General features: G+C 39.3%; 51 protein-coding genes, 5 pseudogenes and 2 riboswitches. Of the genes and pseudogenes, 41 read left to right on the top strand and 15 right to left on the bottom strand.

Going from position 1 to position 57,671, the window contains the following annotated elements; translation table 11 throughout:
* Positions 1–219 precede the first annotated feature (219 nt).
* On the top strand, positions 220–678 hold the full coding sequence (locus LM917_RS15795; RefSeq protein WP_232698500.1) for an NUDIX hydrolase: 459 nt from the start codon (positions 220–222) through the stop codon (positions 676–678).
* A gap of 21 nt (positions 679–699) precedes the next feature.
* Here LM917_RS15795 and LM917_RS15790 read toward each other — a convergent pair whose 3' ends face one another.
* Positions 700–864, bottom strand: a complete 165-nt coding sequence (locus tag LM917_RS15790) for a hypothetical protein (RefSeq protein ID WP_232698499.1) — start codon at positions 862–864, stop codon at positions 700–702.
* A 190-nt stretch (positions 865–1,054) separates the two neighbouring features.
* Here LM917_RS15790 and LM917_RS15785 point away from each other — a divergent pair, with 190 nt between their 5' ends.
* From LM917_RS15785 to LM917_RS15750, 8 genes and pseudogenes are all read left to right on the top strand, one after another.
* Positions 1,055–2,221 carry a CynX/NimT family MFS transporter gene (locus LM917_RS15785; RefSeq protein WP_232698626.1) on the top strand — a complete coding sequence of 389 codons (1,167 nt, stop codon included), beginning with the start codon at positions 1,055–1,057 and terminating at the stop codon, positions 2,219–2,221.
* 27 nt (positions 2,222–2,248) lie between these two features.
* Complete coding sequence (locus tag LM917_RS15780; RefSeq protein ID WP_373688798.1) at positions 2,249–2,401, top strand: EutQ-related cupin domain-containing protein; 153 nt, start codon at positions 2,249–2,251, stop codon at positions 2,399–2,401.
* 222 nt (positions 2,402–2,623) lie between these two features.
* Positions 2,624–3,012 (top strand): annotated as a pseudogene (locus LM917_RS15775) (NUDIX hydrolase).
* 257 nt (positions 3,013–3,269) lie between these two features.
* Positions 3,270–3,914 carry an MBL fold metallo-hydrolase gene (locus LM917_RS15770; RefSeq protein WP_232698498.1) on the top strand — a complete coding sequence of 215 codons (645 nt, stop codon included), beginning with the start codon at positions 3,270–3,272 and terminating at the stop codon, positions 3,912–3,914.
* A gap of 143 nt (positions 3,915–4,057) precedes the next feature.
* Positions 4,058–4,333 (top strand): annotated as a pseudogene (locus tag LM917_RS15765) (GNAT family N-acetyltransferase); the annotation flags it as partial.
* A gap of 101 nt (positions 4,334–4,434) precedes the next feature.
* Positions 4,435–4,770 (top strand): DUF4406 domain-containing protein, encoded by a 336-nt coding sequence (locus tag LM917_RS15760; protein ID WP_232698497.1) that lies wholly within the window; start codon positions 4,435–4,437, stop codon positions 4,768–4,770.
* Positions 4,771–5,026: 256 nt separating this feature from the next.
* On the top strand, positions 5,027–6,016 hold the full coding sequence (locus tag LM917_RS15755) for a MerR family transcriptional regulator (RefSeq protein WP_232698496.1): 990 nt from the start codon (positions 5,027–5,029) through the stop codon (positions 6,014–6,016).
* An 81-nt stretch (positions 6,017–6,097) separates the two neighbouring features.
* The gene (locus LM917_RS15750) at positions 6,098–6,784 is read left to right on the top strand and encodes a class I SAM-dependent methyltransferase (protein WP_232698495.1); all 687 of its coding nucleotides are present in this window, start codon (positions 6,098–6,100) and stop codon (positions 6,782–6,784) included.
* Positions 6,785–6,865: 81 nt separating this feature from the next.
* Here LM917_RS15750 and LM917_RS15745 read toward each other — a convergent pair.
* Positions 6,866–7,729 (bottom strand): annotated as a pseudogene (locus LM917_RS15745) (MFS transporter); the annotation flags it as partial.
* Between the two features lie 173 nt (positions 7,730–7,902).
* Here LM917_RS15745 and LM917_RS15740 point away from each other — a divergent pair.
* The 4 genes from LM917_RS15740 to LM917_RS15725 all read left to right on the top strand — a co-directional run bounded on the left by LM917_RS15740 (position 7,903) and on the right by LM917_RS15725 (position 14,640).
* A complete protein-coding gene (locus LM917_RS15740) occupies positions 7,903–11,247 on the top strand; it encodes a DEAD/DEAH box helicase (protein WP_232698492.1) in 3,345 nt (1,114 codons plus the stop codon).
* Between the two features lie 785 nt (positions 11,248–12,032).
* Positions 12,033–13,511, top strand: coding sequence for a 4-hydroxyphenylacetate 3-hydroxylase family protein (locus LM917_RS15735; RefSeq protein ID WP_232698490.1), 1,479 nt, complete (start codon positions 12,033–12,035; stop codon positions 13,509–13,511).
* A gap of 142 nt (positions 13,512–13,653) precedes the next feature.
* A complete protein-coding gene (locus LM917_RS15730) occupies positions 13,654–14,178 on the top strand; it encodes an FAD synthetase (protein ID WP_373688793.1) in 525 nt (174 codons plus the stop codon).
* Positions 14,179–14,214: 36 nt separating this feature from the next.
* Positions 14,215–14,640 carry an acyl-CoA thioesterase gene (locus LM917_RS15725; RefSeq protein ID WP_232698488.1) on the top strand — a complete coding sequence of 142 codons (426 nt, stop codon included), beginning with the start codon at positions 14,215–14,217 and terminating at the stop codon, positions 14,638–14,640.
* Positions 14,641–14,753: 113 nt separating this feature from the next.
* Here the strand turns inward: LM917_RS15725 and LM917_RS15720 are convergent, their stop codons facing one another.
* Entirely contained in the window at positions 14,754–15,374 is a 621-nt protein-coding gene (locus tag LM917_RS15720) for a Crp/Fnr family transcriptional regulator (RefSeq protein WP_232698487.1), read from the bottom strand.
* A 134-nt stretch (positions 15,375–15,508) separates the two neighbouring features.
* On the opposite strand from LM917_RS15720, the gene LM917_RS15715 reads away from it, so the two are divergent.
* From LM917_RS15715 to LM917_RS15680, 8 genes are all read left to right on the top strand, one after another.
* Positions 15,509–16,084 (top strand): 2-oxoacid:acceptor oxidoreductase subunit gamma family protein, encoded by a 576-nt coding sequence (locus tag LM917_RS15715; protein ID WP_232698486.1) that lies wholly within the window; start codon positions 15,509–15,511, stop codon positions 16,082–16,084.
* A gap of 6 nt (positions 16,085–16,090) precedes the next feature.
* Complete coding sequence (locus LM917_RS15710; RefSeq protein WP_232698485.1) at positions 16,091–16,387, top strand: 4Fe-4S binding protein; 297 nt, start codon at positions 16,091–16,093, stop codon at positions 16,385–16,387.
* Positions 16,387–17,622, top strand: coding sequence for a phenylglyoxylate dehydrogenase (locus tag LM917_RS15705; RefSeq protein ID WP_232698484.1), 1,236 nt, complete (start codon positions 16,387–16,389; stop codon positions 17,620–17,622). Before LM917_RS15710 ends, LM917_RS15705 begins: the two co-directional genes overlap by 1 nt.
* On the top strand, positions 17,622–18,650 hold the full coding sequence (locus LM917_RS15700) for a thiamine pyrophosphate-dependent enzyme (protein ID WP_232698483.1): 1,029 nt from the start codon (positions 17,622–17,624) through the stop codon (positions 18,648–18,650). Before LM917_RS15705 ends, LM917_RS15700 begins: the two co-directional genes overlap by 1 nt.
* Positions 18,635–18,925, top strand: coding sequence for a hypothetical protein (locus LM917_RS15695; protein WP_232698482.1), 291 nt, complete (start codon positions 18,635–18,637; stop codon positions 18,923–18,925). Before LM917_RS15700 ends, LM917_RS15695 begins: the two co-directional genes overlap by 16 nt.
* A 1-nt stretch (position 18,926) precedes the next feature.
* Positions 18,927–19,724: a cyclase family protein gene (locus LM917_RS15690; RefSeq protein ID WP_232698481.1), complete on the top strand. Its 798-nt coding sequence runs from the start codon at positions 18,927–18,929 to the stop codon at positions 19,722–19,724.
* A gap of 67 nt (positions 19,725–19,791) precedes the next feature.
* Entirely contained in the window at positions 19,792–20,289 is a 498-nt protein-coding gene (locus tag LM917_RS15685) for a flavin reductase family protein (protein ID WP_232698480.1), read from the top strand.
* Positions 20,290–20,624: 335 nt separating this feature from the next.
* On the top strand, positions 20,625–21,263 hold the full coding sequence (locus LM917_RS15680) for a Crp/Fnr family transcriptional regulator (RefSeq protein ID WP_232698479.1): 639 nt from the start codon (positions 20,625–20,627) through the stop codon (positions 21,261–21,263).
* A 95-nt stretch (positions 21,264–21,358) separates the two neighbouring features.
* Here LM917_RS15680 and LM917_RS15675 read toward each other — a convergent pair whose 3' ends face one another.
* On the bottom strand, positions 21,359–21,940 hold the full coding sequence (locus LM917_RS15675; protein ID WP_232698478.1) for a DUF2238 domain-containing protein: 582 nt from the start codon (positions 21,938–21,940) through the stop codon (positions 21,359–21,361).
* Positions 21,941–22,261: 321 nt separating this feature from the next.
* Positions 22,262–22,963: a DUF3885 domain-containing protein gene (locus LM917_RS15670; protein WP_232698477.1), complete on the bottom strand. Its 702-nt coding sequence runs from the start codon at positions 22,961–22,963 to the stop codon at positions 22,262–22,264.
* A 344-nt stretch (positions 22,964–23,307) separates the two neighbouring features.
* Between LM917_RS15670 and LM917_RS15665 the strand changes: the two genes are divergently transcribed.
* Both LM917_RS15665 and LM917_RS15660 read left to right on the top strand, forming a co-directional pair.
* A complete protein-coding gene (locus tag LM917_RS15665) occupies positions 23,308–23,913 on the top strand; it encodes a TVP38/TMEM64 family protein (protein ID WP_232698476.1) in 606 nt (201 codons plus the stop codon).
* A 163-nt stretch (positions 23,914–24,076) separates the two neighbouring features.
* A complete protein-coding gene (locus LM917_RS15660) occupies positions 24,077–24,619 on the top strand; it encodes a hypothetical protein (protein WP_232698475.1) in 543 nt (180 codons plus the stop codon).
* Positions 24,620–24,746: 127 nt separating this feature from the next.
* Here LM917_RS15660 and thiM read toward each other — a convergent pair whose 3' ends face one another.
* A complete protein-coding gene (gene thiM / locus LM917_RS15655; RefSeq protein ID WP_232698474.1) occupies positions 24,747–25,583 on the bottom strand; it encodes a hydroxyethylthiazole kinase in 837 nt (278 codons plus the stop codon).
* Complete coding sequence (gene thiD, locus LM917_RS15650; protein ID WP_232698473.1) at positions 25,576–26,394, bottom strand: bifunctional hydroxymethylpyrimidine kinase/phosphomethylpyrimidine kinase; 819 nt, start codon at positions 26,392–26,394, stop codon at positions 25,576–25,578. Before thiD ends, thiM begins: the two co-directional genes overlap by 8 nt.
* A gap of 94 nt (positions 26,395–26,488) precedes the next feature.
* Positions 26,489–26,588: riboswitch (TPP riboswitch) on the bottom strand.
* Positions 26,589–26,666: 78 nt separating this feature from the next.
* Positions 26,667–26,766, bottom strand: a riboswitch (TPP riboswitch).
* 187 nt (positions 26,767–26,953) lie between these two features.
* On the opposite strand from thiD, the gene LM917_RS15645 reads away from it, so the two are divergent.
* Both LM917_RS15645 and LM917_RS15640 read left to right on the top strand, forming a co-directional pair.
* On the top strand, positions 26,954–28,135 hold the full coding sequence (locus LM917_RS15645) for a MalY/PatB family protein (protein WP_232698472.1): 1,182 nt from the start codon (positions 26,954–26,956) through the stop codon (positions 28,133–28,135).
* 213 nt (positions 28,136–28,348) lie between these two features.
* The gene (locus LM917_RS15640; protein WP_232698471.1) at positions 28,349–28,726 is read left to right on the top strand and encodes a VOC family protein; all 378 of its coding nucleotides are present in this window, start codon (positions 28,349–28,351) and stop codon (positions 28,724–28,726) included.
* A 388-nt stretch (positions 28,727–29,114) separates the two neighbouring features.
* Here the strand turns inward: LM917_RS15640 and LM917_RS15635 are convergent, their stop codons facing one another.
* Positions 29,115–30,392, bottom strand: coding sequence for a helix-turn-helix domain-containing protein (locus tag LM917_RS15635; RefSeq protein ID WP_232698470.1), 1,278 nt, complete (start codon positions 30,390–30,392; stop codon positions 29,115–29,117).
* Between the two features lie 323 nt (positions 30,393–30,715).
* Here LM917_RS15635 and LM917_RS15630 point away from each other — a divergent pair, with 323 nt between their 5' ends.
* From LM917_RS15630 to LM917_RS15575, 12 genes and pseudogenes are all read left to right on the top strand, one after another.
* Complete coding sequence (locus LM917_RS15630) at positions 30,716–30,889, top strand: hypothetical protein (RefSeq protein WP_232698469.1); 174 nt, start codon at positions 30,716–30,718, stop codon at positions 30,887–30,889.
* A gap of 33 nt (positions 30,890–30,922) precedes the next feature.
* Positions 30,923–31,090, top strand: coding sequence for a hypothetical protein (locus LM917_RS15625; RefSeq protein ID WP_232698468.1), 168 nt, complete (start codon positions 30,923–30,925; stop codon positions 31,088–31,090).
* Positions 31,091–31,368: 278 nt separating this feature from the next.
* Positions 31,369–32,469, top strand: a complete 1,101-nt coding sequence (locus LM917_RS15620; RefSeq protein ID WP_232698467.1) for an ATP-binding protein — start codon at positions 31,369–31,371, stop codon at positions 32,467–32,469.
* Positions 32,430–34,814, top strand: a complete 2,385-nt coding sequence (locus tag LM917_RS15615; protein ID WP_232698466.1) for a DUF5682 family protein — start codon at positions 32,430–32,432, stop codon at positions 34,812–34,814. Before LM917_RS15620 ends, LM917_RS15615 begins: the two co-directional genes overlap by 40 nt.
* Entirely contained in the window at positions 34,799–35,938 is a 1,140-nt protein-coding gene (locus LM917_RS15610) for a VWA domain-containing protein (RefSeq protein WP_232698465.1), read from the top strand. Before LM917_RS15615 ends, LM917_RS15610 begins: the two co-directional genes overlap by 16 nt.
* A 38-nt stretch (positions 35,939–35,976) precedes the next feature.
* Complete coding sequence (locus tag LM917_RS15605; protein ID WP_232698464.1) at positions 35,977–39,498, top strand: DUF4132 domain-containing protein; 3,522 nt, start codon at positions 35,977–35,979, stop codon at positions 39,496–39,498.
* 4 nt (positions 39,499–39,502) lie between these two features.
* Positions 39,503–41,146, top strand: coding sequence for a hypothetical protein (locus LM917_RS15600; RefSeq protein WP_232698463.1), 1,644 nt, complete (start codon positions 39,503–39,505; stop codon positions 41,144–41,146).
* Between the two features lie 54 nt (positions 41,147–41,200).
* Entirely contained in the window at positions 41,201–41,479 is a 279-nt protein-coding gene (locus LM917_RS15595) for a hypothetical protein (RefSeq protein ID WP_232698462.1), read from the top strand.
* A 168-nt stretch (positions 41,480–41,647) separates the two neighbouring features.
* Positions 41,648–42,424: pseudogene (locus tag LM917_RS15590) on the top strand (nucleotidyltransferase domain-containing protein).
* 645 nt (positions 42,425–43,069) lie between these two features.
* Positions 43,070–45,502 (top strand): nitrite reductase large subunit NirB, encoded by a 2,433-nt coding sequence (nirB, locus tag LM917_RS15585; protein WP_255668341.1) that lies wholly within the window; start codon positions 43,070–43,072, stop codon positions 45,500–45,502.
* A gap of 28 nt (positions 45,503–45,530) precedes the next feature.
* Positions 45,531–45,932, top strand: a complete 402-nt coding sequence (gene nirD, locus LM917_RS15580) for a nitrite reductase small subunit NirD (RefSeq protein ID WP_232698461.1) — start codon at positions 45,531–45,533, stop codon at positions 45,930–45,932.
* Positions 45,933–46,082: 150 nt separating this feature from the next.
* Positions 46,083–46,397: pseudogene (locus LM917_RS15575) on the top strand (transposase); the annotation flags it as partial.
* 72 nt (positions 46,398–46,469) lie between these two features.
* Here the strand turns inward: LM917_RS15575 and LM917_RS15570 are convergent.
* From LM917_RS15570 to LM917_RS15555, 4 genes are all read right to left on the bottom strand, one after another.
* Complete coding sequence (locus LM917_RS15570) at positions 46,470–46,607, bottom strand: hypothetical protein (protein ID WP_232698460.1); 138 nt, start codon at positions 46,605–46,607, stop codon at positions 46,470–46,472.
* 11 nt (positions 46,608–46,618) lie between these two features.
* Entirely contained in the window at positions 46,619–47,908 is a 1,290-nt protein-coding gene (locus tag LM917_RS15565) for a helix-turn-helix domain-containing protein (protein ID WP_232698459.1), read from the bottom strand.
* 452 nt (positions 47,909–48,360) lie between these two features.
* On the bottom strand, positions 48,361–48,903 hold the full coding sequence (locus LM917_RS15560) for a SprT family zinc-dependent metalloprotease (protein WP_232698458.1): 543 nt from the start codon (positions 48,901–48,903) through the stop codon (positions 48,361–48,363).
* Between the two features lie 499 nt (positions 48,904–49,402).
* Positions 49,403–50,602: a DUF418 domain-containing protein gene (locus LM917_RS15555; protein ID WP_232698457.1), complete on the bottom strand. Its 1,200-nt coding sequence runs from the start codon at positions 50,600–50,602 to the stop codon at positions 49,403–49,405.
* A gap of 136 nt (positions 50,603–50,738) precedes the next feature.
* On the opposite strand from LM917_RS15555, the gene LM917_RS15550 reads away from it, so the two are divergent.
* The 4 genes from LM917_RS15550 to LM917_RS15535 all read left to right on the top strand — a co-directional run bounded on the left by LM917_RS15550 (position 50,739) and on the right by LM917_RS15535 (position 54,121).
* On the top strand, positions 50,739–51,452 hold the full coding sequence (locus LM917_RS15550; protein WP_232698456.1) for a response regulator transcription factor: 714 nt from the start codon (positions 50,739–50,741) through the stop codon (positions 51,450–51,452).
* Positions 51,449–53,218 (top strand): sensor histidine kinase, encoded by a 1,770-nt coding sequence (locus tag LM917_RS15545; protein WP_232698455.1) that lies wholly within the window; start codon positions 51,449–51,451, stop codon positions 53,216–53,218. The genes LM917_RS15550 and LM917_RS15545 overlap by 4 nt, the downstream gene beginning before the upstream one ends.
* 310 nt (positions 53,219–53,528) lie before the next feature.
* Entirely contained in the window at positions 53,529–53,828 is a 300-nt protein-coding gene (locus tag LM917_RS15540; protein WP_232698454.1) for a DUF2089 family protein, read from the top strand.
* Positions 53,828–54,121: a hypothetical protein gene (locus LM917_RS15535; protein WP_232698453.1), complete on the top strand. Its 294-nt coding sequence runs from the start codon at positions 53,828–53,830 to the stop codon at positions 54,119–54,121. Before LM917_RS15540 ends, LM917_RS15535 begins: the two co-directional genes overlap by 1 nt.
* Before the next feature lie 191 nt (positions 54,122–54,312).
* On the opposite strand, the gene LM917_RS15530 is transcribed toward LM917_RS15535, so the two are convergent.
* The 3 genes from LM917_RS15530 to LM917_RS15520 form a co-directional block, all read right to left on the bottom strand.
* Positions 54,313–55,179, bottom strand: a complete 867-nt coding sequence (locus LM917_RS15530; RefSeq protein ID WP_232698452.1) for a MurR/RpiR family transcriptional regulator — start codon at positions 55,177–55,179, stop codon at positions 54,313–54,315.
* A gap of 125 nt (positions 55,180–55,304) precedes the next feature.
* Positions 55,305–55,676, bottom strand: a complete 372-nt coding sequence (locus LM917_RS15525; protein WP_232698451.1) for a hypothetical protein — start codon at positions 55,674–55,676, stop codon at positions 55,305–55,307.
* A gap of 126 nt (positions 55,677–55,802) precedes the next feature.
* Entirely contained in the window at positions 55,803–56,471 is a 669-nt protein-coding gene (locus LM917_RS15520) for a lipoprotein BA_5634 family protein (protein ID WP_232698450.1), read from the bottom strand.
* Positions 56,472–57,671: the final 1,200 nt, after the last annotated feature.

Here is a 57,671-nt window from a genome sequence, read left to right as displayed (position 1 = left end):
AGAGGTGATAGTACAGGCATATCCTGACTATCACCTCTACTACTTTTCAAACACTCTCATTTTGAAAATAACTCGGATGGGGGTGTTTTTTGTATGTAATGAAAACACAAAATTCCTTGTTCAACTAAAGAAGGCCGTTTAGTTGAACAAGGGGTTGAGGTATTATGAATAAAAGAGGTAGGAAAGAAATTTAAATATATAAAACCTGGGGAGAGAAAAATGACTCAGAATGGAATTGTTTTAGTTGTTAGTGTATCAATAATGAAAGACAACGAAGTTTTGATTATTAAAGAAAATAAGCCATCTGCAATCAATAAGTGGAATTTTCCATCTGGACGTATTGAACAAAAAGAAGATATTCTCTATGCTGCCTGTAGGGAAGTAAAAGAAGAAACAGGATTTGATGTGAAACTAACTGGCACAACTGGTATATATAACTTTATTAGTAGTACTAATAATCAAGTGATTTTATTTCATTTTACTGGCGAAATTATTGGAGGTTCATTAAAAATTGAAGAAGATGAAATTATAGACAGTAAATGGATTGAGGTATCTGAACTTATGAATTTTACTAATACAGAACTTCGTGACGCAGGTGTGATCAGGCAAATTGTAGATAGATTAATAAATCGAAAAATTTATTCAATAACTGTATTTAATGATCAATTATGTAAATAAGACAATTCAGCATCAGGGAACTTAATACTTCACTTCCTCGACAATCAAACTAATCAAATAATCCCCTAATAATGCGGTAACAATAACTGATTTAATTGATGCATTTGGGTCATGAACAACTCGCTTAATCGTGTAAAAAGAGACACAGATGAAAATTATTGCTATTAATCTTATAAAGTACAGCATGGAATCATCCTTTCAAAAAGGTTACAAACCATATTGTACAAAATAATTTAGAAATTATATACTGACCAAGATTTACTATTACTCAATTTATAGAAGCAGTAGCACTAGATAGGGAGGAAACATCTTGAATTTGCAACAAGCCAGACTTGATCAACAACAACTTGGAACGAACGCAGAACCAATAAAAAGAATGTGGCTGCTTATTATTGGAATCATCTTTATTGCAGCGAATCTCAGAGCACCGTTAACATCTATAGGACCTCTGATTACTTCCATTCGTGATAGTTTGGGATTATCTAATACAGTAGCCGGTACAATTACAACAGTGCCATTACTTGCTTTTGCGTTACTTTCACCTTTTGTACCTAAGCTTTCTAAACGTTTTGGAATGGAGCTTGTCTTATTGACTTCATTACTCGTATTAACTGTAGGGATTATATTGCGATCTCTAGCAGGAGTAGGAGCATTATTTGCTGGAACGATCTTGCTTGGCCTATCTATTGCTGTATGCAACGTACTCTTACCAAGTCTTATTAAACAAAATTTCCCACAGAAAATTGGCGTGATGACAGGAGTTTATACAGTTTCTATGAACTTGTGTGGAGCAATAGCATCTGGAGTAAGTATTCCAATTTCTTCATCATTAGGTTTAGGGTGGAAAGGAGCTCTGGGCTGTTGGGGAATATTATCCTTTCTTACCATTTTAATTTGGACTCAACAATTCAATAATCGTCGTAAAGCTGGTCAAACCGAAAATAATGAACACCACACCCGATCCATTAACCTGTGGCGATCACGTATTGCTTGGAAAGTGACCTTATTTATGGGGTTACAATCATTTATTTATTATACGCTCATCACTTGGTTGCCTGAAATTCTTCAACAACAGGGATTGAATTCGAATTCAGCTGGATGGTTGCTGTCATTGATGCAATTTGTGATTCTTCCGTTTACATTTATTGTTCCTATTTTGGCTGGACGAATGAAAAATCAACGTCTATTAGTTATTATTACTTCTGTCTTATTTACTGCAGGGATTAGCGGTATTTTGAATGGAAGTACGATACTTAGCCTGTTAGGGGTCATCTTGGTTGGAATTGGCGGGGGATTTGCCTTTAGTTTAGCGATGATGTTTTTTAGCCTGCGTACACAAAGTTCGCAGCAAGCAGCTGAACTATCTGGTATGGCCCAATCAGTTGGTTATCTTCTTGCAGCGGTAGGACCTACAATGTTCGGTTTGTTACACGATGTAACAAGTAGTTGGACCATTCCATTATTGATGTTAATTGTTGCCTCGATCCTAATCTTGATTTTTGGTATGGATGCAGGGAAAAATGAATATGTGAGTGTAGAATAAAGGCACGGATGAGAGAGCTGTTTATAACTGATTTGGTTCAAGAGCAAGGTTACAAATACTTGCGCAGAAGCAGGCGAGGTCATTTTTATTCCGAAAAATAGTACGATCCAATTCTGTGTTCCTGAGTACGCACGTTTCTTATATGTAACATATCCGGCTGATTGGGCTAATCAGGCTTAATTAAATGGAATCAAAGAGGTGATAGCACAGGCATATCCTGACTATCACCTCTTTTACTTTTCATACACTCTCATTTCTAACATGATTTGGATGGGAGTATTTTTTGTTTTATCTCACATTGCTATTCGAATAATGCAGTTTACTTTTGTAAAGATGTTTTGGAGTAATAAATAGAAGAAGGTAGGAAAGAAATTTAAAAATATAAAACCTGGGGAGAAAAAAATGACTCAGAATGGAATTGTTTTAGTTGTTAGTGTATCAATAATGAAAGACAACGAAGTTTTGATTATTAAAGAAAATAAGCCATCTGCAATCAATAAGTGGAATTTTCCATCTGGACGTATTGAACATAAAGAAGATATTCTCTATGCTGCCTGTAGGGAAGTAAAAGAGGAAACAGGATTTGATGTGAAACTTACTGGCACGACTGGTATATATAACTTTAATAGTAGTACAAATAATAAATTATAGACAGTAAATGGATGAAGGTATCTGAACTTATGAATTTTACAAATACAGAACTTCGTGATGCAGGTGTGATCAGGCAAATTGTAGATAGATTAATAAATCGAAAAATTTATTCATTGACTGTTTTTAATGAGCAATTATAAGTAACGATGTCCTAACGGAGGCTGAAAGAATGTATCAATGTAATAGTGATCAAACAAAATGAGATTGATTCTGTATTAATCGTAACAGGTGAAGTATTTTTATCCCTTGAGTTAATATTTTAGCAATGATATGTACTGGTTCAAATAGGTAAGTATACTGGTAAGTATATAACAAGTAGAAGAGATCAGCGTAGACATTTTAAATGCTCATGAATTAGTATATAATTAAAAAAATGAAAGAAAGAGAGAGAAATGTTATGAAAATTCAAAAAATAAAGAATAGAAGTATTCTGTTCACAAATAGTCTTCCCGCGGGGTGGGATTTAAATGTTCAACTTATTATGGGGGATCGATACAATTATATTATCGATACAGGTCTAGGATCTTTAAGCGTTGCACCTATTAAAGAATATATAAAACATGACAACAAACCAATAATTGTGATTAATACACATCATCATTGGGACCATATTTGGGGAAATAGTTCACTCCGAGATTGCATGATAATATCTCATAAACTATGTAGAGAGATGATAGAGTCAAATTGGGAAGAAATGATGCAGAAGTACAATCAATATCTTGATGGTGAAGCAGAAATGCTTCTTCCAAATATGACTTTTGAAAAAGAATTATATTTTCCAGAAGATAAAATAAGAATCATGTATACTCCCGGACATACAATTGATTCTATAAGTGTACTTGATGAAGTAGAAAATGTATTAAATGCGGCTGATAATATTGGTGATACTATTGGTGAACTTATTCCTAGTCTTGGTTGTGAAAAAGATGAGTATATTAACACACTCTTAAAGTATAGAGAGCTAGATTTTGATACTTGTGTGTCTGGTCATAATATCGTTTTGGAAAAGCAAGTAATTGAGAAGATATTGAGCATGCTTTAAGAAACTCCACTTTAAAACTGTCTTACGAGACGGTTTTTTATTTTGGGGGATTTAGTTATTCTTCTAACGTGCAATCTAGTAAAAAAGGAATTACATGTAAATTACATAATATAAAACGAATTATAGGGAGAAAGGAGATAGACATGGGTACGTTACCAAAAGTAAGGTTAAGAGAATTAACACTTGATGATGTGGAAGACCGTTATCAATGGTGTTTGGACAAAGAGATTGAAATTTGTAAAAATCGAACAAATGGCTATGAACAAAAAGCGATTATTAGTGAAGAAGGAAAACACATTGGTTGGATTGATTTGAAGAACATAGATAAATTTAATAAGCATGCTGAAGTAGGAATAACAGTAGGAGATAAAAAACTTTGGGGCAAAGGTTATGGTTTGTTAGCAATGAGAGAAATGCTTATTTGGGGTATATTGACCGCCTAAGAATGAGTATTCTTAAAGGTGAATTCTTGAACTAACGGAAGAGGATTGCTCAATTAGACAAAGAGAGGAAAATAATTATGAATGTAGTGACGCTATGTGGTTCTACCAAATTTAAGAATCAATTTGAACAGGCAAATGCTTATCTTACGCTCCAAGGAAATATAGTAATTAGTTTAGCCTTTTTTGAACAGAGTGAAGGTTTTGAGATATCTCAAGAACAAGCTGAATTACTTGGAAAAATACACTTTCGAAAGATTGATTTATCGGACGAAATTTTTGTTATTGATGTAGATGGTTACATTGGTAGTAGTACAAGAAAAGAAATTGAGTATGCAAGAGAAAAGGGGAAAACGGTCCGATATTACTCTACAAGCGATATTCCAGACAGCATTATTACCGCACTGTTACGCTAATGGGTACGTTAAATAAATGACTTTTGATTTTATCAAAAAGGTGTATCTCGACAGCGTGAAGACCAGTTGATGGTCTTTTTGTTTTAGATGATGATAAAACTAATTTGTAATACATTCACGTTACGTTAATGTTTAAGGTAATTCTATCGAAGTCTATTCGATGAAGCAGGTACTTCTATAGCGAAGTTTTTCATGCGTATCAGGAAGTAACCCTATGAAGTAATACTATCTGATACCGTAAGAAAAGGGGACAAAGATGAAAATAAAAGAAATTGCTGAGAGGCTAAACATTTCTACACGAGCCATTCGCTTTTATGAAGAAAAAGGATTAATCACTCCTTATAAACAGGAAAATAATCAATATCGTACCTTTACAGAGAAGGATGTTTGGCGTCTGCAAACGATTATTGCACTCAGGGAAGCGGGCATGACCACTCGGGATATTAAAAAAGCGTTACTTGAATTGGAAGGAGACAGTCATAAAGAATTGCAGTATTATCTGGAGCTGCAACGATCGGTAATGTTCTCCAAATGGCTGGAAATGAAACAAATTATTGAAACGACTGATTATATGATCGACCTGGTAAAAAATAAAAAGACCCTCCCAATAGAAGAGATTTTTAAACTGGCAGAAGGATCTAAAAGGTTAAAGGATCAGAGGAACACGTGGCACGATAAATGGAACTTTGATCGGATTGCCAGCATCCACGACCAGCGAGTACGAAACGAATATCAGGATTATGAAAAGGCACTGGAGCTTACGGTTAAATGGGTCTCTCCCATACAAAGTGAAATGGGTCTGGATATTGGGACAGGGACTGGGAATTTGGCAGGAAAATTAATGGCAAGAGGGGCAATAATGGCAGGAGTTGATCAGTCTAAAGAGATGTTAAAACAATGCCTTCAAAAATTCCCGGAGATGGAAACGAAGCTAGGGAACTTTCTCGCTATTCCTTATCTGGATGGAAGATTTGATTTTGTGGTTTCCAGTTTTGTATTTCATCATTTAACAACCGATCAGAAGTTATTAGCCATTGAAGAGATGCGTCGTGTATTGAAACCGCACGGGCGGATATGTATTACAGATGTCATGGTGGTAGAAGAGCAACACCATCACCATCACAATGCTGAAGATTACACGTCACTTACTGAATTGATAAGCTGGTTCGAAGAAAGAAGATATGTGACGAAGCATTATCAGCTTAACGAATTTCTCCATATTTTCTATGCTATTCCTATTAGATAAATAAATGATTGACCATCCCGTTACGTCAACTTATATCATTCGAGGAGAAACAGTTGATGAAAATAGAGGAGGTCTTTTTTTATGACGGATCATGCCCGTATCTATCAGGATCAAGCAGAAAAGTACCAGCTACTCATTTCAAAGCAACCTGGGCTTGTTGGAGTTATGGAAGAGATAAGAACGTGTAAAGGTCTGGACATTGTAGATATCGGAGCAGGTACAGGAAGGCTTACAACTGTGCTTGCTCCACAAGCAAAATCTATCACTGTCTTAGATGCTTCAGAAGCTATGCTACAAGTAACGGCGTCCAGATTAATAGAGGCTGGGCACACCAATTGGAGTACGAGAGTAGCAGATCATAGGAAGTTACCATTAGAAGATAATAGTGCCGATCTGATTGTTGCGGGCTGGACAATATGCTATTTAGCAAGTTCGAATGTCCCAAATTGGAAAGAGAATATGTATGATGTGATTGCAGAAATGAAGCGGGTCTTAAGACCAAATGGCAGTATCATTATTTTTGAAACAATGGGGACGGGAACTGAATTCCCAGATCCACCCGAATTTTTAAAGGCCTATTATACATGGTTAGTGGAAGAGGCTGGTTTTTCCCACAAGTGGATTAGATTAGACTATGAATTTGATAATACTCCCCAAGCGGAGGAGCTAACGAGATTCTTTTTTTGTGATGAAGTAGCGAATAAAGTACGAGAACAAAATCTAATTCGATTGCCTGAATGTGCAGGAATATGGTGGCTACATTTATAGTAAAAAATACAAAAGGCTGACATCCCTTCCTAAAGGGTGCCAGCCTGCTTCATTTTTTTATCATGGGAACCTACAATTGCCCTAAATCCGACTCCCTTTTTCCTTTGGAATCAGGAACGCAAAGAGAGAGGCAAGCAATCCGGCAAGTGCAAAAATAAAGAAGTTTATGGTTGTGTTCACTTTCCAGGTCAAGAGCAATCCACCGAGGATAGGTCCTGAGATAGCACCTAATCTACCAAAACCGAGTGCCCAACCAAGTGCGGTAGCGCGTGCATGAGTAGGAAAGTATTTTGTAATATAGGCATTCAGAATGAGCGTAGTCCCTATTGAACCGAATCCAGCAATACCGATTAATGTATACAGCAGGAACGTGGGCGGATTAATACTTAATAACGCAATGCTTACTGCGGCTAAGAAGTAAGAGATGGTAATTACCAGTTTGGACCCCCAATAATCTGAGGCTATCCCCCCGATTAGCCCGCCGATAGCAGCCGTAATGTTTAACATGACTAATAGCGATAAGCTAGAGCCAAGTGGATACCCTGCTTGGACCATTAGTTTAGGCAGCCACGTATTTAGTCCGTAAATCAGGAGTAAGCCCATGAAAAAGGTAATCCAAAAGTAGATGGTCGCTTTAAGATAGCCTTTGGAAAACAGAATGGTAACAGCGTTCCATTTGTTTTTGATAGCGGGTTGTTCTTCTATTATTTCTTCTTTGGGTATTTCCATCTGATATTTTTGGCAAATGGCTTGTGCCTGTTCCCTCCGATTACGAGATTGCAGAAAGCTGATTGATTCCGGTAACAACCAGATAAAGAATGGTACAAAGATGAGAGGGATCAGACCTAACCAGAATAAAAATCTCCAGCCATATTCATCTAAAAAAAACAAGGATAGCACCGCACCTAGTACCCCGCCGATTGGATAACCAGCATACATAATGGCATATGCTAATGAGTTAACGTTTTTAAGGAATTTTTTCCTATCAGATAAAGCTTAACGATTTCCTCTTCTCATTCTGTCATTTCTCCACACTTCTGTTATCATAAGACATACAGTAAATCCGCGTGGTTTATTGATTTCCTACTTAATTATTTTGATAAAAGGAGATCAGTCTGATGAGCTTTCGATTGACCCATAAGATTATTAAAGTGCTATGTGGCCGGATCTCTTATGAAAGAGGAAAAGCATACCACCGAGCTCAAAAAGTCATGATCACGAGTTACGATCCTGACGTTCAGCACTATGAAGCAACCATTTATGGGAAGGACAGCTACAATGTCACTGTAAATTTAGACCGTCATGGAAATGTAAACGCTACCTGTAGCTGTCCGTCCCTTTCTACCTATGAGCAATATTGTCAACATGTTGCTGCCGTGTTGATCAGCATGTACGATATGCATCAAACCGAGCAGCTCCCTATGCGGATCGAGAATTCCCCAGAAAGTTGTGAGGGGAATCTAATGGAACGTAGGACTCAATATGATTTAAGTCTCGGAGAAAAGGGCAATACCAAATCTATAACCACTCCGTCTGGAATATCTGAGGAAGATATCCGACTAACGAACAGGATTTTAGGGCTATTTGAATACCAACCAAGTCGTCCAAGCGGTAATCGATCTAACTTCGATACGAGAGAAGTCCTGGATGTTGAGTTCATCTGCAAACCGTTTCATTATGGCTATCGGAAGTACATGTTTGGTATTGAACTAAAAGTAGGGCCGAAGCGGCTATATATCGTCCAAAAACTAAGAGACTTTTTGATAAGTGTGGAACAGAGGAAACCATATCTTTTCACCAAACATTTCACCTATGATCCGAAACTCCATAGCTTTCAGAAGGAAAATGATGCAATCATTGGGCAGTTGATCCAGATCATGCACAATGAAAAAATGCTTCGGGAAACAGCAAGCGATTATTCCGTTCATGTTGCTAGCAAATGTGGAGAACGTATGCTTTTGATACCGCCATTTTCATGGGAAAAGCTTCTCCCGTTATTTAGAGTGGCACCGACTGTCAAGCTTGAGCATGATGATCGCACATTCGATGGAATTCATTTATCAGACGAACAGCTCCCCCTTCAATTTGAATTTCATGAAGCAGAGACAGAAGGGTATCAATTGGAAGTTCAGGGACTTAAGAAAATTACGGTTATGGAATCTTACGGGGTGATCCTTTCAGAAGGGAAAATCCTGAAGTCAAAGCCAGAGCAATGCAACCGATTAGCAGAAATCAAGCAGATGCTAGAATCATCCCGCAAGCATCAAATCCTGATTGCACCCGAGCAAATGGAGCCTTTCATGGAGAAGGTGATTCCTGGTCTAATTAAATTAGGCAACGTTCATATCGACCAAACAGTGTCGGAACGTCTTGTGCAGACTCCACTCAAAGCAAGGCTATATTTGGACCGAATACGTGAACGACTGCTTGCAGGTCTGGAGTTTCAATATGGCGACATCATACTTAATCCACTTGAGGGAAATGATCAGAAGCGGGGAACGGATCTTATCCTTATGCGAGATGGAGAGAAGGAACGGCGTATATTGGAGTTAATGGAACAAAGCTCTTTTGTCACCACAGAAAGTGGATACTTCATGGAGGATGAAGAGGCAGAATATGAATTTTTGTATCATATCGTACCTCAACTGGAGAAGCTCCTGAAGGTATATGTCAGTTCCGCAGTTAAAGTAAGACTCCATACAGGAAATCCCCCACCAAAAGTAACGGTAGATGTGGATAAAAGAACGGAATGGCTGGAGTTTTCCTTTGATATGGGAGGTATTCCCGACTCAGAGATCCGTAATTTACTGAAATCTCTTGAGGAAAAACGCAGATTCTATAAAATGCCTGACGGAGCACTCATGCCGTTGGAGGGTGCAGAGTTTCAACAGATTGTCAGAATGATGAACGAACTGGGTGTACATTATGGGGATGTTAAGGGGAGTGGATTCAGGCTTCCAGTTATTCGGGGACTTCATGTAATCGATTCCCATGAACAAGGAAAGGCAGTCAAATTGGGGAAATCATTTCGCAGGCTATTGGAAAATATGCGGAATCCAGACAATCTCGAGTTCCCTCTACCAAAAAGTCTGGCACCTATTCTTCGAGATTATCAGGTATATGGTTATCAGTGGATGAAGACGCTGGCTCATTATCGTTTTGGTGGAATCCTGGCAGATGAAATGGGTTTAGGAAAAACACTGCAAAGCATTTCCTTCATTGTATCCATACTGCCTGAGATTAGGGAGCAACAGCTACCAGCCTTAATAATCGCTCCTACATCGCTTGTGTACAACTGGCAAAATGAACTGAAAAAATTCGCGCCAGAAATTCGTACCGTTATTGCCGATGGAACAAAAGAGGAGCGAAGCCACGTGCTTCATGATTTATCTCATGTGGATGCTCTGATTACTTCCTACCCACTCTTACGAAGAGATATTGAGATGTATGCGAACCACTCTTTTCATACTCTCATTTTGGACGAGGCACAGTTCTTTAAGAATCACACGACTCAAACTGCACAAGCGGTAAAGTTGATCACCGCAAAATACAGATTTGCCCTCACTGGAACGCCAGTGGAGAATTCTTTAGAGGAGCTGTGGTCCATTTATGATGCGGTCTTCCCAGAGTTGTTCCGTAACAAAAAAACCTTCCATAACATAACGCGGGAAAATGTAGCGAAGCGAATTCGTCCGTTTATGCTGCGGCGTTTGAAGGTAGATGTGTTACGAGAATTACCGGATAAAATTGAAACTATACAAACCTCTGCACTTCTTGCCGACCAGAAAAAGCTATATGCAGCTTATTTGGCTAAGTTACAGCAGGAAACATTGAAGCATCTGAATGAGGATGGCTTTCAAAAACATCGGATCAAGATTCTTGCAGGTTTAACTCGGCTTCGCCAACTTTGCTGTCACCCTGCCCTGTTTGTTGAAGACTATGAGGGGAGTTCAGCCAAATTTGAGCAGCTTCTTGCGCTCGTGGAGGATTGCAGAAGTGCTGGGCGGAGAATGTTAGTTTTCTCTCAATTTACCCAGATGCTTGATTTGATTGGTAGAGAATTAGGCTATCAGGGCGTCCCCTTTTTCTATCTGGATGGGAAAACACCAGCGTCTGAACGTGTTGAATTGTGCAATCGATTTAACGAGGGTGAGCGTGATGTCTTTCTCATCTCGTTAAAAGCAGGTGGAAATGGTTTGAATCTGACTGGAGCAGACACGGTTATCCTGTATGACCTGTGGTGGAACCCTGCCGTCGAACAGCAGGCGACAGACCGTGCACATCGAATAGGTCAAAAAAATGTGGTTCAAGTCATTCGTTTTATCACACAAGGCACTGTGGAAGAAAAGATGTACGAACTCCAACAGAAAAAGAAAAACATGATCGAGGAAATCATTCAGCCGGGAGAGGAAGCAATTTCTACTCTGACCGAAGAGGATATCCGAGAGATTTTAATGATGTAATGAGACGCCTTGACCCAATTGCCAACGATGGGTCAAGGCGTTTTTATCCGTAATTGAATGTATTAACTTCGCTGTTATTTATCGGGAACAAGAAGCGAAACGAGAGCAACTTACAGTGAATACTTCGTTTTGAGCTTCCTTGGGTGAATAGTGCGGAGCGGACAGTCCAATCTCCTTGCGGGGCGAAGACTCTAGCGAAGAGTGAAAAGAGAAGCTGGTTTTCTCCACGATAGTAGGAAGAATCTAAAACATCCTGGCAAAAAAAGAAAGAGTAGAATCAAAACCATATATATGTAATGATTATAAAAACTGCTATTGAAACCCAAATCGAAAAACGGACTAGTCTATAGTGATTGTTTTTCACATAAATCAGGTTGCAATGAATGTAAGCGCATACATTTTGATATAGTAAAGAAAACACCATTGAAGCTGATTTCAAAAACGCTGGGTAATTCGTAGCAGGTGGTTTCCCTTCAAAACAGTTACAACAAACTTCTGATTTAGGAGGTGTTAATGTCTAGATCTGCATCATAATCATCATTCATTTTCAGCCATATTATTCCTAAATCATCTAATCCTCAAGCAATTCTTCCTAAAAAACGTTAACTACAAAACAATTTATTACCTGCTTTCCCTCTATAATTAATACTAACGCTTCGGCAAATCCATTGATATTACGCATCCTTGCGCGGAAGTGACACAGAAAATTCTGATAATATCACAACCTATTTTCACTATGAGGAAACAACAAAACAATTTGGTATGAGAAAAAGGGGAGGTATCACATGGGAATTCGTACAGGTGATCAATATATTGAAGGTCTGAGATCAAGACAGCCGGAAGTCTGGATGTCAGGGCGCAGAATTACGAATCTGGTGGATGAACCAGTTTTTCAACAACCTATTCTTGAAATGGCCAAACTATATGATATGCAGCATGATCCTGCCTATCAAGATAAAATCACGCATGTTTGTGAAGAAACGGGAGAGCGGGTAAATAACTCCTTCCTCGTTCCTAAAAACTATGAGGATTTGCAAAAACGCAGAGCAATTTTTGAAGCTTATGCGAGAGCAACCTTTGGACTGATGGGGAGGACCCCTGATTTTCTAAATGTTGTAGTTACCTCGATGGCTAGTAATTCCAATTTCCTTGATAAATACAATAAAGACTGGTCAGAAAACATCAATAATTACTATCGCCATATTCGCGATAACGATCTGTTCTTAACCCATGCGATTATCAATCCGCAGAACGACCGAAGCAAGTCTTCTCATGAACAGAAAGACACGTTTACCCATTTGGGTGCAGTGAAAGAGACGCCGGAAGGACTGGTTGTGCGAGGAGCAAAAATGCTGGCAACTCTTGCACCAATCACAGACGAAGTAATTGTGTACTCTTTCCCAGGCTTCAAGCCGGGTGACGAACGTTATGCCCTTGCCTTCGCAATTCCTATTGATACGCCAGGTCTACGCATTCTGTGCCGTGAGCCTATGCAAGATGGTACAAGATCGTTGTTTGACCATCCAATAGCATCCCGATTTGAAGAGATGGATGCAGTTCTCGTGTTCCATGATGTGTTAATTCCATGGAATCGTGTCTTCCTTTATAACAATGTGGAAGCAGCTAACCTACTCTATCCGAAAACAGGTATTGCCCAACAGCCAGCTCATCAATCCGGCATTCGTGGTTTAGTGAAGCTTCAATTTGCAGCAGAAGTAGCTTGTAAGGTAGCGGACTCCATTGGGGTGGACGTATTTTTAAATGTTCAGGATCAACTAGGTGAATTAATTCAATCCGTAGAAACCATTCGAGCTTTGTTACGGGTGGCAGAGTACGAATTTGAATTGAATCCATTAGGAGAAGCAATGCCATCTGCGGCTGCTCTGGAAACTATCCGTGGATTGATGCCAAACGTATACCCTCGCGCCATTGAAGTAATTCAAATCATTGGTGCAGGCGGATTGCTCATGTCACCAACAGGAGCTGACTTCGAGCATCCAGAGTTAGCGGAAGATATGGAGCAATTCTATGTTGGTAAAGAAGGAGTATCAGGAGAGGAGCGGGTTCGTCTGTTTAAGCTGGCGTGGGATCTGTGTGGGGAAGCGTTCGGTCAACGACTTCTGCAATACGAGAGATACTACACAGGTGACCCACTTCGAAAAAGAGCTATTTTCTATAATGCTTTTAAACGTAACCATTCATTCGAAATGGTTGACGAAGCATTAAACATTGCTGATGTGAAAAAAATTGTAACAACTACCTAATTGCTATGTAGGGTAAGCAGTTGCAGGAGAACACTCTATCTATACACGAGTGTTCTCTCCTTTTATAAACGATTAGCGTCCATAAAGAACATGGAGAAACATAGATTCAGTTGTACATTACATGCAATCGGAGGTGGAGAAAATGATCATGTCGGCAGAGAAAATCGTGTCATTACCCAGTTCAGTTATTGCCATTGGTGCCTTCGATGGAGTACATCAAGGACATCAGGAAGTGATTAACCAAACCGTTCGCAGAAGCAAAATACTAGGCGTACCCAGTGTGGTATATACGTTTGATCCACCTCCGCGTTGTTTTTTCAAACGAGTCCGAATGTTAACCACGGTTGAGGAGAAGATAGAACGGATTCTCTCGCTTGGAATAGACCATATTGTGATAGCTAACTTCGATGAGGTGTATACCAAACGCAAGTCACTAGATTTCGTTACAGATTTAACTAGGTTAGCCCCCAAAGAACTATTGGTTGGCAAAGATTTTCGCTTTGGAAGGAACAGGGAAGGGGATATCAATCTTCTTTCTGAGTACTTCCCTGTGAGAATCACCGAGCCTGTTTATTGCCCAGACGGACAGATGATATCATCTACTAGAATACGGCAATTACTATCACAAGGTGATATCCAAAAGTCTTGTGTACTACTGGGATGGTAACTTATTCATACCAAAATGATTCCTAAGGAGGTTCACATGGTTCAGAACACCGTGCAGTTAAAAGTTAACTGGGGAGATACGGATATGGCAGGCATAATTTATTATCCGAACTACTTTAAGTGGTTTGATATCGGGAGCTTAACTTTAGTTAACGAGCTTGGCCTATCTGTCATTAATTTAATGCAAGAAGATAAGATTGGACTTCCGCTTTTGGATGCTGGTTGCCGATTCCGTAAGGCTCTTTTATATAACGATGAGATTAGGGTAGTTTCACGAGTTACTGAAGTAAATGAAAAAACATTCAGAGTGGAGCATGAAGTATATCGAAACGATGAAATGACGGGGAACGGTCATGAACTGCGCGGTTGGGTTCAATTTGACGAATTTGGTAATTTGAAAGCTGTGCCGATTCCTGATGAGGTTAGAAAATTACTAACAGAAGATAAAGTGCTGTCCACGTAGATCCCCCCTTCTTACCTGACCAATAGGTTAGTCCACTTGCGAAGGCAGGCTAAAGATAGCTAAAAGCCTGCCTTGTCATCATACTAACATCATTACTTACGAAATGAATTTTATTAACTCTCACGGAGAAAACTGTGTAATCGCTCGATATCATTAATAACGATGGTCCGATTGGATACCGTTACAATGTCAGCTTGTTCCCATTGCCGGAGAATCTTATAGACGGTAATTCTTGATTTCCCAATGTAATTTGAGAGTGTGATCTGGTTTATTACAATTTTGGGGTTTGCATTTTTTTGATACAGCCTTAATAGAAAAAAAGCTAGTTTTTGTTCACAGGAGCGATTTTCCTGCGATACAATCTCAGCAAGTAGACGCTGTTTTTTAATGAGGGAGCTGAGAAAGATATCAATGGCTTGACTATGTTCCTGGCAGAGTGAGTGAAATGCTTCATTAGAAAAATAAAATAGTGTAGATGGTTTCGTCACAAAAGCCGAGGAAAAGAAAGGCTCTTTTTTTATACCTGCTTCCCCTACTAATTCACCAGGATAAATGATATCAATGGTACGCTCGTCCCCTTTTTTTGAGACTAGCATAATTTTCACTTCTCCATCAGCCAGGTAATAAAAGCCGGTCCCTACATCTCCTTGGCGAAACAATGTTGCTTTTGGCTTGTATAATTTCTTGACTCCCTTAGATAAATACGGCTCCCACGCATACTTTTGCTGATTCATATGCTTTCACCTCACGCAATATTTGGGGGAAACGTTAAATAGGTAACGCGATTTAAAACTGATAATTTTTAACAGTAAGATAAATTATAAGAGTATCAAGCTAGACTGTAAACAATCAACAGGAGGTGATGGAGATGAAACAGATTCGTTTTCATGGTCGCGGTGGTCAGGGGGCGGTTATGGCATCAGAATTATTGTGCCATGCACTTGTACATGAGGGGAACTACGGGCAATCAATTCCTGCGTATGGATTTGAACGTCGAGGTGCTCCACTTGAAGCATTCGTTAAGCTAGATGATAAACCAATCCGCGAGAGAACACAGGTGTATGAGCCAGATGGAATTATCGTTCTCGATTCGTCGCTTATCGCTCAACTTCCCGTCTTCAATGGAATACAGAAAGATGGATTTGCGATCCTCAATACCCGTAAAACGATAGCGTTGGATGATATTCCACAGGAAGTAGTCACATTGGCAACTGTTGATGCCAATCGAATAGCGCTGGATGTTTTTCATGCACCGATTACTAACACCATTTTATTGGGGGCATTTGCTCAAGCAACCAAGCTGGTATCCTTACAATCTCTTTCGGAATGTATTGAGAGTAATTTTCCTCGAAAGATAGTCGAGAAAAATCTAGTAGCAGTCGCTCGTGGTTATCACGAGGTTCAGGTTATAAGCAGGAATACTCCCTTACGAAAGGTGGATTGAGAAAAGATGAGTACGCCAAAAGTGCCAAATAAACTATATCAGCTTACTGGTGATCATGTTGCTTCGGTTGGAAAAGGTTTATACGTCGTTAATACCGGACTTTGGCGTTATCAACGTCCAGTCACTGATCCGGATTTATGCAAACGGTGTTCTGCCTGTTATATGTATTGTCCTGTAGGATGTAAGGTTGAATTAAACACTCACTATGATACAAATCTTGATTGGTGCAAGGGCTGTGGAATATGTGTCGAGGTTTGTCCAGCGAATGCGATTACCATGTTTGAAGAGGTAGGTGAAGACTAATGGGAAAAATAGATGTTTTAAACGGGAATAAAGCGGCGGCATGGGGAGCAAAACTCTCACGTGTCTCTCTCTTAGCAGCATATCCCATTACTCCGCAGACGCCTTTGGTAGAATATCTGGCCACGTTTGTCTCCGATGGAGAGATTGACGCTGATCTGGTAGAGGTGGAGAGCGAGCATACGGCACTAAGTGTTCTGCAAGGCGGAGTTTTTGCAGGTGCGAGGACGTTTACAGGCACTAGCTCACAGGGACTAGCATTAATGTATGAGCCTTACATTCGCACCAGTACGATGCGCCTACCTATTGTCATGGCGCTTGTGACCAGAGAGGTTATTTCCCCACAAACCGTTTGGGGCGGACAACAAGATGCTATTACAGTAAGAGAAGCGGGCTGGATTCAAATCTGGTGTGAAAGTAATCAGGAGGTGCTCGATACCGTTATTCAAGCATATAAAATAGCAGAAAACAAAGGGGTACTGCTTCCTGTTAATGTCTGCTATGACGGCTTTTCCTTATCTCATATGGCTGAGCGTGTTGACATTCCTGAACAGGAAATTGTTGATACCTTCCTGCCAAAACCCGATATTACCCACGTGAAGCTCGATCCAGAAGAGCCAATGGCGGTCGATCCCCTAACAGCGGGTCCAATGCTTACGGAATACCGACATAAACAAGTTACAGCTATGAAATATGCACGTGAAGTGATTGAAGAAGTTCGTCAGGAGTGGCTCCAGTTGTTTGGTAGAGATCATGGTGGAATGGTTGATGTCTACAGAATGGAAGATGCTGAGAGTGCGATTGTTTGTATGGGCAGTCCAGCAGGTACGTCACGAGTGGCTATTGATGAGATGCGTGAACATGGCATCAAGGTAGGCATGGTACGCATCCGTGTCTTACGTCCATTCCCGATTGAAGAGGTAACGCAATTGTTGTCTCAAGTAAAAGCGATTGGAACGATTGACCGTAACGTATCGTTTGCAGCGGGCTTTGGAACCAGCTATCTGGAGCTGAAAACCGCATTTGGTGGCAAAACAATGCCTCCGATGATCGACTTTATCGGTGGTTTAGGTGGTTCAGATGTAACGATGGATCAAATTAAGCAGGCTATCGTGATTACGCAATATGTAGGTCAAGGTGGTCAGTATCGCGATGTAACCTGGTTTGGTCTTGATGAAGTGAATATCCAGGAGTTATTTGAACAATCGCCTCAAGAGGAGAAGGAGGGGATCTTATAATGAATACGAGTGACAGCAAAAATTATTCAACCCAGCCCAAAGGGGCAAAACCTACGCTGGTTAAGAAAGATTCTTTCTTTACTAAAAAGCGGTTTGAATTCATTTTTCGCGAAGAAAAAAAGATCAAGGAAGCTTATTACGATGTTATCAGACAGGAGGATTTACTATCGCCGGGGAATTCTGCCTGTCTAGGATGCCACGCTGAACTTGCACTACGTACCACCTTGCGAATTCTTGGTCCTAACACGATTCTGGCGATTCCACCTGGTTGTATGGGTGGGATTGGGGTAGTTGGTTTCCAAGGCGGATCAGGTGCCAAGATCCCTGTGTTTTTCCCTCTATTAGATAATACAGCAGCGATGCTTTCTGGAATTAAGCGTCAATATCAGCGTGAGGGTCGCGATGTGAATGTAGTAGCTTTTGCCGGAGATGGTGGTACGGCTGACGCAGGTTTCCAATCACTATCTGGTGCAGCAGAGCGTGGGGAGAATATCATCTATATCTGTTATGACAATGAAGCGTACATGAATACTGGAGTGCAGCGCAGCGGTACTACTCCAAAATGGTCGTGGACTCAAACCACACCAGTTGGTGAAAAAGGAAACGGTAAATCGCAAAAAGGTAAAGATATGCCAATGATTATGGCGGCTCATAATATTCCGTATGTAGCCACTGCCAATCCTTCTTTCTTACCTGATTATATCGAGAAGTTAAAAAAGGCGATGCAGGTCAAAAATGGCATGTCCTATATCCACCTCTATTCTGGTTGTCCAACTGGTTGGAAATTCCCGACAGAAAAAACAATCGAAGTAGGAAGATTAGCTGTCGAAACCAATCTTTATCCGTTATGGGAATGTGTAGATGGCAAGTTCCGAATGACTCACGAAGTAAAAAGACGTACTCCGATTCAAGAGTATACTCGATCCATGCAAAAGTATGCTCATTTAAAGGATGAAGAAATTAGCCAACTACAATACTCAGTTGATCAAAATTACAGAAAACTTAAAAACCTATGCAAAATAACATAGAGTCTGTCGGTTCCTACCACGTTGAGATAGATGCAACGGCTCATGCATGGAGAATGCCGTTCGTCTGGCTCTTTGAGAAGTTATTTCGAGCAGGAGATGCTGTAAGGCTCGGTAAGACAACCTTGTATGTTAAAGATGCAGAGGGAAAAGTCATTCACGAAGAGTATCACGGAAAAAGCCGAAAAACGGCTTGGTATCGCCAACTGGAGATTGAACAACATATGAAAAAAATGTCTTCAAATGAGTTCGAAAAATGGTTAAAAGGAGGAAAGTAGAATGGGTATTTCTACAATAAATCTGTTAGGGGATCTCTTGGGAAGTATTGTGAGCGGAGAGATTGAAGTAATTGATTTGGCGCAGCCACTTAACGAAAACACACCTGTGATTCAATTGCCAGAACCATTTGCCAATACGGCAGGGTTCAAATATAACCGTTTATCTACGTATGATGAGACAGGGCCAGCCTGGTATTGGAACGACTTTTCGATGGGTGAGCATGTTGGGACGCATTTTGACGCGCCTAATCATTGGATTTCTGGTAAAGGAAAAGATGGGGTCGATTCCATTCCAGCCAAAAAAATGATTGGGGAAGCATGTGTCATTAATGTCACAAAGAAATGCGAAGAGAATCCCGATTATCTGCTTACGATAGAAGATATTTTGAGATTTGAAGAAGAACATGGTTCCATTCCGGAGAATGCGTGGATCATATTGCATACAGGTTGGGGCAAATATGGACAGGATCATGAAAAGTTTTTTAATATAGGTGAAGATGGTCAGCCCCATACCCCTGGTTTTTCGAAGGAGGCTTCTCGCTTCCTTGCCAACGACAGAGAGATTCTGGGTGTAGGTGTAGAAACGGTTGGGACTGATGCAGGAATGGCAGGAACGTTTGATCCACCTTTCCCGAATCATTATTATATGCACGAAGCAGGACGGTATGGACTTTCTCAATTAACGAACGTTGATAAGCTCCCAACTAGAGGTGCGATCATTATTGCAACACCATTAAAAATTACTGAAGGCAGTGGAAGTCCAATTCGACCTATTGCCTTGGTAGCTCGTCAGAAATAAGTTCATATTGTATATGAGGTCTACTTTATATATTCGGAATATTATGTAATAAAGGAGGCGATACGATATGGAAACACATATCAGTCATACTGATACGTTCAAGGCAATCATGGGTAGTTATCCAACAGGGGTAACTATCATTACCACAACAGATCTGGAAGGGAATCCAGCCGGATTGACCGCTAATTCGTTTACCTCGGTATCAATTAGTCCATTGCTTGTATTGTTCTGTGTGGATGAAAAAGCTGGATCTTTAAGCGCTTTTAGAGAATCAGGCAGATTCGCTGTACATGTACTGGCAGAAGATCAACAAGAGATATGCTGGCGTTTTGCAAGCAGAGAACCAAATAAATTTAATGACGTGAAGTGGTCACTGTCAGAAAGAAAGCTTCCTGTATTGCCTGATTGCGCAGGTTTGATGGAATGTAAAACAGTAAATGTAGTAGAAGCAGGCGACCACACCATTTTTATTGGTGAAGTGGAACACATCGAAAAAACAGATAATGAACCTCTTCTCTATTTCCGAAGAAAAGTGGGGAGTATCCCGGCAAATTGGAACGAGTAAAGCCACATCTTTGTTACAGGCTACCAGGATGGATACATCAAGTTTTAGGCACATAACCTCTATAGTAAGGTCCATAAATACGAAAGAAGCCAGAATTCTAGTAAAAGAGCTCTGGCTTTTTAGTAGTATCAGCAAGTAAATGATATGATCCACAGACGCAGGAATCTTGTATCGTTTCTTGAATATATAAGTAGCACTGCTGATTATACAGGATCTTACTCGGATAAAGTTCGGGCATGGTGGTGTAATGGGAAAAGTAGATGAATATAACCTACATACATACCTTTAATAGTTAGAATTTTCCGTTATATATTCGATCATGAGGAGGGCGTGAAATGTCTCTTATCTTGAACAATATACATCAGGAACAAAATGTTTCGTGGCAAACCTATCTTGCATATGGAGAGCGGCAGTATATCAAACAGAAATCAGTAATTTATTCGCAAGGTCAAATCGGTACGGGATTCTATTATTTAGATACAGGATTAGTAAAAATCGTTGCTACTACACCAGAGGGAAACCAGAAGATTTTAGATATTCATGGGGAAGGTAAGCTGTTTGGCGAACAAGCCATGGACCAGTTAGCCTACTTCTCGTCTGCCATAGCGATTAAAAATACTGTGCTTTATTATTTTTCGCTGGAGACATTTCGGGAAATTATTCAATTGTACCCTGAGTTTCTGCCCCTTTTTGTTGATTCTGTTGTTCAGAAGATGCGGATATTAAGTGAAGATATTTTGCTGAAAACATTTACAGCTGAGCAGTATATTGCTTTTTCTATAGAAAAGCTGAGAATGGTGTATCAATCCAATGAGATATCCATTACCCAGCAAGATATAGCTAATTGTACGGGATTAACTCGTATTACCGTATATAAGATTTTGAAGAAATGGAAAGAGAACAGCTTAATTGATATACAGAACAGAAAGATCATCATTAAGGATAAGGAAGAGCTAAACCGGATTTTTTTATAGTGGGAGATATGTGGAAAAGGTAATCACATAATCGTTACAAAACAGACAGCACAGAGTTTGCTTTCTCTTACGTGCTGTCTGTTTTGTTCTATTTCCTATTGCTTCTTATCTTTGAAAACAAGGAACAGAACTGCTCCTATAGCTCCTACTGTCCCACAAATGATGTCCAGCATTGTATCAACCAAGCTGTTATTCTGGGAGGTAAGCCCAAAAAGCTTATCCGTTGAAAATTCGTAAACCTCCCATAAACCAGCCATCGCTATGGCAAAGAGTAGGGAGAACCAGATCATAAGAGAGCGTGGTATAGTAATCATTTGATGCTTTCTCGTAATTTTCTCAAAGATAAATTGCCCGACAAAGAAAAGAATGACCCCAGATAATAAATGCTCGATTTTGTCCAAATGTGGTATGACATCATACATATTAAATAAATTGGCAAGCAGCATGGTTATGGTAATAAACAGTAGAATGGAAAAGCGCAGGGGTGAAGATAATTCACTTTTTGTCCATGCGAGTAAACCTCGTAGTAGAAGGAGAACAATGATAATCAAAGCGGCACGAAAGCATTTTTCATACCTTCCATTCATGATGAAATAGAGAAAAGCCAAACCGGATATCACGTACAAAGCAATCTCTAGAATGGTGTTTACAGTTTGTTTTTTGATCTTTTCTGACATGTGTTTTCTCTCCTCTGATGTTCGATCAATGTATTCATGGGATAGAAATATGTATAACATCATTACATAGTTAAATAGTATCATTTCGTATATAAAATGATCCAATTAGTCAATGGTTGGGATATCAAATTACAATGGGTACCGATATGGGTTTTATTTACTGTCTCCTTCCTTAGCTGATAATATGAAACTAATACGAATTTACATTAAAAAAGTCCAAACGTTATCACTTTATTAGGATAACGTTTGGACTTTTTTATAATTATGTAGTTGCTTTATTTAGATAGCAAGTATGCCTACAAGTCTACCGAATCAGGCGGGCTATGATCTTATTGTGGATATGACACCATTTCCGTTACTAAAACGTTGTTCAATTTCTTCACGATTATACTTGTCAATCCAATCGTTGTACTGGTTATATAATGGGCGTATGGTTTCTATATTATTAGCAATGACCTCGCAACCTCTATCATCATAAATAAAAAGGATTAGATTTTTAGAGGCATTTATAAAAAATACATCTGGATAATATGCCCCATTTTTATCGCCTAATTTAGGTTTCAATGGGAAATCTTCATTACAAGTTGCTTTAATTAGTAACGAGTACCGTATATCTTGTTTGCTACACTTTAAGTAAAACTGCGAAGTGTAATATTCGTCAGCATCTTCATCATCGTTGAAAACGTATGGTAAAATCTGATGCCTTAAATGAAATCTTATATCTTTATTTTTAATAAAACGATGGTAAACCTTTATCCGATTTATTCTATGTTTATTGTCTTTTCGATTATAAACATTGGTTACAAGGAAAATCTCATCCTGTTCGGAAAAAAGGTAATTAAAAATAGACAACGCCTGACTATACACAAGATGAAACATGTTGAGATTGAGAGTATTATTATCCTTAAACTGATAGATTCCTTTAGCGAATTCAAAGTGAATGCCTATATCCCATTGATGATAAAGGCTTGGCTTCAAGATTAATCGTGGAAAAGTAGTATTTAGATATTCCCTTAATTCCATAATTCCAGAACCCCATTTTTAAAATTAATATTATATGAAAAAGAAAATGCTCACCATAGTAAAATATATATTAGAAAAAGCTTTAATTTAAGATTTTCTTAAGAAAATCTTATAAGAGAAACCATTGTTTGTTACATTCGTCTTTTTTAATGTAAATATTTATAGTAGGTAGGTTATTATAATGAGCTTTTAGGAAATAAAGGAAGAGAGTATCTTTAAAAATAGGAGAAATAGATCTAGATAGTTTATACTTATGTAAAGAAAAAATATTGAAAGAACGTAGAGAAAACAGCTAAGAATAATTGTTAGCGGAACAATTGTTTTGGTGAAAGGGGGTAGTAACAATGATTGAATGGCTTCAAAACCTTTGGAGTTTCATACAAGCTATCGATATTCATCAAGTGGAAGGTTGGTTGCAAAAGTATTCTAGTCTTGGACCATTACCTGGAATCTTGTTGCCACTGTTGGAGTCATTTTTTCCGTTTCTACCACTTATCGTATTTGTCATGGGGAATGCGGCAGCTTATGGATTATGGCTGGGGTTTTTTCTTTCGTGGATTGGAGTATGTCTAGGAGCTGTTAGCGTGTTTTGGCTTGCTCGAATGTTTGGTGGGCGGCTAGGTGATTTTATCCAGAAGAAGTTACCAGGTGGACAAAAATTTTTGCATTGGATTGAAGAAAAAGGATTCACACCTCTATTTCTGATATTTTGTCTGCCATTCATTCCTTCTTCTCTAATAGTCATTGCCTCTGGGGCTAGTAAAGTTAATTTTGGAACCTTCGTAATTTCACTCATTGCTGGTAAGTCGGTGATGGTTTTTATGATGGCGTTTATTGGTCATGATTGGCAAGGTTTTATTCAGCAACCTTGGCGAATTCTAGTTGCCTTGTTTGCTTTCGGGTTACTATGGCTAGCTGGAAAGAAACTGGAGAATCGATTTCAGCATTGATGATAGGAGGAGACTGCTTGCTACATGATAAGCAGTCTTTTTATAGCGGAAGACTCTTTTTGGAGGAACTAATTTATATAAATATTTCAAATAATTCTATTAAATGTAAATGAAGCGAAAAGTTTGAGGTATAATGGTGATAAAAATGATAAGGAGTGATTAAATGAACAACTCAAAAAAACTAACAATGTTAGTTGTGTTTTTTGGTTTTTCACTAATGCTCTTTGGTTGTAGTACTGGACAGATATCAGATCAACAAGCCAAGCAACTCATTAAGGATTATCAAAAAATCAAATATCAGATGGATGACCCAAAAGAATTTACTACACTCGATACGCAAGAAGCAACATTTGCATACATAGATAAAAGAAACGAAAAAGCAGCATCTTTTTTAACTGAAGAAGAACACTTACGATTTATTATTGATCGTAGAGCTCAATACGCAACTACTGCTGCAGATGCAAATTACAAAGTAATAGTAAAAGATGTAACTATCGAAAAAATTATAGTAGATGAAAAAAATAACAACAACTTCACCATAGATTATAGTTTTACACTGACATTCACCCCTACTTCTGAAAAAGAGGTAATAGAAGAAACACATAATGGGAAAATAGAGTTAATTAAAAACAATGGCGCCGTAAAAATTGATAATGAATCGGAGGATATCTCTGACAGCATTCTATTAAAATTACGCCCAGATTAACAGAACGGTGATAACTAATTTGCTCATTATTATTGTATTAATCTACTGAAGGAAGTAAAAAAGAGCCGGTATATTACAATAAAAAAGGCTCTTTTTTACATCTATTCCTTATTGCATTATTTACTAGTTAGGCTTCACTTACATCTGCTCTGTCCATCATTGTCATGGCATCCAGCTTGCTGATGGCATCAATAATCCCGATATGAAAACTACCACTTCCTGTATGACCAACCTTTTCATAAGAAATCTCACCAGCAAGACCCATGGAAAGAGTCCCGCCAATCGCTGCTGGTAAATAGTCAGCGGTAGTAGTAGCTCCACAGAATGCGCCAATCAAGGAAGCGCTCATACAGCCCGTCCCGGTTACATTGGCAAGCATGCTATGACCATTATTTATCGTGAACACTCTATTCCCATCCGTTACAATATCGGTTTCACCCGTAATGACAACCACGCAGTTTAGTTGATTCGCTATATTTTTAGCGATTGCAATTCCATTCTGAGAACCAGCTTGCCTATCTGATTCGGAAGCATCTACACCTTTTATAGTGGTCTCTGATCCATTGATATATCCGATTTCAGAGATATTTCCTCGTAAGACACTAATTGTAACCTGGTCCAGGATTGCCGCCACGGTCTGGTTTCGAAGCTCAGATACACCTGCACCTACTGGATCAAAAATAACCGGGATATTCAGTTCGTTTGCTTTTTTACCTGAGGCGATCATGGATTCAATTGTTCTTGTATTCAAAGTCCCAATATTGATGACAAAGGAAGAGGAAATGGAAGTAATGCTGGCTGCTTCCCCGATATCATCCGCCATAATAGGAGACGCACCGATAGCAAGAGTAATATTGGCACAGTCGTTAACGGTGACATAATTGGTAATGTGGTGGACCAATGGATTTTGGGAACGTACCTCGTCTAATAATTCTCCTACTTCAACTATTATGCTGTTATTCATGCATGTTTCCCCCTGTTGATAGTCCGTTTTTATACAGCTCATAAAAATGATGTGTCGGACCATGTCCCTTTCCAATTGGCAAGGCGTGTCTAATAGCCGTGGTCACATAATGCTTGGCTTGTTCAAGGGCGGTTTGCATATTCATTCCCAATGCCAGATTGGCGGCGATTGCAGAGGAATAGGTGCAACCTGTTCCATGTGTATTCTTGGTATGTATTCTCTCAGAGCTTACATAAAAAAACTGTTCACCATCATATAAAATATCGAGGGCGTCCCCGTCGGCATGACCACCTTTCACAAGCACGTATTTTGGACCCATCTGATAAATGAGCTTGGCTGCTTGTTCCATATCGGCAGTGGAATGTATAGGTATGCCAGCAATTTTTTCTGCTTCTGGGATATTGGGTGTAATAAGATCGGCGAGTGGAATGATTTCTTGTATCAACGTATCAATGGCATCAGGATTCATGAGAGCACATCCGTTTTTCGCATACATGACCGGATCAACTACAATATTTTGTGGTTTGTATTCTTTTAGCTTATCAGCAACGGCCTCCATGCAAGCTGGTTGAGACAGCATCCCGATTTTAACAGCATCTACCTCAATATCCTCAAAAATAGCGTCAATCTGTTTTTTTATCATGTCAGGTGTGACGTCCTGAATATCAATAACTCGACTGGTATTCTCAGCTACTACTGAAACGATGACGCTCATTCCAAAAACGCCATGAGCAGAAAATGTTTTTACATCTGCTTGTATACCTGCCCCGCCGCTACAATCAGAACCGGCAATGGTTAATGCTTTTTTCATGTTCAATCATTCCTCTCTTGGGTTCGCATAATTTGTGTATAAATGAAAAAAGGTGCTGCCGAGTATGGCAAGCACCTTTTTATCAGATACAGTAAGAGTATCTTGATTCGCTTCCCTACGACAGTGTTAACTGACAGGTTCTAAGGGTCAGGTTTAAACCTTCTCAACCAGAATTGGTCCCCCCGCTATATCAGGTATTTACTTGTGAAATAACTAAAAAAAGTGCCACCCGATTTTCAATAGGGAGGCACTCGAACTCGCTTAAAAACGAAAGAGTATCTTGATTCGCTTCCCTACAACAGTGTTAACTGACAGGTTCTAAGGGTCAGGTTTAAACCTTCTCAACCAAAAATGGTCCCCCCGCAAAAAATGGTACATGTTCTATTAATCAAAATCATAACACTATGATGAGAGGGAGATCAACTATTTCGTCTAATCTGATACATTCGCTTTGATAAAATGTGATATATTTTAATTACAGAAGGTTCAGATATATATCAAGATAGGGTAAGTCGTTTTTTATTCAGATTATATAGAAATAATAAAGGAGTGGCCCGTGTTGAATCAGTATAACTTTGATATTCCATTCAATTGTAAGAACAGCCATCATTATAAATGGGATCAGGAAGGAAAAGATGTACGTTATCCATTAGGTGTCGCAGATACTGATTATCATCCACCTCAAGAAGTGGTTGATGCTGTAGCATCGAGAGCATCAAGCGGGGTTTTTGGATATGGAATACAGCCAGCTGAATTCGCTCAGTCTATTTCTAACTGGTATCAAAAACGACACAATACAGTCGTACTACCTGAATGGACAAGTTATACTCCTGGTCTAATTGTTGCAGTGAAAATGTTTCTTGAGGCTCTTACAGATCCAGGAGATAATATCATCATTCAGCCTCCTGTTTATTTCAACTTCAAAAATATTATCACCCGTAATGAGCGGAATGTTCTCGAAAATACGCTGGTGTTAGCGGATAACAAATACCACATCGATTATGAAGATCTTGAGAAAAAGGCTGCCGATCCGAAGACCAAAATTTTGGTGTTATGTAATCCTCATAATCCAATCGGACATGCTTGGTCAAGAGAAGACCTTGAAAAGATCGCCGATATCTGTAATCAGCATCACGTTTTTGTCATTAGCGATGAAGCTCATAGTGACATTCTGTTTAACGGGCAACAGCATATCCCATTTATCACCCTGTCAGAAGAGGTGGCAATGAACTGTGCCACGATTAATTCTGGGGGAAAAACCTTTAATACAAATGGACTCTATACATCTTATGTGATCATTCCTAATGAGGAGATTCATACGATGTTTAAGCAAGTTGTTGTTAAACATCACTTTGAATTTAATATGCTAGGTGGTTTCGCTCATATTGCTGCGTATACACATGGAGCTCAATATACGGACGAGATGGTGGCATATATCTGGCAGAATGTAGGTTACCTAAGAGAATTTCTCCAAGAAAATATGCCTGAGATCACTATGATTGAACCGAATGCCACATATCTGATGTGGCTGGATATGCGGGCGTGGAACATGGATAACGATGAGTTACATTCTTTCTTTCAATCTGCTGGAGTGGCAGTTAATAGAGGAGATATGTATGGTGATGCAGGAAAAGGTTTCGTCAGAATCAATGTCGCATGCACGAAAGCTGTCTTAATGGATGCCTTGCATTTGATTCATCAAAGCTATCTGGAAAAAATCAAAGGTAAGCTACCATCCTGATCTTCCGAAGACATGGCATACAAGTTTAGTGAATAAAGAAAGAGAATGGCACACCCCCTTTGGAATGAATGGTCCTGAGAGAGTGTGCCATTTTCATAATTACTAAAACAGTTTTAAACGAGGGGGAGAAGAAGGTTTGAGGCTTCTTTTATTACAGATTCGCTACTCGAATTCTGGCTAGGTAAGTGAGAGAAATAGAGGAGTGATGTATAAATGGGGATCGTATTCAGAAATGAATTGTACGTGAAGGATATTGAAAAATCTCTACAATTCTACCAACAGATAATAGGGTTAGAGCTGTTTGGTAGAAATGAAGTATGTGGTCGGTTTAATTATGATTGCTTTTCTTTACTAGTTACTTCTGATTCAATTCTAGGAGAAAATCATTATTTTACACACACAGAAAGAAATACGAGTAGAGGTAATGGTTTTGAATTAATCATAGTTGTAGATCTACTAGAGGAAGTATATGAGCGCTGTCGAGAAAATAATTATCCGATTGAGGTTGAAATTGAAGAGTACTCGTGGGACATGAGAGGTTTTAAAATCGTAGATCCAGATGGGTATTTTATACGAATCACTTCCAAATAATTTTTTGAATAAGGACGGGAGTGACAGTAATAGTCTCACAATCCCTTTTAGCAGGAGAAGTTGTTGAAATATGCTTTTTATTTCTATATTCAGTCCCAGCATTACTTGTCCCAATAATTTTCCAATAGAAATTTTTGTGATTATTTTACAGAAGATATATTATCGAACCCAATGAAATATTAAAATAGGAGGCAATTACGCCCCCTATTCCAAATAAGCAAAAAGTACGGTAACCAAAAAAATTACCCTTGAGGGTCTTCGCAATATGGTTGCACTCCATTTGGAGAATGGACTGTGCTTAGATTAGTTACATTAAACGATGAGCTGAACAAAGTCAATGTCAAAAGAGTCAGAACAATATAATGCTTACCCATAGCTTATTCCTCCTTTAGTTGCTTTCATTAAATATATTATATACTTCTTTCAGTTTTTTCAGAATATTTAATTCTAATTCTCTATCTTTAGCGCAATAAAATGAGAATATATTATTTGAAACTTCTGCTATCTGTGGCAATGAATTAATTTTAACAAAACAATCCATAGCTATGAGACAAGTATTAATCCCCTCTTCAAAATGTCCGCTAGCAACAAGATATTTCGCTTTGTACTTATAATAATTACCTAACTCTGTGTATTTATAAGGAGTATATAATCTGACAAAAGTATTTCTTTCCTCTTGATCTAAGATTGCCTTTAGAGAAGACATGTCGTTAACTGCAACCAGCGCTTCTAGTAATTGATTAACTCGGTGCAATCGTTGGTTGTCTGTGGCTTCCTCCACCAGCTCTTTTAGTAATGGGATTGCTTTTTCATACTCTCCCATCCTTGACATAGCTATTGTACGTAAGTATTTAGCACCATTGATAATAAAACGATAACCTAGTCTCTCATACTCTTGCAAATGTTGTTCAAGCTCCAAGTAGTTATTTAAACGGAAGAAAGAGTTACAAATTGCTAGTGCGACCCTCTCTTTCTCTTCGTTTTCTGTTTCATCTTCTAACAGCCCCATCTTTCCAAGTTCAACACATTTTTCATATTTTTCAATAGCATGAGCTTGAAATGTCATTTGATATAGAAACTTCACTTTATTTTCCTTGCCTAAAAAATCTAAATAATTTAGAATTTCTTCACCTAATTTAAAAGACTCCTCTTGCAACTTTAAATCTTGGCATTTAATAATGAAAGTTTGGTATAACCCTTTCGCCATGTATAGAGGTACACCGTGTTGCCTTGAATATTTGCTAATAACGTTAGCAAGCGATAATGTAACGTCATCATTTGTAGAGACAATGACAAGATTGTATAAAGACTCTAGTTGGGTGTAAGTGTCCTCACGACAAGATTCTAGATATTTTTTTGCAATATTCTCAATTAACGAGATATTATGTGCATTAATCGCTTCTGATAAGAATTCTAGTAGGACATCTGTGCGATTTTCCACTTCGATATAACATGTAATAACTTCTTCAAATGTAATTTGCAGTGGAGTAATCAGTGCTTTTACTGTACTTAACTCTGGACGTTTTGTGTCGCCCGATTCAATCTTAAAGATGACACTCTTACTAACTCCTGCTAATCGCGCTAATTCAGACAAGCTAATGTCTACCTTGCTTCTTTTTTCTCTGATTATGTCCCCGATCGTCTTGAAGGTAAGATTTTCTATCATACTTATCCCCCTAAGTTAACACTTTCATGACCTTTTACATGCTTTGAGACAAAATTTTAAAAATACTATATGATTATTTTATATAGAATGTATATTATTGTAAATAAAAATTAACTTATTGATACATTTCTTTATTATAGAGACAAAAAAATGCAGAAGCGAAAAAGAAGGGATAAAACAAGCAGTTTTCCTTGTGTATGAATCTCATTCTGATAATATTAATAGTAGAATGCCACTCTTCGGAGTCATAACAAAAGCAGTCTATCTGGATTACAATGAAAGGAATTGCCCTTTAAAAAATGAAAATAGGAGAGTGACCAGACATGAAAATTATTCAGATCATACACCTCTTACTTTTGGCGATGCCGATGGTCGCATTCTTTTTTCAGTTAGCAGGCATCATTACTGTTACAGAGTTCTGGATTATAGCTGGTGTCATTGTAATTATTGGGGTTATTAATCAATTAGTTAAAATGAAAGTAGAAGGTAAATTGTAATAGATACATAATAACATCAGGGAGAGACAGAAAATGGCATATCTTGGACTTCTATCAACTCTAGCGTTTTTGCTATCTACCTTTGCTATGTTTAATTATAACTGGCTTTTTAAGGGGAAGTTTAAGCCTTCTAAAAAGACCTTGCTACTAATTGTGGGGATATCGATGGTTGGTTTTGTCATTGCGGCTTCTTTTAGTTAATGGACCCAACATAAGATGATCTTTTCCCTAGCAAAGCATACAGTAATAAAACTGAAACCACTAAGCTGCCTTGGTTCGAGTATTCTACAGGACTAAGGTTGTTTAGTATTGCCAAAAAGTAGAACATATGATCTTAATTTTCTCATGCCTCTGGGCCTTTTTCCTCTTTTACCACTTAGTATTAATATGAATAATAGAAATGAAATCATTTTTCTGATCATTATTTCATTATTATAAAAATATACCTTACTTACCTACATAAGAAAGGACTTTTTGCCATGGAAACCATGAAACCACCAATGGAAAAGTTATACGAAAAAGAGCTTCAAGCTCTGCAAGCAAATGATACAGGTGCAAAACCGCCCAATTGGTTGTTAGGACCAAAGTCAGTCAGAGATTTTATTTTGGGAACAGAGAAGCCATTAGAATTACATGGGGAACAAGTTACCATTAGCAAAAAATTTTATGGAGATGACGTGCTGATTGAAAGAGCAATTGTTGCATTGGCAGGGAATCGGGGGTTAATGCTGGTAGGGGAGCCGGGGACAGCGAAGACGATGCTAAGCGAGTTGTTATCAGCAGCCATTTCGGGAACGAGCACGAATACCATTCAAGGTACAGCAGGAACAACGGAGGATATGATTAAATATTCTTGGAACTATGCGATGCTACTCGATAAAGGCCCTTCCTTGGAGGCACTTGTCCCTTCTCCTTTATATACAGGGATGAAAAAAGGCATCCTGACACGGTTTGAAGAAATAACACGCTGCCCATATGAGGTGCAAGATGTTTTGATTAGTATTTTAAGCGATAAGGTGATGAACATACCTGAGTTAGAAGATGGCATTCTGTTCGCGAAACCAGGCTTTAATATTATTGCTACGGCTAACGTCCGCGATAAAGGTGTAAACGAGATGAGCAGTGCCTTGAAGCGAAGATTTAACTTCGAGACGATCTTCCCAATTAATCATGTGATAATGGAAGCGCAAATCATTGAGGCACAATCTAAAAACATCCTGCAACAGAGTGGCATTGAGATTGAAGTTGACCAGAACGTGATAGAAGTATTAGCTACAACATTTTTAGAACTACGAACAGGAGAGACAAAGGAAGGCTACAAGATTGATACACCTCAAACCGTTATGAGTACTGCCGAGGCCGTATCTGTCTATGTACAAAGTGCGATGTCTTCCTATTTTTATGATAACAAGCCAATTTCCTTAGAACGCTTAGTCCAAAACATGTTGGGGGCTGTTGCGAAGGAAAATCATAAGGATATCAATGTTCTCAATACGTATTTCTCGAAAGTGGTAAAAGAAAGGGCAAAGGAAGAGGGCCTATGGAAAGCTTATTACAACGAGAAAAAATGGATCAGATAACAGAGTTATTTCAAAAAAAGGTATGTAATCTACAAGAACAGGTTGTTTATATTCCTGTACGACACCATAGTCCCGCATGCTCCTATCATTTGCAGAAAACAATTACCAGCTACCAGCCCGAGATTATTTTGATTGAAGGACCAGAAAATAGCAATCACATCATTGAGCTTTTGGCCCATGAAGAGACCAAACCACCTGTAAGTATCTACTATTCCTACTCTACAACTGAACAAAACTATACATGCTATTATCCGATGCTTGAATATTCACCAGAATACGTTGCGTTAAAAATGGCGAGGAATCTAGGCATACCAGCCCAATTTATTGATCTAAGCTATGGAAGTCGACTGGAGTCAATTGATGAGGGGCATGACCTAAAACAAGAGAACAAAAAGAATTCCTACCACAATGAGACACTACTTGCCAGTTCCATGTTTATCACAAGACTTTGCCAAAAGATGAATTGTCGTAATTTTGATGAGTTATGGGAAAAGGTATTTGAAATTGAAGGCATTCGTAAAACCACAGAGGATTTTTTCCATGAGGTATTTGCCTACTGCTACTTGTCGAGGATGTGTTACGAATATGACACATTAGAAGCTGAGGGAAATCTCATTAGAGAAGCGCATATGAAGAAAAGAATCGCAGAGGCACGTGAAAAATATGCCAAAATTCTAGTCGTGACGGGCGGATTCCATACATATGGTTTGCTGGAAGAACGTACATCTGCTTATCAAATCAAGCCAGTCAATAGTGAGCAAGTATATCCGATGGTATATACCTTTAAGGAAGCAGATCATTTGAATGGGTATGCAAGCGGGATGCCTTATGTAAATTACTATGACACGGTTTGGAGTGCAATCCAGAAAAAAGAAGTGTCTCCCTATCACAAGAGCGCGGCCAGTTTTTTATCCCATCTGTTAAAGAGATTGCGTACAAAAGGGGAGTCAGTATCTGTTGCTGATGCGATTGAAGCGTACAGTTTGGTTCAGGGACTTTCAGTGATGCGCTCTAAGTCGGAAGGTGGCGCATACGAATTAATTGATGCGGTTACCTCTGCTTTTACCAAGGGAGAAAGAACGATTGCCACTTCTCAACCGATTGAGACATTACACGAGCTTATGATGGGCGACAGGATCGGGGAAATCGTGAAGAATGACCTGGATGTTCCGATCGTACGAGATTTTAGAGAGCAGTGTAAAAAATACAAATTTCAACTAAAGACCACTGGCAAAAACCAGAAGATCTTGGAACTCTACGCAAAGCCTATGCATCGCAAGGCAAGTCAATTTCTTCATTCCGTACAATTTCTAGGGACAGAGTTCGCTATGAAGATCGCAGGACCAGATTGGGTTATGAACAAAAATGTTAATCTCATTAGAGAAACGTGGACGTACAGCTACTCGTCTTACGTGGAAGCAAGGCTGATCGAGAACTCGATTTATGGTGGAAGTGTGAAAGAGGCTGCAATCAGCAAGATAGAAGCTGTGATAAAGGATGTACCAAATCACCATAGTCATGGTGCAGCTACATGGCTCTTGCAGGCAGTCTTGATGGGGCTAGAAGAACTAAGCATCAGCTTGTTTAATCTAGTAGAGGATTATGTGAAGCAAGATGGAAGCTTTATCTCTCTTTGTCAGACTCTTACAACATTAACAATCTTACATGATCAGAAAAGGCTCTTTGATTTGCAGGGTCCAGAGCGAGTAGAGCGATTAATAGATGAGACTTATTACCAAGCAGTAAGCAAAATTTATGGGCTTACAGAGCCTAATCCCGATCAGGTAAAAGGGATAGTAGAGAATCTGAAATTTCTTTATATGCTATCTGCGAAAAGGAAAGAAACCGCCCAAGAAGAGATATTTATCGATCAATTACGTGAACTACTTTCATTTGAAGAGTTGCATCCCATGTTAGAGGGAGCGGTGACCGCTATTCTTTGTAATCTGGATGTATTAGATCGGGAGCAGATTTCTAGTAAGGCGAAAGCTTATATCTTTGGTACTCCGGATAAAATCCTTCATACCGCTACGTATTTGCAAGGTGTTTTTTCTATAGCGCGAGATGTATTTTTGCAGGATGAAAACTTACTCACAGCTATTAATCAACTAGTCAGTACTCTCTCCTACGAGGATTTTATTCAGGTTACTCCTGAGCTACGCTTGGCTTTTACCTACTTTACACCTTTGGAAATTACTCATATTGCAGATAAAGTAGCTGCTCTCTACAACACGACGAGAGAGGAACTGCTCACATGCCAAGCCATAGATGAACGAGAAATAATACGAGCGAAAAAGCTGGATCATGCCATTAAGGAGGAGTTCGCCAGATGGAACCTCATGTAACGAAAGAAAATCTCAATCGCTGGCGACTCATCTTGGGTGAGGGCTCCAAAGAATCCCTTTCAGGTGTGAGAGGATATGAGGAAACCGATTTTACCTATTCGGAGCTAGATGATGTCTTGGGCTACCTCTACAACAGAGAGTACGGTGAGGAGCAAGGATATCGGATGGATGGTGGGCAAGGGCCCCCGCAGCTAACGGTGCCAATCTGGCTAAATAAAGTGAGAAAGCTCTTCCCGAAAAAAACCGTAGAAATTCTGGAAAAACAGGCGATTGAAAAGTATAACATGACAGAGCTACTTACAGACAAGAAAGTGCTAGAAAAGCTGGAACCCAATATGAATCTACTGAAGAATATTTTGCAATTTAAGGGATACATGAAGGGTGAAGTGGTGAAAAGCGCGAAGGAGATTGTTCGAAAAGTCGTGGATGAAATAATACAAACACTTGAAACAGAGATTCAGACTAGCATAATGGGAAAGCGAAATCGACAAAAACGCGGATACGTCAAGTCTTTGAAGAATCTCGATTACAAGAGAACAATACGCAAAAACCTGAAGAACTATGATCGGAAAAATAATAGACTCGTGATCGATGAGTTATATTTTCATAGCAATATAAGACCGTATAACAGATGGAATATCATCATTCTGGTAGATGAAAGTGGGAGTATGATGGATTCGGTAATCTACAGCTCAGTCATGGCAAGTATTTTTCATAGACTAGCTGCGATTAAAACAAATCTGGTTATTTTTGATACGAATGTTGTAGACCTGAGCAATCAGTTGGAGGACCCGGTTGACCTATTGATGAGTGTTCAGCTGGGGGGAGGCACACATATTACCAAGGCCTTGAAATATGGTAAGACTCTACTAGAGAATCCTGACAAAACTATCTTTGTCCTGGTAAGTGATCTGGAAGAAGGGTATCCGATTCATGATATGTATCGAGCTAGTAAAGAGATCATTGATACAGGATGTAAATTTCTTGTCCTGACAGCTCTTGATTTTGCAGGGAATAGCGTCTATAACAAGTCCGCTGCTAGAATGCTGACCGATATGGGAGCTGAAGTAGCAGCCATTACGCCAAATGAGTTAGCCCAGTGGATTGGAAAAGTTATGAAGTAGATCGTTAACTTATAAGCTTCACCCAAGGAGGAATTACAATGGTATTGAAAAAAAGTCAGGTTGACCCCCTCATTTCGTTATTTGCCACTAAATTTTCTCATGAGTTTCAGATTAATTCCGATCAATATGAAGAGCTCATCGATTATGTGTCCGGTGAAAGTAACAAGTATCCAGGGATTACGGTCTTTCCGAATGTGAATGCCTATGATTCACGCTCCATTTTAGAGAAAATGAAGAAAAAAGGAACGGACCAATCTTTTTACAGGGCTGCAGAAGTGCTGTTTTTTACTGGTACAAAATCCTATAATCGCAATTCCTTGATGCATACGTTGTTTGATGATTATCTAGAGACAATTGATCTCGGTGAAGATCTGAAAAATGTGGAGCAAAAAAAAGAAAGGTTTCTTGATCAGATCAAAAGTGTCAAAGAATATATGGGGGATCGTGTGCTCGAATATTATATCGACAACATCGTGGGTGGTTTTAAAGTAAACCTGCGTAATAATTACGATTCAACAGATGCGGCTGTAAAGCTCATGGTAAAACTTACTTATATTTCTGAAGTTGGCCGTAGCTTTATTGAGAAAGTAAAAGAACGTATTCATCCTTTTATGTTCAACATGATGATGAATGATGAAAATGGAGTGAAACAGGAACTAGCTATTATTACTGAAAAACTCTTTACCAGTCCAAGGGCGAGGAAAGAGAATTCCCCTTCAGTAAACTTTCTTGACCAGCAGTTCTTACATGAGAAGAGAGAACGTATTTGTCAGGAGTGTTTTCCAGATGTAAGAGTTGGTGAAAATAAAGCACTGGATCATATGGATTATCGATATTACTCGACTGTAGTTTCAGCAGCTGTTCTGTACAAGATTAATTTAACAGGAAGCAAAGAAGCCTTCTTGAAACAAGTGGATGAGATAGATCAAGCACTTCTAAAAACGCTCCAACAGCTATATGAAATCATTCCACTTGAGCTTATTTATTCGTTACTACATAACGATGGTAACAAGGAAGCTCATACGAATCAGTTACTTGATGGAATACTGCCCACCACGGAACCATATGATCTTGTTGTTCACCTCATAAGAGAATTACACAACCACCAGATTTCGTGGGACCTTTCTGATAAAAGAGTGCTTTCTGATCTCAAAAAGGCAGAAAGAGCGCTGGAGATTATCTCTGACGATTTGATCAAGGGCTATTTGTATAAAATCCTCCAGGATAATGGTGTAGATATGTCTAAACAAGACCAGTCTCTGGAAGATATCGTGATGGGCTCTCTGAAAAAACATCACCAGACACGTAACCTTTATCAATATTTGATGGATAAAATTTCCTTACAAGATGCAGTAAGCGAATCAGCAGAATCAACTTCTTCTAAAGAAAAGGGAATGAACGCCTATGCTATCAAAGAACAAATGAGTTTACTAACGTTTCTTGGCGTAGAGCATCCCATTTATAAGAAGTTTGTTACCTTTTTGACCCATTATGGTAACAGTGAAGAGAATATAAGTCTTCTAAACACGTTATATAAATCGAAATATTTTGATCCGTTTCAGGTATTAGAAAAATATGCAGATGAGAAAGAAATGAAAATCGAGCGTTTTCTACTGGAGATTCTCAATCATGAAGGAAATGCTTATTACGAAAAAAAATTAACGGATACAGCATATCAAAAAATAGTAATCGATTATTTTGATATGCTCCTGCCTCAGTATGGAAGTATTACAGTGGATTCGAGAATGATAGTCATGCAAACGATTATCAAGGAAAAAGAAGTATTGGGAAAAGAGCGTTACTATCAGGCGATTCAACAAGGTTTGAACGATACCTCTAAGAAAGTGAGCAGTATTGTCCAAGCTGAATTTTTTCAAGTAAAAGAGAAAGACTTTTATCTGGGTGTTTACCAGTCAGAGAAGAAAGCAAAGAGTAAAGAGTTAGCATTAGAGGCAATGCGAGGATTACCTGATTCTGAGACAATCTATCGAGAGTTGTTGGAGAGTGAGACGAACAAAAAGTTCAAAGCACTGCTCCAAAGCTTGTTGGAATCTGCATCATTAAGCCCTGCTGACATACATGCGAGTCTGGGGAATCTGGTTGATAAAAAGAAATTGGCACGACTGAAATGGTTGGATATCGAACATCTTCCAGTCTTGAAAGACCTAGATGGTAAAGAATTAGGCTCTGAAGTGAAAGAGTATATTATATCTCAATCTCTAGAATGTACTGCTGCTCCTAATGAAAATGTATTGCAAGTAAAAGAGTATGCAACCCCAGACTCCCTAGCTAATTTTGCAGTGGAATTCCTGAAAATGTGGATCGATAACAAAGCCCCAGCGAAAGAAAAAGGGGTGCTGTTTATCAGCACAGCTTTTGGAGACCGCCGAATTGTTGATATCCTGGGCATACAAATCAAGGAATGGGCTGAGTCAGGTCGTGGTGCTATTGCTTCAGATGCAGTAAAAGCCTTGTCCTTTATGCGGGAGCTCACAGCCTTGATCACCATTGATCAGGTGAAGCGTACAGTAAAAAATAGACAAGTGCGATCTGCGTCAGAGGAAGCTATGGAAATGGCTGCACGGAATATGAATATCACCTCAGAAGAACTGGAAGATAGACTGGTTACAATGCTTGGCTTTGATCAAACAGGCAAGCGCGTTTTTAGCTACGGGGAGAGAACTTTTACTGTAAAAGTAAACAACGAGCTACAGCTTGTCGTAACAAATGATGAGACTGGAAAAGCAGTGAAAAACCTGCCTGCACCAGCCGCAAAAGATGACGCAACTTTAGCAGAACAAGCTAAAGCGGAGTTTTCTCAGTTGAAGAAAGACTTGAAAACCATGGTAAGTATCCAGTCATTACGTTTGGAAGGTTCTCTATCCAAACAAAGACTGTGGAGCACAGCAGCATGGAAAAATCTGTTTGTTGAGAATATAATCATGCAAAAGTTCGCTATCGGTCTTATCTGGGGAGTTTTTGAGGACAGTAAGCGGGTAGAAACGTTCCGTTATCTGGATGATGGAACATGTAATACTGCCGACGAAGAAGAGTATGAATGTAACGACAATGCCAAGATTGGCTTGGTGCATCCGATTGAACTAAGCCAAGATGAGTTGGAAGCATGGAAAACACAGCTTCTGGACTACGAAATTACCCAACCGTTTGCACAGTTAGACCGCGAGCTCCACCTGCCTACGGAAGAAGAGATTGAAAAGAATGAGATCATGCGCTTACCAGATGAAGAATTTACACCTACAACCTTTGCGAAAAATATCGAAAAATACGGCTGGTATAAAGGAATAGCTCAGGATGCGGGTTTCTACCATGAGTTTTATAAAGAATATGATGGGATCATTGCGGAGCTACGTATAAGTGGAGCAAGTATCTCTTATTATGAAGGTATGGAAGATATTACACTGGAAGGCTTGGCCTTCTATGTGAACAAACAAGATCGCTATCATTACTATGACAATAATCAGGCATTGAAATTCATAGATATTTCTCCAAGAGTATTTAGTGAAACGATTTATGATGTGATGCGGGCTACGGGGAAATAAAAAAATGGCGGATTTTCAAGAACAATTTCAACTGTTTTTGTCACTTTGTACAGAAGAGTATGTAATAAAACATGCTAACAAGGGACTATACAATCGGGCAATAAAAGATATGGAAAAAGGAGTACAAGTGGTATACACGTTTCATCAGGACCATGTGGTGTGTACATTAAACGATGGAGCCGTTTGTACGCTAACGAACCATATCAACAGTTACTCCTGCAGTTGCCCATCAGATAAAATCTGTAAGCACGTGCTGATCGCAATTCTATATTACAAAGAGCATAATGAACTTGAAGTGGAGAGTAAGCAGGCAGATTATAGTTGGCTGCTTACTCAATCACTCCAAGAGATCCAAAAAAATTTTACTGGTGCACAGATTGAGGAAGTACTCTTTCGGATTTTGCATGAGGAAGAACTTGAAGTTTCAGAAGGTTCTTTTCTTACGGTGAAACTGAATGTGCAAGGAATAGAGGTTTCATTTGTAGAGGAAGCAGATTGTAGTAAAAGCATTTGCAGTTGTAGGCAAAATGAAAGCTGCATTCATAGGCTGGAGGCATTATTGCGGTATCGCATGATGCACGGTGATGAAGATTTTGACTTGTTATATCAGGCTGGTCAATCAGTGGAATATTCGAGTGAGGTTATACAAGACTGCAAGCAAATCCTTACAGAAGTCATCACTTTGGGCCTAGCAAAATTACCACAGACAATTTGCTCTCGATTAGAAGTGTTGGCAATCGCAGCACATAATGGAAACTTGCCCACATTGGAGAAGGGGTTGCGCAGCGCTAAGGGTGAACTGGAACTGTTTTTAAAACGTCATGTACGATTTTCACAAGAGGTTTTTCTGGAGAAAATAACCCAGATGTATATGAGTATTGTTGCATTGGAAAAAGAAGGATCAATAAAACAAAAGAAACAACTTATAGGTAGCTTTAAAAGTAAATATTATTTGGTTCCGCGATTACGGCTATATGCGTTGGGTGCGAATCCTTGGGAGACCCGCTCTTCGTACAGAGGTATCACCTATTACTTTTACTCGTTGGATAATCATAAAATCTATACGTTTACAGAGTCCCGCCCCGTTTATTACGACGACGCTACTTTTTCCTTCAAGGATTATTATGGGAAACAATCACCATGGGGTAAAGACATCACGATGAAAAGTTTGTCTGGAGCGCAGTTTCAGCTTAAGGGGTGCAAAGTAAATCGTGAACGACGCTTGTCTTCCAACGAAGAGACGAGGCTAGAGTTACAAGAGAGAATCCCTATTGAAGAGATTGACTTAAGTGAATATCTTGTTACCAATTGGATGGAAAAGTCAGAAGAAGATGAGATTCAGTTGTTTCAGGAAAGACGGGATAATCTTGTTATTTTAAAGGTAGCAATGATTAGTAGCGCCTCCTTCAATTCGATGACGCAGAACCTAGACTTGGTGGTGGAAGATGCTGAGCAGAACCAGCTTACATTAACAATTCCCTACAATCAGGAATGGGAGAGCAATGTGAAGTTTCTGGAGAAGAGCAAGAGGCTATTGGAGCTCCGTGATCTATATATCTTGGTCCAGAAGTACGATGGGATGAATTATCCGATCAGTATATTAAAAGAAGATACGATTAGCAATTTGAAACTCGACCTTTTGAAATAGGTAGCGCTTGGGGAAGGCTGAGCTAGACGTATAGAGGTGGAGCGTGGTGAACGAGTGGATGCTGTAAATCAATTGGTAGAGAAGATCAATGATTGGGCTGAGCGATTGTTATTGAAGGGGTTGGCGAAGCTTGATGAACGAGATATTGAAGAAATACATGGATTTATGGAAAGTGCGAAAGATCTGGATATGATGTTTTTAGTACGTATACTAGAAGGAATGGCTACAGAAGGAAGAAGGTATGTAATGGACAGCCAGACAGTGATAGATGGTGTTGTGCAGAAGTACTTCTATCTTTGTCAGTATGTTCAATTGGTGGAGGAAAAAGGTTAATATAATCGAGGAAATTATTTGGAGGATATTTAATTGGACACTCAGCTTACACAGAATCTCCTGTCCTCTTATGTTCACAATCATAGGTATTATTTAGATGTTTGGCGAAAAAAAGGACTATCATGATGGTCAAATTACATTTATAAAATGAGCACAGGTGGAATTGAAATGAAAGAAATTATAAAAGACGAGCTTGTTAAAATTGAACAATCCCACAAAGTCAAAATTTTATTTGCAGTTGAATCTGGTAGTTGAGCATGGGGCTTTCCTTCACAAGACAGTGATTACGACGTGCGCTTTGTGTATATTAGACATCCTGACTGGTATCTTTCAATTGATGACAAGAGAGATGTAATAGAAGTGCCTATTAACAATCTTCTCGATATTAATGGTTGGGACATTCGCAAAGCCCTTAAGTTATTTAGAAAATCCAATCCACCATTATTGGAATGGCTGATTTCTGAGATTGTATATTATGATGCATATGGGTTTAAGGAGGAAATGATAGAAGTAAGGCAACAGGTTTTTTCTCCGAGGGCTTCCTTGCATCATTATTTGAACATGGCTAAAGGTAACTACAGAGACTATTTACAAGATGAGTATGTAAAAATCAAGAAATATTTCTATGTTCTTCGCCCATTGTTGGCTTGTATGTGGATAGAAAAATACAATACAAATCCTCCAATCCTGTTTCAGGAAATGGTGGATGACTTATTGAGTGATACAGATATAAAGACAGAAATTTTAGAGCTTCTAAGAAGAAAAATAGCTGGAGAAGAACTAAATAATGAAAAGCGCATCAACGTGTTGAATCAGTTTATCGAGGAGAAGTTTGAATATCTCACTGAATTTGCTAAAAGTTGTGCCAGTGAAATAGATGATCCAACTGCAAGGCTCGATGAGTTATATCGTAAATACTTGAAGATGGTGTGGGATTCCGAATAAAAGAAGAATTTGATAAGAATAGTAAAGTCTATAGCAATTTTTTTGAAACAATGAATCAAGTGTTTAAGTAGATAGCGTGAGTAGCAAAGTAAACGGCTTCTATTACAATAAGGATGAAAAACCACCACACAACAGAGAAAGCTGTGAAGTAAGAGACCTCCTACAATAAGGAGGTCTTGTTTCAATTTGAGGAAGGACTAGATGCTTATTCCAATAAAAATGGACCAAACAAGCCATGCCTTTTTTCGTAAATCGAGTGCATAGAGGGAACAAAAAAATAGTAAAAGTGGAGTTTACTAATGATTTAATAGACGCCACATTAGCTTGTATTCGAAAAGCGCATGAAGTAAACCATGTAGAAATTCCTGCTCCATTACAGATTCAAAAAATGTGATTCTAATCACATGCTTCCTTTTTTGTCATGCTATACTTACGGTGTAAACAGGATCACTCGTGTAAGGAAGAACCTTGAGGACGAGAAACTGGCGAGAAACTGATGAAAAGAAATGATCGATTTAGCGAAGATACTTATGAGAATTATTTCACATGATTATTGTTTGACAATTCCCTCGATTTAGAACGTCGTGTGTGTCAAACAAGGTTCGTTCGTGAAAAGGGTTTGTGTCTCGCGAGGAGGGATAGGACTTGGCAGGTATTCGTAAAAAATTGGTGGTCATTGGTAATGGGATGGCGGGTGTAAACACACTTGAGCATGTAGGTAAGGAAGCTTCTGACCAATATGAAATTACTGTCTTTGGCAGTGAGCCATACCCAAACTACAATCGAATTATGTTGTCTTACGTATTAGAAGGAAGTAAAACCATTGATGATATTATACTTAACCCCCTCTCTTGGTATGAGGAGAATGGGATCACATTAAAAAAAGGTGTAACGGTAGAACGCATCGATACTACAAGTAAGCTGGTATATGCTACAGACGGTACGATTACAGCATATGATGCCTGTATTATCGCGACTGGTTCCAAACCGTTCATCCTACCAATTCCTGGTGTAGATAAAGAAGGTGTAGTCGGCTTCCGTGACATTTCGGACTGTGAAGCGATGCTTTCAGCAGCGAAAACCTACAAGAAAGCTGCTGTTATCGGTGGGGGATTGCTAGGACTGGAAGCTGCAAAAGGCTTGTGCCAGCTTGGTATGGAAGTAACAGTTGTTCATCTGGCTGAATATCTCATGGAACGTCAACTCGATCCGACAGCTGCACGTATGCTACAAACGGAATTAGAGCGACAAGGCTTGAAATTCTTAACCTCTACAATGACGTCGGAATTGCTTGGTGGTAACCGCGTAACAGGCTTGCGTTTTAAAGATGGCAGCGAACTTGAAGCGGATTTTGTTGTAATGGCTGCAGGAATTATTCCAAACATCGACGTTGCAAAAGCAAGTAACATTACCTGTGGACGCGGAATCGAAGTGGACGACTACATGCGTACATCTGCTCCAGGGGTTTATGCAGTTGGTGAGTGTAACCAACACCGCGGCGTATGTTATGGCCTGGTTGCTCCGCTCTACGAACAAGGCGCTATATTGGCTAAACACTTGGTAGGAACAGAGTCAGCTCCATATGAAGGCTCTGTCGTCGCGACCAAACTTAAAGTCTCCGGCGTCGATGTATTCTCTGCAGGAGAATTCATGGATCAACCAGATTTGACCATCATCCGTATGCAGGACGGCTACAAAGGCTTATACAAAAAAATCATGTTACGCAACAATGTAATTGTCGGTGGTGTATTGTTTGGTGATGTAAGTGACTCTTCTCGCTTAGATAGAATGATTCGTACACAAACCGAGATGACAGAAGAGATTTACGCTTCGTTCATGGGTACGCAAGGAAATGAATCGGGTGGTGCTAATCTAGTTGCGGAGATGTCCAATGATGAGATCGTATGCGGCTGTATGGGTGTTACCAAAGGAATGATCGTTTCTGCGATAAAAGACAAAGGCTGCATGTCTGTAGATGAGATAAAAGCCGTAACAGGTGCTTCGCGTTCTTGTGGTGGTTGTAAGCCACTGGTTGGCCAAATTCTTGAGTACCAATTGGGTGATGAATTTGATCCGGCCGCAAACAAAGCTGGGATCTGTGGATGTACTAAACTGAGTCGTGATGAGCTGGTTGCAGCGATCCAAGAAAAGGGTCTACGCACCACTAAAGAAGTAATGAACGTTCTAGATTGGGCTACTCCTGAAGGCTGCTCGAAGTGTCGTCCAGCTGTAAACTACTACCTGAACATGTTGTATCCAGGTGAATACGAGGATGAACGCGAATCTCGCTTCGTCAACGAACGTCTGCACGGAAATATTCAAAAAGATTCTACATTTACTGTCGTTCCACGTATGTATGGAGGAATGACTACTGTTGAACAACTTCGTAAAATTGCAAACGTGGCTGAAAAATACAACGCAGATATGCTGAAAGTAACCGGTGGTCAACGGATCGACATTCTCGGTATCAAAAAAGATGATTTGCCAAAAGTGTGGGAAGAACTCGATATGCCATCTGGCTTCGCTTATGCGAAATCACTGCGTACAGTTAAAACGTGTGTAGGAAAGCTACACTGCCGCTATGGTACGGTAGACTCCGTAAACACAGGGATTGCGATTGAACGTAAATTTGAGCGAATTGACTTCCCAGCGAAGTTTAAGATGGCGGTAAACGGTTGCCCGCGTAGCTGTGCGGAAGCATGCACAAAAGATATTGGTATAGTAGGAAACGATGGCGGTTGGGAAATCTACGTAGGTGGTAACGGTGGAATTAAACCACGTATGGCTGATCTATTGTGCAAAGTGAAAACGGATGAAGAACTGATGGAAGTCTGCGGTGCGTTTATGCAAATGTATCGTGAGAGTGGACAGTACGGAGAACGTACGTCTGAATGGGTAGAGCGTATCGGTCTCGAAAGTATCCAAAAAGCAGTGGTAGACGATATAGAGAACCGCAAAGGACTCATGACACGTATCGAAGCTGCACTTGCACATGTACACGAACCATGGAGTCGAGTCATCAATGATCAAGAAACTCGTCAAAAACTGTATGGAGAGCCTGTTGTAGCCGATCGCTAATTGGTACGACAGCTGAAAGGAGCCAGACATGTCTCTAGTAGAAGATCAGATAGTAGTGTTTCATAAGGTGGGCAACATAGCTGAGTTTCCAAAACGTTTAGGGAAACTGGTACGCTTCTGCGGGGAGGAAATTGCTATTTTCCGTACCGACGAAGACAAATTCTACGCCATTGAAAATCGCAATCCTAATCCAAAGGGCGGGACGCTGGTAGACGGTATGGTATCCGGCGAGTTCATCTTTGATCCTTTGTACGATTGGAAAATCTCTTTAGTTACAGGGCGTGTACAAGAGCCTGACGAAGGGATCGCACGGGTGTTTGATGTAAAAGTAGAGAACGGGGAAGTAAGCGTGGTTTATCAAGTGAAAGACTATAGCAACTGGATAAAAAGAGAAATTGATTTATATTTATCCGAACACACAGGACTATAAAAAAGAAAGCGCCAATTAAGGTGATTTCATCAGGCTGCTGAGAAACCTCAGCAGCCTTTTTAATCTTCTTTTTTTAACACGACTCCGCGTTAATTTGTTAGTTTTCTTGTATATAGTAACGGGATGGTGTTTGAGATGCTTCGTTCTTATTACTGTCAAGACAACTACAGGCCTTCTGTAGATCCTGTTTTATTATTTAAGATAATTTTCATCGGATACCTTTACGGTATCCGATCAGAACGTCAATTAGAAAGAGAAATTCAGACCAATATGGTATATCGCTGGTTCTTTGGATTATCTTTTATCAGCAAAGTCCCTGATCACTCCACGATTAGTTAGAATCGCCGTAATCGTTTTAAAGAGACTACTATTTTCTAGGATATCTTTGATGAAATTGTTCTCCTTGCTATTCAAAATCGAATAGTAGGAGGACATGTGCTGATTATAGATTCTACTCATAGCAAAGTCCTCGTTTTTCAACGAGGACTTTTTCATCAATGAAAAAAGAACATAAAATTAGTGTTCCTTTTATAGTTTTTACCAACCAGGATCAGCATCATTTGTGGTTACTGTTAGTGAGACTGAACTCTTCGCTATTTCATTCTTTTCTGCTGATAATTGGATACTTGTTATCAAACATAATGATAATATCATCATTGCAATTATTTTTTGCATTGAAAGCCCTCCTAATGGGTATTATTGCTAATAATGCCATTATACACCTCGTTAAGCCTTTTTACATATAAAAAATCAATTTGTTTTGAATTATTGGAAAAAATAGAAAAAATTTGTCTGGAACAGTCCGTGATTTCGATAAGTGCGCTAATTCTTCCATAGAAAGATATGCTATTTATGTAACTGTCGACACCTTCATCAAATAAGCCGTTTATCAATTGAAAATAGCCTTTCTGCTGATAATATCTTCCAACAGAAGAGATTTTATATGGAGTGGTTGGATTATCTGGTAATATATCCTCTTCCTTTTCAATTAAATCAATGAAGGGTTGTTTTTGATCTAATTGAAGATATATTTCAAGTAGCTCATTTGCCATGTGTATTTTATTGTTTTTAGAAAGCTTCTCCATATTCTCTGTCAACATAGGAATAGCTTTATCAAATTCCTTTTTTCGTACCTTTGTAATAGCCCGTGTTATCATAGTAGATTCTTTAACGAAGTCATAATTGAAGTTTTCAAACACATCCAAGTGCTTCTCAATCGCATCATAATTTCCTAATCGAGAATGTGAATTTATCATTGCCAAGTATGCTCTAGCTTTTAATTCAGTACAGGATTTTTCTAGCAAAAGACTTGCTTCAGTGTATTTGATACACTCCTCATATTTCTTAATAACGTAAGTATGTAGTGCCATACGAAAAAAGAAATCCACTTTTTCTTCAAGAGTTAAAAAATTTGTATAATGAAACATCTCATGTCCAATCATGTACGTTTGCTCTAATCGTTTAAAATCATTTCTTTCAATTAAATAAGAATGATACAAACCTTTTGCTAAATACATTTGTATCCCATGTCTTCTCGCATATTTAACTACAGTGTTAAGGAGTTCAAGTTTTATTTCTTCTTGTGATACTTGCATCGCTGTTTCAAAGAGGTCATCGATTAGAACTATGGCATCTTCACTGGGACACTCTAAAAAACGCAAAGCTACTTTGGAAACTAAGGAGAGGTCGGAGAGGCTAATTGCTTCATTTAATAACTCACGAATTGTATCAAGCCTTTGGTCAACTTCCAAAAGCACTTCAATAACTTCTGATAGAGGGATGGTAAGAAACTCAGCGAGAGGTAAAATCGTACGTAATTCTGGCCGTTTTGTTTCATTGTTCTCGATTTTTGAGATAACTCCCTTACTTATGCCTGTTTGAACAGCTAAATACGATAGGCTTATGTTCACTTTGTTTCGATATTTTTGAATCGTATCACCTATTGTAGCGTGGTTTAAGGCTTGAGTATTATCCATAAAAGTCACCCATTTCCCAACAATATTAAATATTGTCTGACACATGTGAATAATTTTATCATTTATGTAATTTATTGTAAACATAGATCTATTTTATCTTAGATGAAATTACACACTTTTAATTAGTTCAGTCCCAAAAGAGAAATATAGAATATGTGCATACAAACTTAGGTTCTGGTGACAAAACTAAATCAGAATGCGATGTACAACTTTTATAGTTTAATTTTTCATAGTAATTTTATTTGGGTAATCGAAGTGAGGGAAGGGGAATATCAGAGTTTTTACGGAAATTCCTTATTCGGGTTGCTCCTTTTTCACTGTATATAAACTTCTGGACTCGCTTCCTTATACGCATGAAAAACATCCGCTAAAGAGGAACCAACTTCTTCGAAAGACTTCGATTGAAGTTTTTCGAAGAAGTATAAGGTAAAGAATCCCCTCTCAAAAAGTAATCACTTTATAACCTCAATCCGGCTACCATCCGGTAAAATCAGTACATATTCCCCAAAATCTAGTGGCTGTTTGCAACAACGGCTTGCTAGCTTCTTTTTTTCCTTCTTTTCTAATCCGGTAGATTCTCCACAAACTGAACAAGAGGTCTCATATCCTTCTTGCATAGCCAGGGCAAACAGAGGAGCACCGATTTTTCTGCATGTTTGTTTGAACTCCATATCCGCATCATGAAATGGTTTCTCCTGAATAAACAGATGATAATGCGCTAATTCATGCTTTAGTGTGCCGATAACATGCTGTGCACCAAACTGATTGTATTGCCAAAGACTCTGCACAATGCGAATCGGTTTATGGTTACGTTTATCAAATTGAAAGCATCCTGCCGCATTTTTGAGAGATTTATCCCATTCGATTGGAATCTTGCAAGGACGATTAAAATAGTGAAGACTAAGTTCATTTCCAATTTGATAAAGCTCTTTGTTGTCTGTGGTAGAAATGGAGCGAATTGCTTTTTCAAGGAATTGCTCGCTAGATCCTATCATTTTTTGGTTTCTTTGTTTTATTTGTTTTTTTAGGGTGTCAATCCAGGTCTTAGCCTCATCATACGTAAGGGTGCTCATCTCGATGACTGGTTTGGGATGTATCTGTGTTAATAAGGAATATAGGTATTTGATCATGAGTGCGGTTGGTCTTTGGTCTGTTTTCATAAAATATATTGTAGGGGAGTTGCTTGCTGGGGTCTACTAGCTAATCTACTCAGGATAAAAATCTGTTTTTGTTTTTTCCACGTTCGGTTTTAAGTTTGAATATTTTTCCTATTCCTCTTTAGATCTGTACCGGCATACTTTTCAATGACTTCACAGCAACATGGAGACCCTGTCCGTTCATCCATTAGAGATTATGACATACAACCGATCTCAAGGAAGAATGTAAGTTGACGAACAGGGAATTGAATTCAATTTCTAGGTATAGTAGATTTTCCACCCTTATGGGTATCCATCTACCTGACGAGGATAAAATCATTAATGGTACTTTTTTGCTTTATGCGGCGGAATCCTGCGAATCTGTGCGCAACTTGGGCTTACCTGTGATGGAAAAATAAGTCCACATTCGCAGAAGGCGTTCTACCGGTCCCGACCGAAAATACGTCAAATACAGAGGGCTGGCGAAAAGCTGCACCGCATAGACGGCAAACGCCACTCCGCACCCGACCAACACACCAAGCTTCCCGAACAAGCCAAACCCGTAGCCATAGAAAATGGTCGTACAGATGACCGTCTGCAGAAGGTAATTCGTTAGAGACAGCTTGCCGACGGATTCGAACCGCGACAGCCAAACCGAAGATTTCGCTCTCGAACAGAACCAAGCAAGAGCGAAAATATAACCGAGTGCGAGAAGGTTTCCACCGATCAGCTCTCCTCCGCCGCTCCACCAATATCCCGGAAGCAGGTACTTCAACGATTTCAGCAAAAGGCCTGCCGGCAGAAAAATCAGCATTTTGACCATATACGAGGTACGTTCGTCTCCCGGATTTTCGAACCATCGTTTCTTCGCGGCATACATACCGAATAGAAACAGCGGAGCGGTCATGAATGGGGCAATAAATAGCATTGCAACGAGCAGATAGATATCCTCTCCAAGAGGGTCTTCCGTTGCCCTGTGGTGCTGTATTTCCTCGTACGTGCCTGTGCCGTAGACGGTCATCGTCTGTTTCACGTATGCTTCCATACGTGCTTGATCTTCTTTAGCGGCAGGGTCAGTGCTGTCTTCTGGCACAAACCCCAGTAAACTGAATAAACAGAGAAGCACAGTTCCCCAAACAAGTAGCGTCTTCGGTTTCCGGTCCATGAATAGAAGCATGAAGAAGCCCATTATACCGTAAAAGCTCAAAATGTCGCCTTCCCACAAAAAGTGCGCATGCAGCGCGCCTACAACGAACAGTATTAGAAACCGGCGTGACAAATAACGTTTCGGTTTCAATCCCTTCGACTCCAAACTTTCCTTCATTCTGATCATTCCGTAGCCAAACAGGAACGTGAATATTGGCATAAAACTGCTTTCAATCAAAATTGATATGAGCATGCGAACGACAGTATCGGCATGAGAAAGCGAATAAAGCCCCATTTCGTCTTTTCCCCATATGCCATATTGGAATATCAGCATATTCGCTATCAAAATACCCAGTAAACTGAATCCCCGTAAACCATCAATGATACTATTGCGGTTGTGTCGTACATTCATTTTTTTCACCTCGGCTAGATTGTAGCAGCGCATGTTAAAGGGCTTTTAAAGGGCATCTTAACATTTCCTTAATGCCTGTATTCCTTGTTTAGCTGGAATTAAGAAAGGTTTGGTACAATCAGTTTGGAGGGATATCATGTACAACGCAAAAATACTACTAATCGACGATGAAAAATCCATATTGCAAATGCTTGAGATGGCATTGCGCAAAGAGGGCTTCCGCCGTATTTATACGGCCGGAACAGCGCAGGAAGCGCTGTGGCTACTCCATAAGCATGGGGCGGACATCATTCTGCTGGATGTGATGCTGCCGGATCAATCTGGGTTCGAACTGTGCCCGAAAATTCGCGAGCTATCGGACGCGCACCTTATCTATGTAACGGCAAGAACTTCGGACCTGGACGTGCTCACCGGCTTTGCTACCGGCGGGGACGATTATGTGACGAAACCGTTCAACCCACTTGAAATCGCCGCAAGAATCAAAGCGCGACTACGTAGAGGCACTTCTTTTCCTTCGTCCAAAGACGCGGATGTCCGAAAGCAGTACGACTTCGGATATTTTATGGTAAACGAAAATGCGGGGGAGCTGCTGGTCAAAGGGGAACCGGTTTCGTGTTCCGCGCTAGCCTATCAGCTGCTACTCTATTTTTGCAAACATCCCAACACCGTATTTTCGAAGTCGCAGCTTTATGAAGCGGTTTGGGGTATCGACGGCATGGGCGACGACAATACGGTCATGGTACATGTCCACAAAATCCGCGAACGTATCGAGCCCGATCCGGGAAAACCGAAATATTTGATCAACGTGCGCGGACTTGGATATAAACTGGTAAGGGAGAAAGGAATATGAGCAGAATCAGGAGAAGGATTGCCATTCATTTCACGGTCCAGTTTTTTTTCCTGTGGGTGTTTGTCGCGGTCACTTTGCTTGTCACCATGCTCTTGCTACTCCAATACCTGGTGAATCAGGATTTAAAAAGGACATTTCCATATGGGGCGGTATCTAACATCGCGACGGACACGTTTGTCGAAGGAGATCGCGTCAACGTGCCATCGAGGTGGGTCGACCAGTTAACGGAGGCGAACTATTGGCTGCAGATCGTAGATGCCGAGGGTAAAGTCATTTATTCCTCGAACGCGCCCGACGAGTTGAAAACGTTCTATGGAGCGACCGAACTTCTGAACGTTCAAGAAACCGGCCGATTCGGATCGTTTGAGGTTATGACTGCGCTGTATACGGAGGACAAGCCACTTTTGTTTATGCTTGGTACGGAGGATCTGGGAGCCGATCGGCTGGGAGAATGGTTTCAAGTTTTTGGAGAGAACGGGCGGGTACGTTCGGATTCGACTGAAGATTTGGAAACGCAACTTAGGAAGTTCGGACAGTATATTGAAATCGTCGATCACGAAGGGAAAATCGTCCAGACGATCGGAACCGTCGAGCGCCAAGAGCTATATCGTCCGCTTGAGCTGATTTCGATGCATACAGAGCCAGCTTTGCATGCTACTGATATTTCCGTCTACTATGACGACTCAACAGGTAACGCGTGGATTTTGCATACGGTCAAGAAAAGTAGCGGAGTCCGGCAGCAGCCGATTCTGCATGAGGTGATTTTGACCCTTATCTATTTGGGTGGGGTCGTTCTACTATTAACGCTCGCTTTCGCGACTTGGCACGGCTATCGTTATGGGCAGCCTTTGCTTCTTTTTACCGATTGGTTCGAACGGATGGGGAAAGGGCATTATCATGAAGCGTTGACGGAAAAAGATAGGAAAAAAGTGTTTCGTAAGAATGGAAAGATCCGCTCGCGCTATCGCTTATACAAGGAAGTGATTGCTGGATTTTACGACATGGCGGCCAAGCTGGAAGCATTGGAAAGGGATCGCATCCGTCTGGAAAAGACGAGAGAAGAATGGATGACCGGTATTTCCCATGATCTCAGAACACCGTTAGCGACGATACAAGGTTACGGACATATTCTGGAAAGCGGCCAGTTCACCTTTACGGAGAGCGAGTTGAAAGAAATGGGGAGTATGATTCGGGGGAAAGGCGATTACATGTTGGAATTACTTCAAGATTTTTCTTTGACGTTTCAATTGAAAAATAATGCCGTCCAAATCCAGGAGGTCATAGAACTGAATGAACTCGTTCGCCGCGCCGTACTCCGATTTGTGAACGACGCTACGATTCAGCACGTAGATTTTATTTTCGAGGAGTATGAAATCGATTTGTTCATGAAGGCGAATGCCAAGTGGTTCCAGCGGATGCTGGACAACCTTATTTCGAACGCGGTCAAGCATAATCCAGTTGGAACGCATATCATCGTGCGGACTGAAAAGGAAGCGAACGAAGTGATTATCGTCGTAGAAGATGACGGAGTCGGCATGGATGAAGAGACGAAGCGGAATTTGTTCGATCGCTACTACCGCAGCACGAATACGGAAGAAGGAACCGATGGCTCCGGACTCGGCATGAGTATCGCGAAGGCGATCGTCATCGCCCATCAGGGCGTCATCCAAGTGGAATCCCACATAGGTTCAGGTACGAAAATTGTCCTGCGGTTCCCACGGTACAAGGAGGGGGAGCTCCGCAGCTCAGTAGCTTTCGAAAATTAAATAGTGGTAAACAAAGGGAGCTCCGTCTATCGTGATGTGCAGAAAATTTTCGATGGAGTTGTCATCACCGCTTGTCGAGGGACAAGAAAATATATGGTTATGAATCCGCGCAAAGCGTGGATTTTTTACTCTACAGAAAGTGTGAATTTCTGGGCTTTACTTCCTTATACGCATGAAAAATATCTTCTAAAGAAGTACCAGAAAACGGGCAGGGAAGTAATTAATTTAAAATAATTATGATAAAAATTAAAAAATAACTTGAATATTATTAAACAAAACACTAATATTATTTATGTGAGGGGGGATGGTAATGAATCGAGAGGATGTTCCAAGCTGGATTTTAGCTTTAGACAAAGAATCGGTTGAATTTATAAGAAAATTCATTATAAACTCCGGGTCTTTAAAGAATATAGCTGAAATTTATGATGTTTCTTATCCAACAGTAAGGGCTAAGTTGGATCGATTAATACAAAAAATTGAACTAAATAGCAAAACAGAAGACGTGGAGTTCGTTAGTATGATCAAAAACTTAGTAATTGATGAACGTATTAGTTTAGAAGTAGCAAAATTGATTATCGATAAATATAAAAAGGAAAGAGATGATGATTGATGCTTCATGTATTTCAATTTTTAATTGCGCTTGCAATAATTGGGGTTCAATATATTTTATCGAGAAGAAATAATGTTTACTGGGGAGCTATTTTACCAGTTGTGTATGTGATGACTTTTGTATATCTATGGTTATTTGGGACGTATTTTACAAATCGGGGAGTTACATTCGATCTTTTATTGGCTATTTTTGGAGGAGAGGTTGTTTTATTAGGAACCTGGGTTAAAGGAAGAGAAGCATTGAAGAAAAAAAGAAAAAAAGAATTAGAGAAAATGGAGTTGCAGGATATCTAAAAGAAATATGAATTTGAATCGCAAAATCTACATATTTGCCTCTCAAGGAGAGGTAACAGAGAGATTACAGTAGCAACAGTATATGGAATCAATTAAAAAAGACAATCCCTCAGATCGCATCTAGCAATCTAAAGGATTGTCTTTTCTACATAAAAGTTCTCATCACTCTCAAAATATACACCTTTCAACACCTATTTCTTAGGCTCCACATAAATATCAAAATTAGTCCATGCATCTTCCAATTCATTCAGCACATCTGTTGCTTGAGCCGTAGACTGCTGACTCATCGCACGTAGGATGGCCGTTATGAGAGATAACGGAGCCACGAAGGAATCCATATGGGAAGGAATACCTGTTGGGGTATAAAGCACATCTGTTGAACAACCTACGAGTGGCGAAGAAGGGTAATCCGTTATCGCAACTACGTGAACCCCTTTTTTCTTACCATATTTCAAGCAATCAACGGTAAAGCGAGAGTAGCGTGCGAAGCCAATACCAATCAGCACATCGTCTTCGCCAAACTTATGAATATGATCAACGGTACGGGGGTCCCCTGTAAGTAAGATTGATTCTTTGTTCAATAGATTCAGATAAAATTCAAAAAAAAGTCCAATGGATACGGCACTTCGGGAACAGACAATTCCAATTCGTTTTGCTCCGAGTAGGCTCTTGACAACTCGTCCAAAAGCTTCCAGATCAATCCGTTCCATCATAAGGGTGAGATTATGAAGATCATCCTCAAAATACTGTATAACCGTTTGTTGTTCATCGTTATCTATTTCGCGGGACAAGTGGAAGCGTTCTCCTGTAGTTAATTTGGATCGAACCAATTCCTGGAGTTCTCGTGACAGAGCAGGGTATCCTGAACATCCAATGTATGTGGAAAAACGAGTAACCGTGGACTCACTTACGGAAGCCGCTTTTGACATTTCTGCTACATTATAAAAGGCTGCTGATTCTGCATCCTTCAAAATTACATTGGCAATCATTTGTTGCGATGGACTCATTTGCGAATACATTTGTGAAATCTTATGGAGAATGGACTGATTATGTTCCATTGTAATCACCTCAACAACTATCCCTAGTATGAATTACCGTCAAGTATACGATAGGAAGAGGGGAGTGGCAACTAAGAGCGAAGGGGATAAATCTATTCTTTTCTATAATAATTAAAATAAAATTATCATAATATTGTTCCATTCAGCCATCCATTTATAGCAATATGGTCCATAAGAACGTGTAATTCAGTACCAACTAAAGCAGAAATAAAAATTACTTTGAGCGAAGTGCTTTGTTTATAAGTAAACAATAGCATTAATTTAGGCATTGTTTTAAGACAAAACATAATTAATATTGTTAAGAATATGGCACAAGCAAAACCACCTAAAAAACTTTCATCTAAGACGCCTCCTGGAATAAATGGCACGCGACCAATAAAATGAGTCAGAATATCCGGAAGAGCCATGCCGAAAAATAAAGTTGTGATGTTTAATTGTTTTCTATATACTAATGCAGCAGTTGTGGTAACCATTGTATGCCCTATAATACCAGCCATGCGAAACCTCCATAAAATCTTTTTGAATTTCTAATAATATTATAATGTTTGTTACTTTTTGAATTCCGTATTTCTTTTAGTGGGGTATATCTCAATTTGTTTTTTTACTTCACAATAAGTTTATTATTATTTTATAATTGATAACCCTTCCAGAAACTGAGTGCCAGCCGTCTTACTCTTGATAAGTTTTGTGAATTCTTTCTCTGTTTGTACTGATTTTGCATTATTAGTATCGACGATTCCATGGTTATTCCCATACACTTTATTGAGTTTAAAAATTCCCATATATGTTTCTTTTACAGGAATTTGATTAAATGTATAATCATTCACAATTAAGATGAGCTCTTCATACTTCGAGTCACGAGTGTGCCCAAACCAAGTGTTACTATCGTATCTTACAGGTATTTCTTTGTCAGCAACGACAACTTTTTTTAGATTTTCATTCTTTTTATCTGCAAATAACACAGCTTCGCTATTTGTCATTTTAGGTAAAGAATGAATTGAATCTGAAACCGAAATATCACGATCTTCTCCCTCTCGTAATACTCCTTTTTTTATTACACTTTCAGCTGTATGTTGATCCATAATAAATACTGATTTCCCATCATTTTCTGCTGTTTTGACTTTATATAAGTCTACTGACTTAATTTCACTTTTGTGTTCATTTTTTATCTCTTGTAATGCTTGTTTATCTCCTAGCATTAGGATTCCGTTTCTTGGCTCTTTAAATGTAAAAGCCAAATATAAACCGAATAAAACAGCTCCAATCACACAAACATTTATTATTTTTCTCACTTTTTATCTCCTTAGAGTTATTGTTTAATAATTGAGCGTTTTGTATAATTTTTGTTCTTAGGCGCGGAATGCTCTTTTAACCATAAAAAGGACTCTACTCTAACTTGTAGAAAATACAGGTGTCGAATCCACATCCCACAAAGAAGGAGAAATTCCACCGTGTTTATTCTACAAGAATCCTTGTTTTCATTTGAAGAATGACTACAAATTAATTAATAGAGCGGTTAGAACTCTTTTTTTCTTCTTTGGAATTACATCCATATGACAAGCAGTTGAGAAATTCTGCACCCGTAAGTTGCTTCGTAACACTACCCATATTTACTACCGTAATGCACCATACGTTACTAAATATAGTACGATGAGGATTCAAGTATGGTTTCATTCTATCCCCTTATGCCTCTCCTACACTTGTATTCATGCCAGACAGAATAAGGTTAACTCAAAAAAATGTTCTATTAAAAATGTTGAACCACTAGCGTATTGGGCATTTAGATTTTTTGAAAAAGAGGATGGCTCAAAAAATAGCTTATATAACTATGTACCAGATATTCATGCTGGAGAATATGAGAAGTCCTGGTACCTGGAAAGAAAAAGGGGCTATTGAAGGGTACTTGGTAATGCTAGTCTAGATAAAAGGAAATCGCTCATAAATTCAATAAAAGGTGAGCAGCCGCTTGACACTTCTTATATAATTGAAATTTATCAAGCTGGTAAGCTAGTGAACACGGAAGAATATTTATATCATCCGAGTAATCATAAGCTGATTATGCAACGAAATAATCAGACTCGTAGTGTTTTATGGTTATGATGCTTTTCTTCGTCCGAATATCTATCAAACCTATGATCGTCAATATACATATGAGTATACCGACTAAGATGATACTCTAGATGCATTCATCTTTCCAGATGGAGAGAGAACTGAGTATCAGTTTGATAACCTGGGACGATTAATTATTGATTTGTAAAGATGAGCTCTAAACGTTAATAGATGAGACGTATAGGGCTTCTTCTATAACTCTGCGAGGTAAGATTGAAAATCTATAGAACATTATCAATATATATGCGAGTCCAAAGAGTGGTAGTATCGATACGATCTAATGAGGCCTGTTTTCATTCCTTATTAAATTGAATAAGTAATGAGTTGTGAATTCTTATAACTAGTGGATCTGAGTCAATATCTTGGACACAAAAAAGTTAAGT

It is taken from the genome of Brevibacillus daliensis, from assembly GCF_021245735.1.
Classification (GTDB): Bacteria; Bacillota; Bacilli; order Brevibacillales; family Brevibacillaceae; genus Brevibacillus_B; species Brevibacillus_B daliensis.
This window is presented reverse-complemented; position numbering and strand designations above follow the sequence as displayed.

Coding starts and splice junctions, on each gene's coding strand:
- LM917_RS15795 (WP_232698500.1), top strand. CDS start 220: ATGACTCAGAATGGAATTGTTTTAGTTGTTAGTGTATCAATAATGAAA.
- LM917_RS15790 (WP_232698499.1), bottom strand. CDS start 864: ATGCTGTACTTTATAAGATTAATAGCAATAATTTTCATCTGTGTCTCT.
- LM917_RS15785 (WP_232698626.1), top strand. CDS start 1,055: ATGTGGCTGCTTATTATTGGAATCATCTTTATTGCAGCGAATCTCAGA.
- LM917_RS15770 (WP_232698498.1), top strand. CDS start 3,270: ATGAAAATTCAAAAAATAAAGAATAGAAGTATTCTGTTCACAAATAGT.
- LM917_RS15760 (WP_232698497.1), top strand. CDS start 4,435: ATGAATGTAGTGACGCTATGTGGTTCTACCAAATTTAAGAATCAATTT.
- LM917_RS15755 (WP_232698496.1), top strand. CDS start 5,027: ATGAAAATAAAAGAAATTGCTGAGAGGCTAAACATTTCTACACGAGCC.
- LM917_RS15750 (WP_232698495.1), top strand. CDS start 6,098: ATGACGGATCATGCCCGTATCTATCAGGATCAAGCAGAAAAGTACCAG.
- LM917_RS15740 (WP_232698492.1), top strand. CDS start 7,903: ATGAGCTTTCGATTGACCCATAAGATTATTAAAGTGCTATGTGGCCGG.
- LM917_RS15735 (WP_232698490.1), top strand. CDS start 12,033: ATGGGAATTCGTACAGGTGATCAATATATTGAAGGTCTGAGATCAAGA.
- LM917_RS15730 (WP_373688793.1), top strand. CDS start 13,654: ATGATCATGTCGGCAGAGAAAATCGTGTCATTACCCAGTTCAGTTATT.
- LM917_RS15725 (WP_232698488.1), top strand. CDS start 14,215: ATGGTTCAGAACACCGTGCAGTTAAAAGTTAACTGGGGAGATACGGAT.
- LM917_RS15720 (WP_232698487.1), bottom strand. CDS start 15,374: ATGAATCAGCAAAAGTATGCGTGGGAGCCGTATTTATCTAAGGGAGTC.
- LM917_RS15715 (WP_232698486.1), top strand. CDS start 15,509: ATGAAACAGATTCGTTTTCATGGTCGCGGTGGTCAGGGGGCGGTTATG.
- LM917_RS15710 (WP_232698485.1), top strand. CDS start 16,091: ATGAGTACGCCAAAAGTGCCAAATAAACTATATCAGCTTACTGGTGAT.
- LM917_RS15705 (WP_232698484.1), top strand. CDS start 16,387: ATGGGAAAAATAGATGTTTTAAACGGGAATAAAGCGGCGGCATGGGGA.
- LM917_RS15700 (WP_232698483.1), top strand. CDS start 17,622: ATGAATACGAGTGACAGCAAAAATTATTCAACCCAGCCCAAAGGGGCA.
- LM917_RS15695 (WP_232698482.1), top strand. CDS start 18,635: ATGCAAAATAACATAGAGTCTGTCGGTTCCTACCACGTTGAGATAGAT.
- LM917_RS15690 (WP_232698481.1), top strand. CDS start 18,927: ATGGGTATTTCTACAATAAATCTGTTAGGGGATCTCTTGGGAAGTATT.
- LM917_RS15685 (WP_232698480.1), top strand. CDS start 19,792: ATGGAAACACATATCAGTCATACTGATACGTTCAAGGCAATCATGGGT.
- LM917_RS15680 (WP_232698479.1), top strand. CDS start 20,625: ATGTCTCTTATCTTGAACAATATACATCAGGAACAAAATGTTTCGTGG.
- LM917_RS15675 (WP_232698478.1), bottom strand. CDS start 21,940: ATGTCAGAAAAGATCAAAAAACAAACTGTAAACACCATTCTAGAGATT.
- LM917_RS15670 (WP_232698477.1), bottom strand. CDS start 22,963: ATGGAATTAAGGGAATATCTAAATACTACTTTTCCACGATTAATCTTG.
- LM917_RS15665 (WP_232698476.1), top strand. CDS start 23,308: ATGATTGAATGGCTTCAAAACCTTTGGAGTTTCATACAAGCTATCGAT.
- LM917_RS15660 (WP_232698475.1), top strand. CDS start 24,077: ATGAACAACTCAAAAAAACTAACAATGTTAGTTGTGTTTTTTGGTTTT.
- thiM (WP_232698474.1), bottom strand. CDS start 25,583: ATGAATAACAGCATAATAGTTGAAGTAGGAGAATTATTAGACGAGGTA.
- thiD (WP_232698473.1), bottom strand. CDS start 26,394: ATGAAAAAAGCATTAACCATTGCCGGTTCTGATTGTAGCGGCGGGGCA.
- LM917_RS15640 (WP_232698471.1), top strand. CDS start 28,349: ATGGGGATCGTATTCAGAAATGAATTGTACGTGAAGGATATTGAAAAA.
- LM917_RS15635 (WP_232698470.1), bottom strand. CDS start 30,392: ATGATAGAAAATCTTACCTTCAAGACGATCGGGGACATAATCAGAGAA.
- LM917_RS15630 (WP_232698469.1), top strand. CDS start 30,716: ATGAAAATTATTCAGATCATACACCTCTTACTTTTGGCGATGCCGATG.
- LM917_RS15625 (WP_232698468.1), top strand. CDS start 30,923: ATGGCATATCTTGGACTTCTATCAACTCTAGCGTTTTTGCTATCTACC.
- LM917_RS15620 (WP_232698467.1), top strand. CDS start 31,369: ATGGAAACCATGAAACCACCAATGGAAAAGTTATACGAAAAAGAGCTT.
- LM917_RS15615 (WP_232698466.1), top strand. CDS start 32,430: ATGGAAAGCTTATTACAACGAGAAAAAATGGATCAGATAACAGAGTTA.
- LM917_RS15610 (WP_232698465.1), top strand. CDS start 34,799: ATGGAACCTCATGTAACGAAAGAAAATCTCAATCGCTGGCGACTCATC.
- LM917_RS15605 (WP_232698464.1), top strand. CDS start 35,977: ATGGTATTGAAAAAAAGTCAGGTTGACCCCCTCATTTCGTTATTTGCC.
- LM917_RS15600 (WP_232698463.1), top strand. CDS start 39,503: ATGGCGGATTTTCAAGAACAATTTCAACTGTTTTTGTCACTTTGTACA.
- nirD (WP_232698461.1), top strand. CDS start 45,531: ATGTCTCTAGTAGAAGATCAGATAGTAGTGTTTCATAAGGTGGGCAAC.
- LM917_RS15570 (WP_232698460.1), bottom strand. CDS start 46,607: ATGCAAAAAATAATTGCAATGATGATATTATCATTATGTTTGATAACA.
- LM917_RS15565 (WP_232698459.1), bottom strand. CDS start 47,908: ATGGATAATACTCAAGCCTTAAACCACGCTACAATAGGTGATACGATT.
- LM917_RS15560 (WP_232698458.1), bottom strand. CDS start 48,903: ATGATAGGATCTAGCGAGCAATTCCTTGAAAAAGCAATTCGCTCCATT.
- LM917_RS15555 (WP_232698457.1), bottom strand. CDS start 50,602: ATGAATGTACGACACAACCGCAATAGTATCATTGATGGTTTACGGGGA.
- LM917_RS15550 (WP_232698456.1), top strand. CDS start 50,739: ATGTACAACGCAAAAATACTACTAATCGACGATGAAAAATCCATATTG.
- LM917_RS15545 (WP_232698455.1), top strand. CDS start 51,449: ATGAGCAGAATCAGGAGAAGGATTGCCATTCATTTCACGGTCCAGTTT.
- LM917_RS15540 (WP_232698454.1), top strand. CDS start 53,529: ATGAATCGAGAGGATGTTCCAAGCTGGATTTTAGCTTTAGACAAAGAA.
- LM917_RS15535 (WP_232698453.1), top strand. CDS start 53,828: ATGCTTCATGTATTTCAATTTTTAATTGCGCTTGCAATAATTGGGGTT.
- LM917_RS15530 (WP_232698452.1), bottom strand. CDS start 55,179: ATGGAACATAATCAGTCCATTCTCCATAAGATTTCACAAATGTATTCG.
- LM917_RS15525 (WP_232698451.1), bottom strand. CDS start 55,676: ATGGCTGGTATTATAGGGCATACAATGGTTACCACAACTGCTGCATTA.